Origin of the sequence: Blochmannia endosymbiont of Camponotus sp. (genome assembly GCF_023586365.1) — a bacterium.
In the GTDB taxonomy this organism is placed as follows: domain Bacteria; phylum Pseudomonadota; class Gammaproteobacteria; order Enterobacterales; family Enterobacteriaceae; genus Blochmanniella.
On sequence record NZ_CP097759.1, the window covers coordinates 749,727 to 790,497 of the forward strand.

31 protein-coding genes, 1 tRNA gene, 2 rRNA genes and 1 other RNA gene (1 of these 35 running past the window's edge) are annotated in these 40,771 nt (G+C 31.5%); 26 read left to right on the forward strand and 9 right to left on the reverse strand.

Annotation, left to right across the window (positions count from 1 at the left end):
- The 3 genes from M9407_RS03125 to M9407_RS03135 all read left to right on the forward strand — a co-directional run.
- Positions 1-641 (forward strand): 16S ribosomal RNA (locus tag M9407_RS03125) (it extends 926 nt beyond the left edge of the window).
- 114 nt (positions 642-755) lie between these two features.
- Positions 756-828 (forward strand) — tRNA-Glu (locus tag M9407_RS03130).
- Between the two features lie 328 nt (positions 829-1,156).
- Positions 1,157-4,139, forward strand: a 23S ribosomal RNA gene (locus tag M9407_RS03135).
- The 16S and 23S rRNA genes sit together here with 1 tRNA gene alongside, the layout of an rRNA operon.
- Before the next feature lie 82 nt (positions 4,140-4,221).
- Here the strand turns inward: M9407_RS03135 and pssA are convergent.
- From pssA to smpB, 4 genes are all read right to left on the reverse strand, one after another.
- Entirely contained in the window at positions 4,222-5,598 is a 1,377-nt protein-coding gene (gene pssA, locus M9407_RS03140) for a CDP-diacylglycerol--serine O-phosphatidyltransferase (protein ID WP_250237050.1), read from the reverse strand.
- Between the two features lie 274 nt (positions 5,599-5,872).
- On the reverse strand, positions 5,873-6,202 hold the full coding sequence (locus tag M9407_RS03145) for a DMT family transporter (protein WP_250237051.1): 330 nt from the start codon (positions 6,200-6,202) through the stop codon (positions 5,873-5,875).
- Positions 6,203-6,553: 351 nt separating this feature from the next.
- Positions 6,554-6,941, reverse strand: a transfer-messenger RNA (tmRNA) gene (ssrA, locus tag M9407_RS03150).
- Between the two features lie 54 nt (positions 6,942-6,995).
- On the reverse strand, positions 6,996-7,460 hold the full coding sequence (gene smpB, locus M9407_RS03155) for an SsrA-binding protein SmpB (protein WP_250231803.1): 465 nt from the start codon (positions 7,458-7,460) through the stop codon (positions 6,996-6,998).
- Positions 7,461-7,551: 91 nt separating this feature from the next.
- On the opposite strand from smpB, the gene M9407_RS03160 reads away from it, so the two are divergent.
- Complete coding sequence (locus M9407_RS03160) at positions 7,552-7,995, forward strand: type II toxin-antitoxin system RatA family toxin (protein ID WP_250237052.1); 444 nt, start codon at positions 7,552-7,554, stop codon at positions 7,993-7,995.
- A gap of 27 nt (positions 7,996-8,022) precedes the next feature.
- On the opposite strand, the gene M9407_RS03165 is transcribed toward M9407_RS03160, so the two are convergent.
- On the reverse strand, positions 8,023-8,283 hold the full coding sequence (locus M9407_RS03165) for an outer membrane protein assembly factor BamE (RefSeq protein WP_250235099.1): 261 nt from the start codon (positions 8,281-8,283) through the stop codon (positions 8,023-8,025).
- Positions 8,284-8,467: 184 nt separating this feature from the next.
- Entirely contained in the window at positions 8,468-9,361 is an 894-nt protein-coding gene (nadK, locus tag M9407_RS03170; RefSeq protein WP_250237053.1) for an NAD(+) kinase, read from the reverse strand.
- A 130-nt stretch (positions 9,362-9,491) separates the two neighbouring features.
- On the opposite strand from nadK, the gene grpE reads away from it, so the two are divergent.
- A complete protein-coding gene (gene grpE / locus M9407_RS03175; RefSeq protein ID WP_250237054.1) occupies positions 9,492-10,079 on the forward strand; it encodes a nucleotide exchange factor GrpE in 588 nt (195 codons plus the stop codon).
- A 359-nt stretch (positions 10,080-10,438) separates the two neighbouring features.
- On the opposite strand, the gene ung is transcribed toward grpE, so the two are convergent.
- Positions 10,439-11,125, reverse strand: a complete 687-nt coding sequence (ung, locus tag M9407_RS03180; RefSeq protein ID WP_250237055.1) for a uracil-DNA glycosylase — start codon at positions 11,123-11,125, stop codon at positions 10,439-10,441.
- A 376-nt stretch (positions 11,126-11,501) separates the two neighbouring features.
- Here ung and lepA point away from each other — a divergent pair, with 376 nt between their 5' ends.
- The 7 genes from lepA (at position 11,502) to glyA (ending at position 19,097) form a co-directional block, all read left to right on the forward strand.
- The gene (gene lepA / locus M9407_RS03185) at positions 11,502-13,304 is read left to right on the forward strand and encodes a translation elongation factor 4 (protein WP_250237056.1); all 1,803 of its coding nucleotides are present in this window, start codon (positions 11,502-11,504) and stop codon (positions 13,302-13,304) included.
- 18 nt (positions 13,305-13,322) lie between these two features.
- A complete protein-coding gene (lepB, locus tag M9407_RS03190) occupies positions 13,323-14,318 on the forward strand; it encodes a signal peptidase I (protein ID WP_250237057.1) in 996 nt (331 codons plus the stop codon).
- A gap of 117 nt (positions 14,319-14,435) precedes the next feature.
- Positions 14,436-15,134, forward strand: a complete 699-nt coding sequence (gene rnc, locus M9407_RS03195; RefSeq protein WP_250237427.1) for a ribonuclease III — start codon at positions 14,436-14,438, stop codon at positions 15,132-15,134.
- 687 nt (positions 15,135-15,821) lie between these two features.
- Positions 15,822-16,556, forward strand: a complete 735-nt coding sequence (gene pdxJ, locus M9407_RS03200; RefSeq protein ID WP_250237058.1) for a pyridoxine 5'-phosphate synthase — start codon at positions 15,822-15,824, stop codon at positions 16,554-16,556.
- Positions 16,556-16,936 (forward strand): holo-ACP synthase, encoded by a 381-nt coding sequence (gene acpS / locus M9407_RS03205; RefSeq protein ID WP_250231941.1) that lies wholly within the window; start codon positions 16,556-16,558, stop codon positions 16,934-16,936. Before pdxJ ends, acpS begins: the two co-directional genes overlap by 1 nt.
- A gap of 141 nt (positions 16,937-17,077) precedes the next feature.
- A complete protein-coding gene (tadA, locus tag M9407_RS03210; protein ID WP_250237059.1) occupies positions 17,078-17,545 on the forward strand; it encodes a tRNA adenosine(34) deaminase TadA in 468 nt (155 codons plus the stop codon).
- A 301-nt stretch (positions 17,546-17,846) separates the two neighbouring features.
- Complete coding sequence (glyA, locus tag M9407_RS03215; RefSeq protein WP_250237060.1) at positions 17,847-19,097, forward strand: serine hydroxymethyltransferase; 1,251 nt, start codon at positions 17,847-17,849, stop codon at positions 19,095-19,097.
- Positions 19,098-19,193: 96 nt separating this feature from the next.
- Here the strand turns inward: glyA and M9407_RS03220 are convergent, their stop codons facing one another.
- Positions 19,194-19,988 carry an inositol monophosphatase family protein gene (locus M9407_RS03220; RefSeq protein ID WP_250237061.1) on the reverse strand — a complete coding sequence of 265 codons (795 nt, stop codon included), beginning with the start codon at positions 19,986-19,988 and terminating at the stop codon, positions 19,194-19,196.
- 849 nt (positions 19,989-20,837) lie between these two features.
- Here M9407_RS03220 and M9407_RS03225 point away from each other — a divergent pair.
- The 6 genes from M9407_RS03225 (at position 20,838) to der (ending at position 28,759) form a co-directional block, all read left to right on the forward strand.
- Positions 20,838-22,007, forward strand: coding sequence for an IscS subfamily cysteine desulfurase (locus M9407_RS03225; protein WP_250237062.1), 1,170 nt, complete (start codon positions 20,838-20,840; stop codon positions 22,005-22,007).
- A gap of 540 nt (positions 22,008-22,547) precedes the next feature.
- Positions 22,548-22,958 carry a nucleoside-diphosphate kinase gene (gene ndk / locus M9407_RS03230; protein WP_250231823.1) on the forward strand — a complete coding sequence of 137 codons (411 nt, stop codon included), beginning with the start codon at positions 22,548-22,550 and terminating at the stop codon, positions 22,956-22,958.
- Positions 22,959-23,187: 229 nt separating this feature from the next.
- Positions 23,188-24,267, forward strand: a complete 1,080-nt coding sequence (gene rlmN, locus M9407_RS03235) for a dual-specificity RNA methyltransferase RlmN (RefSeq protein WP_250237066.1) — start codon at positions 23,188-23,190, stop codon at positions 24,265-24,267.
- Between the two features lie 294 nt (positions 24,268-24,561).
- Positions 24,562-25,692: a flavodoxin-dependent (E)-4-hydroxy-3-methylbut-2-enyl-diphosphate synthase gene (ispG, locus tag M9407_RS03240; RefSeq protein ID WP_250237068.1), complete on the forward strand. Its 1,131-nt coding sequence runs from the start codon at positions 24,562-24,564 to the stop codon at positions 25,690-25,692.
- A gap of 12 nt (positions 25,693-25,704) precedes the next feature.
- Entirely contained in the window at positions 25,705-27,021 is a 1,317-nt protein-coding gene (hisS, locus tag M9407_RS03245; RefSeq protein ID WP_250237070.1) for a histidine--tRNA ligase, read from the forward strand.
- A gap of 322 nt (positions 27,022-27,343) precedes the next feature.
- Positions 27,344-28,759: a ribosome biogenesis GTPase Der gene (gene der / locus M9407_RS03250; RefSeq protein ID WP_250237072.1), complete on the forward strand. Its 1,416-nt coding sequence runs from the start codon at positions 27,344-27,346 to the stop codon at positions 28,757-28,759.
- 87 nt (positions 28,760-28,846) lie between these two features.
- Here der and mqo read toward each other — a convergent pair whose 3' ends face one another.
- Positions 28,847-30,415, reverse strand: a complete 1,569-nt coding sequence (mqo, locus tag M9407_RS03255; protein ID WP_320411918.1) for a malate dehydrogenase (quinone) — start codon at positions 30,413-30,415, stop codon at positions 28,847-28,849.
- Positions 30,416-31,012: 597 nt separating this feature from the next.
- Between mqo and guaB the strand changes: the two genes are divergently transcribed.
- The 8 genes from guaB (at position 31,013) to ureG (ending at position 39,640) form a co-directional block, all read left to right on the forward strand.
- Entirely contained in the window at positions 31,013-32,482 is a 1,470-nt protein-coding gene (gene guaB, locus M9407_RS03260; RefSeq protein ID WP_250237076.1) for an IMP dehydrogenase, read from the forward strand.
- A 148-nt stretch (positions 32,483-32,630) separates the two neighbouring features.
- The gene (guaA, locus tag M9407_RS03265) at positions 32,631-34,208 is read left to right on the forward strand and encodes a glutamine-hydrolyzing GMP synthase (RefSeq protein ID WP_250237078.1); all 1,578 of its coding nucleotides are present in this window, start codon (positions 32,631-32,633) and stop codon (positions 34,206-34,208) included.
- Between the two features lie 392 nt (positions 34,209-34,600).
- Positions 34,601-35,437, forward strand: coding sequence for an urease accessory protein UreD (locus tag M9407_RS03270; RefSeq protein WP_250237080.1), 837 nt, complete (start codon positions 34,601-34,603; stop codon positions 35,435-35,437).
- Positions 35,438-35,450: 13 nt separating this feature from the next.
- Positions 35,451-35,753 (forward strand): urease subunit gamma, encoded by a 303-nt coding sequence (locus M9407_RS03275; protein ID WP_250231838.1) that lies wholly within the window; start codon positions 35,451-35,453, stop codon positions 35,751-35,753.
- A 27-nt stretch (positions 35,754-35,780) separates the two neighbouring features.
- Positions 35,781-36,089 carry an urease subunit beta gene (locus tag M9407_RS03280; RefSeq protein ID WP_250237428.1) on the forward strand — a complete coding sequence of 103 codons (309 nt, stop codon included), beginning with the start codon at positions 35,781-35,783 and terminating at the stop codon, positions 36,087-36,089.
- Between the two features lie 2 nt (positions 36,090-36,091).
- A complete protein-coding gene (gene ureC / locus M9407_RS03285; protein WP_250237082.1) occupies positions 36,092-37,795 on the forward strand; it encodes an urease subunit alpha in 1,704 nt (567 codons plus the stop codon).
- Positions 37,796-38,250: 455 nt separating this feature from the next.
- Positions 38,251-38,937: an urease accessory protein UreF gene (locus tag M9407_RS03290; protein ID WP_250237084.1), complete on the forward strand. Its 687-nt coding sequence runs from the start codon at positions 38,251-38,253 to the stop codon at positions 38,935-38,937.
- 79 nt (positions 38,938-39,016) lie between these two features.
- On the forward strand, positions 39,017-39,640 hold the full coding sequence (gene ureG, locus M9407_RS03295; protein ID WP_250237087.1) for an urease accessory protein UreG: 624 nt from the start codon (positions 39,017-39,019) through the stop codon (positions 39,638-39,640).
- Positions 39,641-40,771 lie beyond the last annotated feature (1,131 nt).

Below are 40,771 nucleotides of genomic sequence, written 5' to 3' on the forward strand. Positions count from 1 at the left end.
GTTAAAACTCAAATGAATTGACGGGGGCCCGCACAAGCGGTGGAGCATGTGGTTTAATTCGATGCAACACGAAGAACCTTACCTACTCTTGACATCCAAAGAATCTTATAGAAATATGAGAGTGCCTTCGGGAACTTTGAGACAGGTGCTGCATGGCTGTCGTCAGCTCGTGTTGTGAAATGTTGGGTTAAGTCCCGCAACGAGCGCAACCCTTATCCTTTGTTGCCAACGAGTCAAGTCGGGAACTCAAAGGAGACTGCCGGTGATAAACCGGAGGAAGGTGAGGATGACGTCAAGTCATCATGGCCCTTATGAGTAGGGCTACAAACGTGCTACAATGGCGTATACAAAGAGAAGCGATCTCGTGAGAGCAAGCAAACCTCATAAAGTACGTCTTAGTCCGGATTGGAGTCTGCAACTCGACTCCATGAAGTCGGAATCGCTAGTAATCGTGGATCAGAATGTCACGGTGAATACGTTCCCGGGCCTTGTACACACCGCCCGTCACACCATGGAAGTGGGTTGCAAAAGAAGTAAGTAGCTTAACCTTCGGGAGGGCGCTTACCACTTTGTGATTCATGACTGGGGTGAAGTCGTAACAAGGTAACCGTAGGGGAACCTGCGGTTGGATCACCTCCTTACTTTATCGAAATAATATGAGCAAAAGTGCCCACTTCAATTGTCTAATATTTTTATATGATAATTAAAATATTTATAAAACACCAAGATTAAATTTTTGTTGTTACTAGAACTCGGTCCCCTTCGTCTAGAGGTCTAGGACACTGCCCTTTCACGGCGGCAACAGGGGTTCGAAGCCCCTAGGGGACATTGTAGGCTTTCATGATAAACGGGGTTTTATAAATAAAAAGTTTAGTATTTTTTTTGTTCTTTAACAATAAGGGAAAAGCTTAAAATTAAACAATTTTAGTGTAAACACTAATTACTATTTGCGATTATTTGTAAATGTACATTACATAATTTTTTATTTATAAAAAAAATAAGATGTAATAATAATTGCTATGATTATTTGCATTACAAGAATATATAGCCATATATGCATATATTATACTAATTTTACCCTAAAAGTATAATTAGAGTATCTAAATCACAGATACGTGTAATGTCTTAATAAGATTTAGAAATTTGAGGATTGCGAAGTTAAGTAATTTAAGCGTACACGGTGGATGCCTTGGCAGTCAAAGGCGATGAAGGACGTGCTGATCTGCGAAAAGCATCGGTAAGCTGATTTGAAGCGTTTTAACCGGTGATTTCCGAATGGGGAAACCCAATGCAATTTAAATTGTGCATTATTATTCAGTAAATTCATAACTGAATAAAGCAAACCAGAGGAACTGAAACATCTTAGTACTCTGAGGAATAGAAATCAATTTGAGATTCCCTTAGTAGTGGCGAGCGAACGGGGAACAGCCCAGAGTTACATAGCGTCGTTAATATATTAAGAGAATAATTTGGAAAAATTAGCAATATAGAGTGATAGCCTCGTATCTGAAAATATATTAATTACCATAACTCAACAAGTAGGACGGGACACGTGATATCCTGTCTGAAGATGGGGGGACCATCCTCCAAGGCTAAATACTCTTGACTGACCGATAGTGAACCAGTACCGTGAGGGAAAGGCGAAAAGAACCCCGGCGAGGGGAGTGAAATAGAACCTGAAACCGTGTACGTACAAGCAGTAGGAGCGTGAATGTTGCTAATTTGCGTGACTGCGTACCTTTTGTATAATGGGTCAGCGACTTATATTCTGTAGCAAGGTTAACTAAATAAGGGAGCCGTAGGGAAACCGAGTCTTAACTGGGCGTTAAGTTGCAGGATATAGACCCGAAACCCGGTGATCTAACCATGAACAGGTTGAAGGTTAGGTAACACTAACTGGAGGACCGAACCGACTAATGTTGAAAAATTAGCGGATGATTTGTGGTTAGGGGTGAAAGGCCAATCAAACCGGGAGATAGCTGGTTCTCCCCGAAAGCTATTTAGGTAGCGCCTCGTAAATTCTTCTTTAGGGGTAGAGCACTGTTTCGACTAGGGGTCCATCCCAGACTACCAACTCGATGCAAACTACGAATACTAAAGAAAGTTATTACGGGAGACACACGGCGGGTGCTAACATTCGTCGTGGAGAGGGAAACAACCCAGATCGCCAGCTAAGGTCCTTAAGTCATGATTAAGTGGGAAACGATGTGAGAAGGCTTAGACAGCCAGGATGTTGGCTTAGAAGCAGCCATCATTTAAAGAAAGCGTAATAGCTCACTGGTCGAGTCGGCTTGCGCGGAAGATGTAACGGGGCTAAATCATGCACCGAAGCTGCGACAATAGAATTTTATACTTAAGTATTTTTAAATTTGTGATTTATCAGTTATTGAGTATAAAACTATTGGGTAGGGGAGCGTTCTGTAAGCCTGAGAAGGTGTGTTGTAAGACATGCTGGAGGTATCAGAAGTGCGAATGCTGACATAAGTAACGATAAAGCGGGTGAAAAACCCGCTCGCCGAAAAACTAAGGTTTCCTGTCCAACGTTAATCGGGGCAGGGTGAGTCGACCCCTAAGGTGAGGCCAACAAGCGTAGCCGATGGAAAACAGGTTAATATTCCTGTACTAGATATAACTGCGATGGGGTAACGAAGAAAGCTAGGTTCTCCGAGGATCGGTAGTCTCGGTTTAAGCGTGTAAGCGGAAAGATTCAGAAAATCTAATCTTTCTGACGCTGAGGCGCGATGACGAGTCATTAATATGGCGAAGGAATTAATGCTATACTTCCAGGAAAAACCTCTAAGCTTCAGGTTATATCTAATCGTACCATAAACCGACACAGGTGGTTAGGTAGAGAATACTCAGGCGCTTGAGAGAACTCGGGTGAAGGAACTAGGCAAAATAGTGCCGTAACTTCGGGAGAAGGCACGCTGGGACGTAAGTGAAGGAACAAGATTTGCTTCTGGAGCTGAAACCAGTCGAAGATACCAGCTGGCTGCAACTGTTTATTAAAAACACAGCACTGTGCAAACACGAAAGTGGACGTATACGGTGTGACGCCTGCCCGGTGCCGGAAGGTTAATTGAGAGGGTTATCTTCTTAACAAGAAAAGCTCTTGATCGAAGCCTCGGTAAACGGCGGCCGTAACTATAACGGTCCTAAGGTAGCGAAATTCCTTGTCGGGTAAGTTCCGACCTGCACGAATGGCGTAATGATGGCCAGACTGTCTCCACCCGAGACTCAGTGAAATTGAATTCGCCGTGAAGATGCGGCGTACCCGCGGCAAGACGGAAAGACCCCGTGAACCTTTACTATAGCTTGATACTGAATATTAAATATTGATGTGTAGGATAGGTGGGAGGCGATGAATTAAGAGCGCTAGCTCTTATGGAGCCATCCTTGAAATACCACCCTTTGACATTTGATATTCTAACTTAGATCCGTTAGCCGGATCAAGGACAGTGTCTGGTAGGTAGTTTGACTGGGGCGGTCTCCTCCCAAAGAGTAACGGAGGAGCACAAAGGTTAGCTAATCACGGTTGGACATCGTGAGGTTAGTGCAAAGGCATAAGCTAGCTTAACTGCGAGAGTGACGATTCGAGCAGATGCGAAAGCAGGTCTTAGTGATCCGGTGGTTCTGTATGGAAAGGCCATCGCTCAACGGATAAAAGGTACTCCGGGGATAACAGGCTAATACCGCCCAAGAGTTCATATCGACGGCGGTGTTTGGCACCTCGATGTCGGCTCATCACATCCTGGGGCTGCAGTAGGTCCCAAGGGTATGGCTGTTCGCCATTTAAAGTGGTACGCGAGCTGGGTTTAGAACGTCGTGAGACAGTTCGGTCCCTATCTGCCGTGGGCGTTGGAAGATTGAGAGGGGCTGCTCCTAGTACGAGAGGACCGGAGTGGACGCACCACTGGTGTTCGGGTTGTCATGCCAATGGCATTGCCCGGTAGCTACGTGCGGAAAAGATAACCGCTGAAAGCATCTAAGCGGGAAACTTGCCTCAAGATGAGTCTTCCCTGAGGGTTTTAAAATCCTCCTGAAGGGACGTTAAAGACGATGACGTTGATAGGTCGGGTGTGTAAGCGCTGTGAAGCGTTGAGCTAACCGATACTAATGACCCGTGAGAGCTTAACTTCGCAATTCTGAAATTTTTAAATGATTGGCGGTTATAATATAAAATAGAGAAAATATGAACGGGTACAAATTGACATTTAATTTTTATAAAATACGATTGATTAATCGATCAAATCTAATCTTGTGCATTCTGTAAAGTAATTGGCTTATTTTTTTAGGATAATTGGATACATGTTGTAACGATGTATAATGCAAAACATGATTCGTATGCATACGAATCATGTTTAATTCTTTATTTTTTTGATGAAATAACAATTTACATGGATCATGAACAAGCAAAGCATTCTCTAAATCAAATCTTATAGATCTAGGATTTAAGTTATTTCCAGTAATCAACTGCCATTCATCATCTACCCAAATACCTTTCACATGATACCCATTATTACCTTCTTTCCACATCCGCACTAATAATCGTTTATTATCAATATATTTTTGTAATTTTTTTAGAAAATAACGTAAATTTAATTCATATAAATATGGTAAAGCACTAATTAATGTAAATGGATGATGTATAGGAACATAAAAATCATTAGCAATTTTATCACCTACAATAATTTCTATATTTATTCCCTGACGTAGTAAAAAAACCAAAGCACGTATTAACATAGTAGGCATATTAAAATAAGGTGTACACAATACAACTTTACTTCTTGCCGAATAAATTAAATGATAAATAGTTTTATTAAGAGTGCTATTTTTACCTAACCCAACTAATGGAGAAATTGCTAATTCATTAAATGTAGCGTTACCCTGATAATGGTAACAAACTCTTCGTAAATTACGACGCAACAAACGAATATTATTCCTACTTTTATTTAATTTTTTTAAAGAATCTCCATACCCCAAATTATTAGTCACTTTTGAAGACAACAATTCTTTATCAATATAATTCAACATAATATCAGATAATTGTGGATTACGTATTACATGATACCGATCATATCGATATTTAGTATTTACATGTAAATACTCATCACTTAAATTAGCACCACTATACAATATCTGATCATCAATAATAAATCCTTTTAAATGAAGAACGCCTAAAGCTTCATTCACATTAATCGGTATTCCATATATTGCAATCTCAGTATTAGGATACTGTTTTATAATGTCTGTATACCAATCAATATTCGTATATTTTTTAGAAGAACCAATACGAGTTCTTCGTGCGCGATGCCAATCTACTAAAATTTTAATTTTGATTTGAGGGCGAAGTTTTTTAACATGGAATAAAGCATCGATAATTTTTTTACCGCCTGGATCATCGTCTAGATACAACGTAACCAAACAGATATGATTGCTTGCCCTATAAATAGCACGCAGTAATGCAGTTCTGAATTCCTTAGGACTGAATAAAATCTTAAAATAATCTACTTTCTGGATAATTTTAGGCAATTCTCTAAGAAATATTTGATGATCATCATATTTATTTAATTCACTATATTTTCTTTTTTTTATCATAACGATCAAAAATATCTTATTTTAATTTTAAAATACATATTGCAAAATATAATAATCATACATAATACAAATAATCCAATAAATCAACATCAAATATCATACGTGCACGGAAAGAAAATAAACACCATAATGTCTAATTTTTAAAAAAAATCCTTTTTACAAACACTGAATCATCAGAAATAATACTAATATTTTATTACTAATAATATATCATATATATATATATCTTCAAAAATATAATAAATTAGTAAATTACTTTCTTTAAAAAAATTAGTTAATGTTCTATCGTATCAGAAAATATATTAATCAATACAACACCAATAATAATTAAAGCAATACCAATAACAGCTAAACTATCTAATTTTTGATCATAAAATACATATCCCGCTACAGTAATAAACACAATACCAAGGCCAGCCCAACAAGAATATGCAATACCCATCGGTATTGTTTGCAACACTAAAGATAATAATATAAAAGAGAGCGTATAACCAATCACTACTACAATAGAAGGACATAATTTACTAAATCCTTCAGATGCTTTTAAGGAAGCTGTAGCAATAACCTCGGAAAGAATAGCAATAAATAAATATAAATAATCCATAAGATTTTATTCTTCATTCTTTAAAACTTTTTAAATTACATGCAATAAACATTTTTGAATTAAACACAATCATGCTATGAACAAAGAATAGATTTGTTCATAGCATGATAAACGAGAAATAAACATGATCTCATTAGAGAAATTTTTGAGTGGCGATCAATAAGATAGAATTTTTATTGATTTGAATAAACAAGCTATAACCAAAACTCCAAACCATGCATGCCAAGAATATAAAAACTATATTTACCCTCAATTTATCTTAATGCATTAAGATAAATTGAAAATCCCCTGTAAATTTCATCATCTTTCATCATTCAATTTCTTTTTTTATTTTATTTGATCCGTAAATTATGGTGGAGCTGGCGGGATTCGAACCCGCGTCCAGAATTCTTCTTATCCTTAGTAACCTACATGCTTAGGTCTTGAATTACATTTAATTGGCGTAGATATATCAAGACCAATCACTAACCAACTAGCTTTTAATACTTAACGTTAAGCCAAAAGCAAGCACTCACGCGCACTCTTATTTATATGACCTCTCTACTTATTTTAATATCTAAGAGTAAATATTGAAAAGAGAGGGAACCTTCAGGATATTAGTCTGATTTAAGCTGCTAAAGCAACAGATTCTTTATATGTAGTATTTGCATTTATTTTTTTGAGGCTTTTTACGAGGCCTACCTCACCTCGGCATGCACTTTAAATAATAAGATACTCCGTCGAATCCAAAATCAGCCCCATTCTGATATTAAAAATAATTATATCACCGAAACACTGTATATACAAACAATTATTATTTCGTATATTTTAGTATATGTATTTTTTCTTTCTTCCATTTATGCATATGTATTATATTTCTCTTGTCGTATTTTTTTTTACCTTTAGCAATTCCAATATTCACTTTAATCCAAGAATTTTTCCAATATAAATCCAAAATAATCGCAGTATAACTTTTTTGATTAACTTTTTCCATTAAAAATAATAATTCATTTTTTTTTAACAACAACTTACGCACACGAACGGAATTGTGAGCTTCATTATAAAATTGGGTTACATTTGATTGAAATATAGAATTACAAATATATGCTTCCTTATTATAAAAAGATACGTAACTATTATCAATAATTACCATATTAGAGCGTGCAGATTTTACTTCCCACCCTAATAATGAAATTCCAGATTCAATTTTTTTTTCAATAAAATATTCATGATATGCGTGTTTATTTTGTGTAATTTTCTTTAAAATTAACTGGTTCATAACAATTTTTTTTAAAATATTATTTTTTATTACTAAAAACGATTATATTAATATAAATGTAATATTCAAACCCATTTAAAACAGGATTGATATGGCTTACATCAAATATTTTATCTCAGTACCATATAGTGTAGAACAAATGTTTTATTTGGTAAATGATATTAATTCTTATACTAAATTTCTTCCTGGATGCAATGTAAGTAAAATTTTAGAACAAAATAATAATGAATTAATTGCTGAAATGAATATAGTTTCTAATGGAATTGCTAAATCATTGATCACTCATAATTTTTTTATACATAACAAAAGTATCTCAATCCTTTTGGTAAAAGGACCATTCAAATCATTTTATGGATATTGGGAATTTATTCCTATTACTTCTGCTGTCAGTAGAATTGAATATTTTTCTCATTACGAATTTAAATCAATATTTATCGAAAAAATTTTTAATCATATTTTTAAAACTAAATATAAAAACATAATTACAGCATTCATTTCCAGGGCTCATATAATGTACGGTACTTATCATACATAACAACATAAAAACACCTTAGAAGCATGATTACCTTTTTTCTACAGTTACTAAGATGTCATGAGCATCAAATTTTAATGTCAAAATTTGATGCTCCAACATTTTATTACCACTACGATAATAAAAGATATAATACCATATATTTGGGTTTAAAAAACCCTCTAATGTCGGCTCTCCGATATTAGAAGAGATTTCCAATTTTGTCATTCCAACACGAATTTTTTTAATATCATATTCATTTAAATAATTACCTTGCTTAATATCAGAGTATTGAGGCATATATTGCAACATAGTACAATTCATGCTACATATCAGAGTTATAAAAAAAATAATGGTATGTAGCGTTCTAAAAAATACTTTCAAATACATAATTTTTTGCTCAATCTATTTTTCAAATGTAATATAAAATTAATACTCATATGATTATTGTTTAATTACACCTATGATTTTTTTTGTTATAATTATCAATACAATATTATTTTTTATTTTCAGCAATATTCTGTGACCAACCAAGCTTAATATTTAGTGTCTTAAAATAGTTATAATTACTAGGGTGAATCAAATCAAGATAATGATTACTACGTTGAATAAAAATTTCCTCTTCTTTACATACCAAAACAGGAGTTTGATTATCATAACCTATTTTCAATTCAGATGTTACTTTAGAAAATTTCAGACAAATCATACTTTTACTATTAATCACAACTGGCCGAGATGACAAAGTATGAGGGCATATTGGTACTAATAAAATAGCATCTACTGTAGGGCTAAGAATAGGTCCTCCAGCAGATAAAGCATATGCGGTTGATCCAGTTGGAGTAGAAATAATTAAACCATCGGATCTCTGTGAAAAAATAAAGTTATCATCAATATATAATTCAAATTCAATCATATGTCTAATTGTGTTTGTATGTAAAATAACTTCATTAATAGCACTACCTAATCTGATTAAATTATTGTAACGTTGTACTGTTACATCTAATAAAAAACGCTTTTCATTAATAAAATGCCCTGATAGAACATCAGATAACTCCACTAGCGCTGAATTAGGGTCTAAATCAGTAAGAAAACCAAGAGTTCCACGATTGATCCCAATAACTTTAATATCGTGCCGTGCTAAAATATTCGCAGCTCTTAACATATTGCCATCTCCGCCTATGACTATAGCTAAATCTGCGTAATTTCCTATATCGTTTAAATCACCTACAACTGCTTTTTGTGCATTTAATAAACTAGCAGCATGATGTTCGATTATTACTGTAATCCCTTTACTATATAACCAATGATATAATATATCATATGTATGTACGGCTTTTGGATAACGAGAATATCCGATAATACCAATAGTACGAAAAATAGAAGAAGTCATATTATTATTGAATCCTTTCTGTTTTTGTTATAACTTTTACTCATAATAAATGATGTCTTGAATACCTGTTATTCATCCTTATAATAACTGAATTATAAAACATATAATCAGGAAACGGAGGAGAAAATTCATGATAGATAATAATGTAAAAAACAATATTGATGAAAGTACATTACGGAATGAAAAATCAGAAAAAGAAGAACTATTAGAATCTGTTTCGATAGCAGATAACATTATTGATCCTAAAAATGATCAAATTATTAAATTAAAAATAAAATTAGCGCAACTTCAAGAACACGAACGTAATACCGTATTACGCCTTACAGCTGAAATAGAAAACATCCGTCGACGTAATACTCAAGAAATAGAAAAAATCCATAAATTTGGATTAGAACGATTTATCTTTGAATTATTACCAGTAATTGATAATTTAGAACGTACAATAAATATTTCAGATAATTCTAATACTTCACTATCTGCTATAATAGAAGGTATTGAATTAACATTAAAATCATTTTTAGACACTGTGCACAAATTTGGATTAAAATCCATACATGAAATTAACGTGCCATTCAATCCTGAAATACATCAAGCAATATCTATAATAGAATCTGAAGACCATAAACCCAATCAAGTATTAACAATAATTCAAAAAGGATACATCCTGAATGGAAGATTAATTCGACCTGCTATGGTAACAGTATCACAATCTAAATGACGGATTATTATGTTTTTTTAAAATGTTATAAATAAAAAATAGTGCTTATTGTATATTTACAAATTTTCATGCACCCCTTCATGAAATAATAACGTGCTGTATTTTTAATCTAATTAATATGATCATACTTTACATAAAATTTTCATAAACAATACAATTATATTTATTTAATTAATTTAAATTAAATTTAATAATTAAATTCATTAAATTATATAAATTTTTTAAATATATTATAAATTATTAATTTATCATTGTTGATTTATCGTGATAAATCAACAATGATATTTAAAATACAAAACATAAAATAACCAAAGCTACATAAAGGAAATTATCCTTCATAGTATATTTTTTTACTTATATTAGATTGATTCAATTGTTTTGGGTTGCCAATTAATAATTTGTTTATTTTGTTGCGTCAATAATATATTAACCTTAGAAAAATGATGACATCCTAAGAATCCACGTCGAGCTGATATAGGTGAAGGATGTGGCGCAGTTAAAATATAATGTTTTTTATAGTTAATGATGCTACCTTTGTGTTGAGCATACTTACCCCATAGTAAAAATATAATTTTTTCCTTATATGTGTTCAGTATACATATTACTTTATCTGTAAATCGTTCCCATCCAATATCAGCATGAGAACAACTTCTTCCTGCCTCAACAGTTAAAATACTGTTAAGCAATAGCACCCCTTCCTGAGCCCAACCCTGCAAACAACCGTGCTCTGGTATTACAAAATTGGGTATATCAGATGCAAGTTCTTTATAAATATTCCTTAAAGAAGGAGGCGGCGAAATACCAGGCAATACGGAAAATGCAAATCCATGTGCTTGATTAGGTCCGTGATAAGGATCCTGACCTATAATAACAACTTTTATAGATTTAAAACTAGTAAAACGAAACGCGTTAAAAATATCTTTTTTTTTAGGATAAATCGTAATACCTTTTTTTTTACGTTCCTCTATGGCAAACAATATATTCTGAAAGTACGGCAATGTTTTTTCTTGTGATAACAAACGCCGCCAAGTCAATTCTTGAGACACAGTCTTTTTCCGTATTATTATGTAATCGTACAAATAAAATTTTCATTTATCATCGATATTTTCATTTATCGATAAAAATTTAAACACTAATAATTTATTGGTAATTTTTTTGATCTTAATACTAAAGATTATAATAAACAGTTAATATCAAAAATTATAATAAATTTATTACAACACTATACGAGATAGTCTAATCATGAAGTATATCCAATAATCGAATAGGTAACCATACATACTTGCAAATAATTCTTCAAAATATCGTAAATATTCTTATACAATCATTTTCATATGCATCTATAATATTTTATTATACACTAATTAATTACTATTTTTATATTAACTATATTTATTTTTTTGCATTCAACTAATATTAATCATGATAAAATACATACGTAATTTTTCCATTATTGCGCATATTGATCACGGAAAATCAACGTTATCTGATCGGTTTATTCAAACTTGCGGTGGATTAAACGAACGTGAAATGACATCTCAAGTATTAGATTCCATGGAATTAGAACGAGAACGTGGCATTACGATAAAATCACAAAATGTGACACTCAATTATACGTCTAAAAACGGTCAACCTTATCAGCTGAATCTTATTGATACTCCTGGTCATGTTGATTTTTCTTATGAAGTTTCTCGATCTTTAGCGGCATGTGAAGGCGCCTTATTAATAGTAGATGTTACTCAAGGAGTGGAAGCGCAAACTGTAGCCAATTATCGAATTGCTAAAGAAATGAATTTAAAAATCATTGTGGCATTAAATAAAATTGATTTATCAACAGCAGATCCTAATCGAGTATCTCAAGAAATTAAAAACATCATTGGTATTGACGTAAACAATGCAATACAATGTTCAGCTAAAACTGGTTATGGCATATCAGAATTATTAGAGCGTTTAATTTATGATATTCCTCATCCTCAAGGAGATCCATCCGCTCCTCTGCAAGCACTAATTATAGATTCTTGGTTTAATAAATATTTAGGTGTTGTATCGCTAATATGTATCAAAAATGGTAAATTATATAGAGGTGATGTGTTGAAATCCATGAATACAGGTCAAAAATATACTGTTGATCAAATAGGTATCTTCACTCCAAAACAAGTAAAACGAGAAATGTTAGCTTGTGGAGAAGTAGGTTGGTTAGTTTGTGCCAACAAAAATATCATAAAGACCCCTGTAGGAGATACATTCACTCTGTCAACTCGTCCCGCAAAAAATGCGTGTCATGGTTTTAAAAAACTTCAACCTTATGTTTATGCAGGATTATTTCCTATAGACTCTAAAAATCAAAAAATCTTTCATGACGCTTTATATAAACTTAGTTTAAATGATTCTTCTCTATTTTATGAGCCAGAAAGATCAGAATTTTTAGGTTTAGGATTTCGTTGTGGGTTTCTTGGGCTATTACATTTGGAAATAATTCAAGAAAGATTAAGACGGGAATATTCACTTAATTTACTTGTTACAGCTCCAATGGTAGTATATGAAATATTAACCATTGACAATCAAATAATGTATGTAGATAGTCCATCAAAATTGCTCTCTTTAACTAAAATTAAAGAAATACGCGAACCTGTTGTTTTATGTAACATATTGTTCCCAAAAAAATATCTTGGAGAAATTATTTCTTTATGCATTAAAAAAAGAGGCACTCAAGTTGACATAATATACCATGGTGATCAGATTACATTAACTTACGAATTGCCTATGTCTGAAATAATATTAAATTTTTTTGATCAAATAAAATCAGTATCTCATGGATATGCTTCATTTGAATATAAATTCAGTCGTTTCCAGATATCGAACATAGTGTGTATAGAAATATTAATTAATAAAAAACGTATTGATGCATTAACGGTAATTACGCATCAAGAAGAATCTATATATCATGGACGTCTATTGGTTAATAAACTACAAAAATTAATCCCAAGACAACAATTTGATATTGTGATTCAAGCAACTATTGGTAAACGAATAATATCGCGTGACATTGTAAAACAGCTACGGAAAAATGTTTTAGCAAAATGTCATGGAGGCGATATAACTCGAAAGAAAAAATTATTATATAATCAAAAAGAAGGAAAAAAACGTATGAAACAAATAGGTAATGTTAATTTACCACATACTGTATTTCTAGCAATCTTTGATGTCAATAACAATAAAAAATAACTAAAGGATTTTATTTGTATGATTAACGCATTTTCTTTGACCTTAGCAATTATTACAGGAATATCGGGTATTTTCTGGAGTATAAAAAAATTGCGTACAATAATGTATAATCGTGATCAACATAAAAAAATATTCCTTCAAAAATCAACCAATACTTATCAACAATCAAGAAATGCTTATTCATTGATAATATCATATTGTTCAATAATTTCTGAATTTATATCTTCAATTTTTCCGATATTATTATTAGTATTTATAATACGATCATTTATTTTTGAACCATTCCGAATACCTTCTGGATCCATGATGCCTACTTTGTTAATAGGAGACTTTATTTTAGTAAAAAAATTCATATATGGCATTAAAAATCCTATTACTCAAAAAACATTGATTAATACCGGACATCCAAGGCGTGGAGATATAGTAGTGTTTAAATATCCTAAAAATCCCGAACTAAACTATATTAAACGAGTAATTGGAGAGCCAGGAGATAAAGTAGTCTATAACATTATTACTAAACAATTAATGATATATGCCAATCATGTTAATAACATTGCATGTATACAACCATTACCTATTGTTTATAGTAATGTTGTTCCTAGCAATTTTATTCAAGTATTTAATAATGACGTGAACGGAAAGGTTAATTCTTCCTTTATTCAAATAGGACCGCATCAAAAATGTTCTCATGGCATTCGACTCATTCAAACTACAGAATCGTTCAGTGGAATAGAACACAACATCTTAACAATGATACCACCTGGCGATCAAAACTTAATAAAAATGTATGATCAGCATACAAAGCACTTAATATCTGAGTGGTTAGTGCCCGCAGGCGAGTATTTTGTAATGGGAGATAACAGGGATAACAGCGCAGATAGTCGTTATTGGGGATTTGTTCCTGAACGCAATATAATAGGAAAAGCAATAATAATTTGGATGAATATAAAAAAGCAACAAGAAGGAATATGGCCCATTAGTATCCAACTCCATAGAATTGGTAATATACAATAAGTCATTTATATTCTTTAATCATAAATTAGAATTATTTTATTACATTTGTTGTAATGAATCTGTTTGACATTAATTATAAAAGCTTTCTCCATTAACATTATCAAAAATATGTAATACATAAATATTATGTTAATTAATACACTTCAAGAAAAACTTGGTTATACTTTTAATCGATATGACTTATTATTACAAGCGCTAACTCATAGAAGTTCTAGCAATCAACACAATGAAAGACTAGAATTTTTAGGCGATGCTATATTAAATTATGTAATAGCCAACTTGTTGTACCATAGATTTCCTCATATTAGTGAAGGAGATATGAGTAGAATGCGTGCAAATTTGGTGCGTGAAAATACATTAGCAACACTAGCACGAGAATTTAATTTAGGAGATTATCTACAACTAGGACAAGGAGAGCTAAAAAACGGAGGATATCAACGTGAATCCATTTTAGCTAATACAATAGAAGCCTTAATAGGCGGTATATTTTTAGATAGTAATATTCAAACTATTGAAATATTAATTATTCATTGGTACAAAATCCGTATAGATCACATGGATCCTTATGCTTATGATAAACAAAAAGATCCAAAAACTCGTCTGCAAGAATATATGCAACATCGTCGTTTACCGTTACCTGTATATTGGATCAATCAAATAATTGGAGAGGCACACAATCAAACATTTACAATAAATTGTCAAGTTAGTAAATTAACACAACCGATTATTGGCTGTGGTTCTAGTCGACGTAGAGCTGAACAAAATGCAGCAAAAAAAATTTTAGAAGTACTGGAGGAACATAACCAAAACAAATGATCTAATCACGTGGTTATTGATCGCAAATTACGTAACATATTCAGATTTTAAATAAAATCACCTCATGTTGTTAAGTTTATTCAATAAATAAGTATACAATTGTTAAAAGGTATGTTGACTATTTTAAAACATAACTTCACAAATTTACAAATCAAATGAATTAATTTATGTAATTAACTACATCTCTGAACAAAAATCATCTCAAAAGACTTGTTAAATCTATCATACACCACACATATATAAACAAACGCTCCTTGTGATCTATTTTATAGAGATATTTTTATTTTGTTGTAATTTCAAGAATGCTATATTTATATTATTTGAATCAACGCAAATAATTCCAAATCTGACGATATCAACATTTCCAGTATTATATGGGTAGTTCAATATCAATAATACTTATGTAAATAAACATTTATATCGTGTAGATATATACTTTTATAAAATGAAATTTATAAATCTTAACAAGGTCCATTCAACCATTAAGAATTATGCGTAAAAAATTGTAATTTTAAATCAAAAATAATTATTTGTTGTCAACATTACATTTTAATAGATCGACAGTACAGCATAACGTAATTTAAATTAAATAGAAACAACAAAAAAATACATTTAAAAAGAAATATATATATAATTTATATTTATATTCAATAACTATCAAATAACTGTATTTAAGGCATACATATAATGTCAAATTTATTATTAGGTGTAAATATTGATCACATTGCAACACTACGCAACGCAAGAAATACTACGTATCCTGATCCTATATATGCTGCATTCATTGCAGAACAATCAGGAGCAGATAGTATTACTATACATTTAAGAGAAGACCGTCGTCATATTACAGATCGAGATGTCAAAATGTTACGTAAAACTATACAAACATCTATGAACTTAGAAATAGCAGCAACAGATGAAATGATTAATATCGCATGTATATTAAAACCACATTGTTGTTGCTTAGTACCTGAAAGACGTCAAGAACTCACAACTGAAGGTGGTTTAGATATAATTAATCAATCAAATAAATTACAAGATATAATATTTAAACTGACTGAGGCTGGAATTAGGGTGTCGTTGTTTATTGATCCTAATGAACAACAAATTAGTGTTGCATATAATATAGGAGCGCCTTATATAGAACTACATACCGGAATGTATTCTCATGCTATAGATGCAGCAACTCAAAATTTAGAATATAAACGTATTAAAAAAAGTGTGCAATACGCTGTAGATAATGGTTTAAAAGTCAATGCTGGACATGGTCTTAATTATTATAATGTACGACCTATTGCGGCGTTACCAGGAATACAAGAATTAAATATAGGACATTCTATAATTAGCCGGTCAATATTTTGTGGATTACCTAAAGCTATTCAAGATATGAAGAAATTGATACAAGACTCAAGAAGAGGTTAATAGTGATTCACGGAATTGGCGTAGATATCGTTGATATTAGGAAAATAAAAAAAATAATAACACATAGCGGAGATAAGTTGGCTACGCGTATACTTAGTGAGTCAGAATGGAAAATATACAAAAATAAAAAGTGTCCTGTACATTTCTTAGCAAAACGTTTCGCTGCAAAAGAAGCAGTGGCTAAAGCATTTGGTACTGGAATAAGCCAAGGAGTGACACTTAATCAAATTGAAATATTTAACGATAAACTAGGAAAACCGATGTTGCATTTCTTTTCATGTACAGCTCTATTAGCTAATAAATTATCATTAAAAAAAATGCATATTACTTTATCTGACACCAATTCGTATGCATGCGCGTTTGTTATATTGGAACGATAAAAAGTAAAATGTAAATATTAATAATGTTTCTAATCAAAAAAATTATTTTGATGCTTTATTGTAACACAAAATGAGTATCTCAATATCTGTTTCAGAACTATTTTATTAATTATATGTTGTAACATTTTTATTGGAAGCTGAATGTATGAAATAAAAGATATAGATACGATATGGATGCGTCATGCTATTGCATTAGCTGCCCATGCTGAGATTATTGGAGAAATATCAGTAGGAGCTGTTTTAATTAAAAATGGTAAACTTATAAGTTACGGTTGGAATTCTTCTATTATATGCCATGATCCAAGTGCTCATGCAGAAATTATAGCATTACGTACAGGAGGCAAAATTTTGGGTAATTATCGATTATTAGGTACTACTCTTTATGTTACTTTAGAACCATGTATAATGTGTATTGGAGCAATAATTCATGCTCGTATTTATCGATTAGTTTGTGGCGCTAAAAATAGTAAAATTGGACAAAGATCATGGCTAAAAAGTACGCTCCTCCATCCAATGAATAATCATCGTGTATCTTTAACAACTGGGGTATTAGAAAAAGAATGTGCTTATCAATTGAATAAATTTTTTAAACGTCAACGTCAAACCTGATATCATTAGAAAATATTAATAGAATTGATAATGTAAATCAATCTTGTATTTATTTAAATTAAAAAATAAAAACCCATGAAAGAATATCGTGAAAACAAAGATATAACCATACCTTACATGACAAATGAGTGTTAATTCCATTACAATGAATATAATATAGTCATATTTCTATTTTGGTATCTTGTTCTTATTAATAAGATTATTAATAAAATTAACTATTGTTTCGTTTCGATTAAAATAAACTGATATATTTTCACACATACAATGTATTTTTTTATTTAGACAATACCAGAGGTTATATATGCCAATATGTACGAACTATGATATTGAATTGTGGGAAATAATACAACAAGAAGCTATTAGACAAGAGGAACATATTGAATTAATAGCATCTGAAAACTATGTTAGCCCTCAAGTTATGAAAGCACAAGGCTCTCAACTTACTAATAAATATGCTGAAGGCTATCCAGGTAACCGTTATTATGGTGGATGTGAATATGTTGACATGATTGAACAATTAGGTATTAATCGTGCAAAAAAATTATTTTCTGCAGACTATGCAAATATACAACCACATTCTGGATCGCAAGCTAATTTTTCTGTTTACAATGCTTTATTGCATCCTGGTGATACAATTTTAAGTATGCATCTACACCATGGAGGACATTTAACACATGGCTCACAAGTAAACTTTTCAGGAAAATTATATAACGCCGTATTTTATGGAGTTGACGAAAATGGTTGTATTAATTATGAAAAAATACATAATTTAGCTGTAAAATATCGACCGAAAATGATCGTAGGAGGATTTTCTGCGTATTCTGGTATTATAAATTGGTTTAAAATGCGCCAGATTGCAGATGCAGTTCGAGCATATCTATTTATTGATATGGCTCATATCGCAGGATTAGTTGCGGCGGGTATATATCCAAATCCACTACCACACGCACATGTAGTAACTGCTACTACTCATAAAACATTGGCGGGACCGAGAGGTGGTTTAATTTTATCTAGCGGAGGTAATGATGCATTGTACAAGAAATTAGATGCTTCAGTTTTCCCTGGCTCTCAAGGAGGTCCTTTGATGCATGTTATCGCAGCTAAAGCAATTGCTTTAAAAGAAGCAATGGATCCATCTTTTAAGGTATATCAACAAAAAATTGTTCAAAATGCTAAGATAATGGTTAAGGAATTTGCATTACGCGAATTTAAAGTTATTTCTGGAATGACTCATAATCATCTTTTTTTATTAGATTTGAGAAATAAAAACATCACGGGGAAAGATGCCAGTACAGCTTTAGAACGAGCTAATATCATTGTTAATAAAAATAGTATACCAAATGATTTTAGAAGTCCTTTTATTACCTCTGGCATACGTATTGGTACGCCAGCAATAACTAGACGTAATTTTAATGAAAACGATGTACGAAAACTATCTCATTGGATCTGTGATATACTAAATCATATCGATAACGATGAAATTATTTTTTCTATAAAAACCAAAGTTTTACGTATATGTTCTCAGTATCCCATATATAATGAAAGTCATTAAAATAACATCACTCTATAAATTATATCTAGAATATAAAAATAACAAGCTGTTCTTTCAAAATACAGAAATTTATTAATCTCTTATTGAGATAGGTATTCAAATGATTTGTATAATGGATAAAATAGTCCGAATTATTTTCACATTACCCGCAATTATATTTCCAGACAATAAATAATTGTCGGTTCCGGTAAAATCTATAATTAAACCTCCCGATTCACGAATTATTAAGAAACCACTAGCCAGTTTATTAGTATAGTTAATTTTTTCAAAAAAAATAGAAACACATCCATCTACACGTCCAACCGCAACATAGGCTAAATCTAAAATAGTTGATCCAGTATAACGAAAATATGCGCATTTATTGATAAACTTACTTAGTAGATTAATAGTCATACGTTGCTGTTCATAAGCACAAGATATAGCAATAATAGCCCTATGTAAATTTTTAGCAGTACCTACACGAATCCGATAACCATTAAGATGCGCTCCTTTTCCACGACAAGCACTAAATAACTCATTATGTATAGGATCATATATTACTCCTATTTCGATATGTCCTTTAATAAATACGGAAATAGATAAAGCAAAAAAAGGAAACTGCTTAATAAAATTAACATTATTGTCTATAGCTCCAATTATCCAGAAGACGCTTTCTTTGTAATTCGCATCATTAATATCACGGACATTCCATGTATTAATAACGGTATGTAGCGGATAAAATTTTCGAATAATTGCCGTAATAATGTAATATGATTCTTTATTTATTTTAGAAATAAGATTATCAGTATGATTTGACTGCACACTATTTTTATCAAACAATTCATATTGTTTAACGACAAAGTTCCCCGCTCTTCTTATAGCTTGAATAGCAATGTTAAGCATCGGATGCATAAAGTATTCATCCAGTAATTCTCATTAAATGAAAATAGAACATATAAAAACTTGCTACATATTATAAAATTATATTATTAATAATACAGATATTATATTATAACTCAATTCACCATGTAATATATGTGTTCTTAACATACATAATCACTAAAAAAAATACCTTCAAGATTATGTTATAAATAAAAGATTTATTTTCATTACAAATATATGGTGAATATACAAATCCATTCAGAGATTTTCTGTTTTCATAGAAACAATAAATCTAATTACAATGAAAGATCGAATTTTTTAAAAATTAATTAAAATAAAGTATTTTGTATAGGCATGTTAATAAACAATTATACATAATGTAATAACCCACCATTATTCAATCTACTTGTTAAAAATAAAACTGCATTATTTTCACCAAAAATATTATTTTTATAAATGATTAATTTTTTATTACTACAAATAATACTAATACTTGCAATCATTTGTTATGGTTCAATTTTTGTTATTACAACATTACATACAAAAAAGTATTGTACATAATTGAAATAACGCCTTACTGTCGATTTAACGTACATTGCTTACAGCATATATCATAAACATGATATATCGTTTAACATATATTTATATAACTTCAATTAAATGCTTACGAATAGAAAAAGTAAAATAAGTTTCAATATTTTATATAGTAACGAATAATAATATCATATAAAATAAATGTTTTGACGCAAAATATAAATTAAACCTAAGAATAAATATATTTTAGAGCATTCAATTTAATATATTATATAAATAACGCTGATTTCATAATTTTTATATTTTATACATCAAAATAAGTTTTTTATTTTTGGAGTATGTTAGATGAAGCTACCAATATATTTTGATTATGCTGCTACTACTCCCGTAGATCCCAGAGTAGTAGAAAAAATGATACAGTATTTTACTCTAGACGGCATATTTGGTAACCCGTCTTCTCGTTCTCATTATTATGGCTGGAAAGCAGAGGAAGCGGTAGATATAGCCCGTAAACAAATTGCTCAGTTGATAGGCGCTGAATCACGTGAAATCATTTTTACTTCAGGAGCTACTGAATCAGTAAATTTAGCTATTAAAGGAACAGCTCAATCTTATTGCAAAAAAGGAAAGCATATTATTACCAGTATGACGGAACACAAATCAGTTTTAGATACTTGCCAATATCTTGAGAGCAAAGGGTTTGAGATCACCCGTATAACTCCACAACCCAATGGTTTAATCTCTTTCGAACAAATCAATAACGCACTACGCGATGATACAATTTTATTATCTATTATGCATGTAAATAATGAAATCGGTATAATCCAAGACATCAAAAAATTTGGTAAATTATGTCGTCTACATGACATAATATTTCATGTAGATGCAACCCAAAGCGTTGGTAAATTACATATTGATCTATCTGATTTACCGGTAGATTTAATGTCTTTCAACGGCCATAAACTATATGGACCAAAAGGTATAGGTGGTTTGTACATACGACAACATAGGTATCCAAAGCTCCATATTACTGCTCAAATGCATGGCGGAGGACATGAATACGGTATGCGTTCTGGTACATTGCCAGTCCATCAAATCGTTGGTATGGCTGAAGCGTATCGTTTAGCCAGAGAAACAATGACAACAGAAATGATTTATTTAAAAAAAATGAGAGATCGTTTATGGCAAGGATTGCAACAAATTGAAGGAATATTAATTAATGGCGATTTAGAGCATAGTATAGGTACATTGTTGAATATTAGTTTTAGTAATATCGATGGTGAAACACTAATTGTAGTATTGAAAGACTTTGCGTTATCTTCTGGATCTGCTTGTACCTCTGGCACTTTAAATCCATCGCATGTATTGCAGGCTTTAGGAAGAAATAATGAACTAGCATATAATTCAATCAGATTTTCTTTAGGGCGTTTCACAACCGAAGAAGAAATAGAATACGCTATCCATCATATAGCTGCTACTGTTATGAAATTAAATGCTATGATACATTTATTGTAATTTTACAACAAAAAATAAATTAATTTATTTTTATATATGACGTTTATAACGATGATCAGTATATCTATAAAAAATCTAAGAAATTTTACTAAAATCATTCGACAAAATAAATAAAAAAATAATTATTACAAAAGAATATCTTTTTATAGATTAGGTTTTATTTCTTATTTTTTTAACATTTTTGATGTTAAGTTGTCATATAATTAATTCCTATGTAATCATTCTTACGTATCTTTTTTAATATTAAGAATTTAAGATATTTCGTTAATGTTATTTGTAAACGGTAAGGATTTTATTGCTAATAAACATCCTGATCATGTAATTAAGATCGACAAAAATATTTTATTTTATAATAATATACAAATATAGATATTTCTGATTGTCTGTTGTGTGTTTGTTCTGAGTTTAATTTATAGTTTCTAAATTTATTATAGATTTTAAAAAATATTAAATAATATAAACAACATTATCTACAATAATTATTTGTTTTTGTACTTATTTCATATACAATAATTTTAATAAAGATTAATAGGAGTTTTTATGGTTTGTAAGGAAAATACGCTGTCAATCATAAAACCAGATGCCGTTGCTAAAAACATAATAGGATCTATAATTAGTAGATTCGAAGCTGCTGGTCTCATTATTGTGGGAGCTAAAATATTACAATTAACATACATACAAGCTTCTGAGTTTTATTTTGAACATCAAAAAAAATATTTTTTTGATAGTTTAATAAATTTTATGATTTCTGGACCAATATTTATACAAATTTTGGAAGGTAATAATTCGATACAACGTAATAGAGAAATTATGGGGGCCACTAATCCAGCAAATGCGTTAGCAGGTACTATCAGAGCTGATTATGGTTATAATTACACTAAAAACGCAATCCATGGATCAGATTCTAAAAAATCTGCTATACGTGAAATTTCTTATTTTTTTGATACATAAAGAACATGTAGATACATTATCTTTTATCAATAAAAGTAATCATGTTAACTGCATAAAAAATGGCTTTAGTTAATGAATTAGTCTATCAAAAAATAATATTAACGCAAAATATAGATAAATTTAAAGTGAAAAAAAATGGCGGTAATTTAGTAATAATTTCTATTGAGCCCATGTTTATGGATTATTATTAATCAACTCTCGTAAAAATGGATCTTGAGAAATATTTTTTATGTATCTAAAAAAAGTTAATTTACTTAATATGAACAAAGAAGAATTACTAATTTTTTTTGATAAATTAGGTGAAAAACCTTTCCGTTCTCATCAAGTAATGAGATGGATATATCATTGCTATTGTGACGATTTTAATCACATGACAAATTTAAGCAAATCTCTAAAAATCAAACTGAAACAAATAGCAGAAATCCGTGCACCAACAATTATAAAAGAACAACTATCTTCAGATGGAACAATTAAATGGGCTATGAAAATTGATGAACAACAAATTGAAACAGTTTATATCCCTGAAAATAAGAGAACCACTTTGTGCGTTTCATCACAAATTGGATGCCCTTTAGGATGTAGTTTTTGTGGAACAGGGCGACAGGGATTTAACAGAAATCTAAATGTATCGGAGATAATTGGTCAAGTTTGGAGAGCGGCACAACTTATTAATATCAATAAAAAAATAAAAATAAAAAATAAATTTCCTATTACCAATATAGTATTTATGGGTATGGGAGAGCCACTGTTAAATATTGTTAACGTTGTATCGGCGATTAAAATTATATTAGATGACCTTGGTTTTAAATTATCAAAACGCCATGTTACGCTCTCAACTGCTGGAATTGTACCAGGTATAAAAAAATTAAAAGATCTGATCGACGTACCATTGGCTATATCTCTACATGCACCAAATGATATCATTAGAAATAAGATTATGCCAATTAATAAAAAATACAATATTAATAGCGTATTGGAAGCAGCATGTAGGTATTCGACAGGCACTAAATCTAATCACGGTAGAGTAACAATAGAGTATGTGTTGTTAAAGAATATTAATGACGACATCTTGCACGCCCATCAATTAGCAAAACAACTTCAAGGTGTTCCGTGTAAAATTAATTTGATCCCATGGAACCCAATCCCGAATATACGATATGCATGTAGCTCACAAATTCGTATACGTGCATTTCTTAAAGTTTTATTAAAATATAATATAACAACCATTATACGCAAAATAAGAGGAGCGGATATTAATGCTGCCTGTGGGCAATTAACAGGAGAAGTAATTAACCGTATAAAATTATAATATAACTCATTATAAAATAATATCATTGTATTTAATATTATTCTAAAATTAATAAGACAGAATTTTTAAAAAAGGATCATAAATCTAATATAGCAATTACACATATTTGCTATATATCGTAAAATTATAAAATTATGATTCCTATTATAAATACAATTAAATCTCTTAATTGATATGATCAATACATTCAAATAAATATAATTATTTTTTAATATAAATATATGATTATATAATACTTAAGTATTATATAATCATATATTTATTGTTTAAAAACATGAAAATATGGGAGATTATATGAACAACATTACGAACATTGTTCGTCGAAAATCTACACGTATTTATATTGGTAATGTTCCTATTGGAGATGGAGCTCCTATTGCGGTACAATCCATGGTAAATACTCGTACTACAAATATTTTGGAAACAGTTACTCAAATTAACGCCTTAAAAAAAGCAGGAGTAGATATTGTCCGAATATCGATACCTACTATGGATGCAGCTGAAGCTTTCAAAATAATTAAACGACAAGTAATTAATATTCCATTAGTAGCAGATATCCATTTTGATTATCGTATTGCATTAAAAGTAGCTGAATACGGAGCAGATTGCTTACGTATCAATCCGGGTAACATCGGAAACAATAAACGTATTCGATCTGTAGTGCATTGTGCTCAAGATAAAAATATATCTATTCGTATTGGTGTAAATTCTGGATCTCTTGAGCGTGATTTACAAAGAAAATATGACGGAAATCCCACAGAACATGTATTATTAGAATCAGCAATGAGACACGTAGATATTTTAGATAAATTAAACTTTCATCAATTTAAAGTTAGTGTTAAATCGTCTGATGTACTAATAACAATACAAGCCTACCGCGCATTAGCATCAAAAATAGATCAACCATTGCATATAGGCCTGACTGAAGCCGGAGCTTTACGTAATGGAACAGTAAAATCTGCGATGGCTGTAGGTTTCTTATTGAACGAAGGCATCGGGGATACGATACGTATATCATTAGCTACAGACCCTGTAGAAGAAGTTAAGGTGGCATTTGACATTTTAAGGGCTTTGAGGATTCGAGCTCATGGTATTAATTTTATAGCTTGCCCGGGATGCGCACGACAAGAATTTAACGTAATCAACGTAGTTAATACGTTAGAAGAAAAAGTAAGTGATATTACAACACCTATGGATGTATCTATTATTGGATGTGTAGTTAACGGGCCAGGAGAAGCGTTAAAATCAACAATTGGTGTTGCCGGTGCGCGTAATAAAAGTGGTATATATGAAGATGGTATACGACAACAAAAACGTTGCGATAACATATCAATAGTTGAAGAATTAGAACGTCGTATTCGGGCTAAATCTAAATTATCAAATAAAAACAACCCGCAACACTACCTTATCACGTATAATAAATAATTGAAGACACAAATGCTTAAATATGATAAAAATATTCAATCTATCCGCGGTATGCATGATTATTTGCCGAAAGATACGATTATATGGCGATATATAGAAAATATACTTATAACTATATTGGACAGTTACGGATACAAGGAGATTAGATTTCCTATTATTGAAGACACAAATTTATTCAAACGTTCAATCGGAGAAGTGACAGATGTAATAGAAAAAGAGATGTATAATTTTACTGATCGTAATGAGAATAATTTAACGTTACGTCCAGAAGGAACATCTGGATGCGTTCGAGCAGGTATTGAGAATGGGCTATTTTATCATCAAGAACAACGGCTGTGGTATCTTGGCCCGATGTTCCGCTATGAACGCCCTCAAAAAGGACGTTACAGACAATTTCATCAATTTAGTGCTGAAGCTTTTGGTCAAATAGGACCCGACATAGATGCTGAGTTAATTTTAATCACTGCTCGTTGTTGGGAAAAATTAGGAATTAATCATCATTTATCGTTAGAATTAAATTCAATTGGCTCTTTATCATCTAGAATAAGTTATCGTATAAAATTAATAGATTTTTTAGAAAAAAATTTAAGCAATTTGGATCATAATGCTCTACGTCGTTTATACTCTAATCCATTGCGCATCTTAGATACCAAAAATACTAAAACTAAAGAATTACTACTTAATGCGCCTATATTAAGCGATCATCTAGATGATGACTCACGTGTTCATTTTTCCGAATTATGTCAGTTATTAAATCTCTTAGGAGTGTCGTACACAGTTAACCCGTACTTAGTACGCGGTTTAGATTATTATAACAAAACAGTTTTTGAATGGGTTACTGATAGTTTAGGAGTAAAAAAAACTATCTGTGCTGGTGGTCGTTATGATCAATTAGTCCAAGAATTAGGAGGTCATTCGGTACCTGCGATAGGATTTTCTATAGGACTAGAACGTGTAATATTATTAATGCAAGAAATTAATAATAATGCCATTTTAAATAAAAATATATATGTTGATGTATATTTAATTAGTATAGGAAATAATTCTCGAAAACACGCAATGTTATTGTCTGAAAATATTCGGTCAACACTACCATCTCTTCGATTAATGGTACATCATGGAGGAGGTAATATAAAAAAACAATTTTATTGCGCTAATAAACATAAACCCCAAATCGTATTAATCATGCACGAAAAAAATGCTCTTGAAAAAACAATTATTCTAAAACATTTACAATCAAAAACTCAAGAAATATTAAAACACGATGAAGTTTCCGAAAGATTAAAACATATATTACATATTACATGTAATTCTACTGATAATCAGTGATCACAAAAATGATTGCATTTTTTTTATAAAATAGAATATTATTAATACTTCGTGTATCTTATTAAGCTTGAAGAGTATACATAAAATTAAAATTATGATGATATAGATCAAAATTATTAATAATATTAACCTATTTATATATAAGTGCAAACAGTAAAAATATAAACTTTTCAACAATTAATGAGAGGCTATTGCTGTCATTTTTAGTGATTATATTATACTTTATCATAAATAATTACTCAAAAAGAAATAGCTTTATTGTGTTATTTAACACTGATATTATATGTACTTATACAATCGCTTATTTATGGACAATTAAATAATGCTACCTATCATCGCGTTAATTGGGCAAAAAAATGTAGGTAAATCTACTTTATTCAATAAATTGACACATACACGTGATGCTTTAATATCTAACTACCCAGGATTAACACGAGATCGACAATACGGTTATTTTCAATGTAAACAATTTGAATCTATTCTTATTGACACGGGGGGCATTGATAAAATTTGTAGTACAAAAACAGAAAATATTCAAAGTTATGTAACCTATCAAACAACTCTCGCAATGCAAGAAGCTGATATTCTATTATTTGTTATGGACAGACAATCCGCGGGAACACCTATAAATCACGATATTTTTAATTTTTTAAAAAAAATAAAAAAAAACATATTTGTTGTCATTAATAAAATTGATAACGTCCCATATCATATACACACCATGATATGGGATTATTGTTCTTTTAGTATAAAAAATACTATTTTTATTTCAGCGATTCATGGGCATGGAATTAATAATTTATTAGAAAATATATCTTCATTAATTTCAAAAAATATATTTTTTTACAAAAATAAAACACCTGAAAGTAATATAAATAACACTATTTATCAAAACCATATCATTAATCCATCATTTAATACAGTGGATCCTGCTATCGCAGTAGCTGTTGTAGGACGTCCCAATTCCGGTAAATCTACTTTTGTTAATCATGTTTTAGGAGAAACCCGTATGATTACTTGTAGTACCCCAGGAACTACTCGGAATTGCATTCATATGCCTGTAATATATGACCAACAAAAATACATATTGATTGATACAGCAGGCGTACAAAAAAGAAAAAGAATAGATAATGTAGCGGAGCAAATTTCTATTCTAAAAACATTGCAAATCATTAAGACCGCGCATATCCTATTATTCATAGGAGACGCAAATCTGGGGATATCTGACCAAGATTTGAATTTGTTACGATTTATCGTAACTCATGGTAAAGCATTAATAATCGTCATTAACAAATGGGATCTGATATCCCCAGATTTGCGTAATATAACTAAAAAATGTTTATACGAAAAAATAAATTTTATTAGTTTTACTCAAATACATTTTATTTCAGCATTGTACGGAAACGGAATTAAAACATTATTTCAAACGATCAAAGCAACAAACTTGCGTTCTCTTCATACAAAAACTATCAATACGGCATATTTAATTCGAACATTACATGCTGCTATCGCTAAATACCCCCCTCCATTTTTACACGGTAAAAGAATTAAACTCAAATATATCCATGTCGGAAAACATAAACCATTAACTCTGATCATCCATGGCACTCACGTCAGCAAATTACCTGATGATTATAAACGATATTTAAAAAAATATTTTTATCGTATGCTGAATATCACAGGTATTTTATTACATATTCAATTTAAAGATAATATTAATCCATTTATTAACAAATAAAAATATGTTATATCAACACACACAGGTGTAACTAAAACAACTAACATGAACATAGAATTGAAAACAATAACGAACACACATTGAGTTCTAAGGATCTATTGCTTCTATATAATTTAATTTCAAAGCATTACAAGTATATTGTCTAATTTTATTTACTAATGTAATATCACCATTTAAATTCTTAGTATATGATGGAATCATATCTATAAGTTTATTTTTCCACAAATCACTGTTAATTTTATTATTAAACATTATGTCCAAAAGTTGTAATACTATCGAAACTACGGTAGACGCCCCCGGAGATGCACCAAGAAGTGCCGATAAAGTACCATCACTCGAATTAACCACCTCTGTTCCAAATTGTAACACACCTCTCTTATGATTATTTTTTTTAATAATTTGAACACGTTGTCCTGCTGTTACTAAAGTCCAATCTGATGGGTTAACTGCCGGATAGTATTCCCTAAGCGCATCAATACGGTTCATTTTTGACATAACTAATTGACTGATTAAATACTTAATCAAATCAAAATTATCTATCCCAGCTTGCAAAATCGGAATAACATTATGCTTATTTAAAGAATGAAATAAATCTAGCCATGATCCATATTTTAAAAATTTACTGCTGAAAGTTGCGAATGGGCCAAACAACAAAATCTTCTCACCATTCAATATTCTAGTATCTATATGAGGTACTGACATTGGAGGCGCATTAACAGATGCTTTCCCATACACTTTAGCTAAATGTTGTATAACTACCTTCGGGTTTTTTGTGACTAGAAACTGACCTCCCACCGGAAATCCAGCATATCCACTAACTTCTGGAACCCCAGAAGTTTGCAAAAGACTAAGAGATTTTCCTCCGGCTCCTATGAAAACATAATTTGTACGAATGCATTTTTTATAGTTACATCGTCGATCAATTACATGCACATTCCAAGTTGTATCATTATTATTCTGTACAGACTCAACGTCATGCTGTAAATACATTTTAAAATTTACATTTTTTTTTAATTCATTCAACAATTGTTGAGTAAGTGCTCCAAAATTAACATCTGTACCCATCTCCATGCGAGTAGCGGCTATTTTCTGCGATACATTACGCCCCTCAATAATAAGAGGAGCCCACTGACGAATTTGCTGTAGATCTTCCGAATATACCATACCACTAAACAACACGCTATTTAGCAATGCTTGAAAGCGTTTTTTTAAAAAACAAACGTTTTCTTCACCCCATACAAAACTCATATGTGGTACATTGTTAATAAAAGAATTCGGATATTTAAGTACTTTTATTTGTGCTAAATATGCCCAAAATTGAAGCGATATTTCAAATGCCTCATTGACAGCAATAGCCTTTGAAATATCAACGGAACAATTTTTATTATTATACTGGGTATAGTTAAGCTCGCAAAATGCTGCGTGTCCCGTACCAGCGTTATTCCACACATTAGAACTCTCTTGTGCTGGCTGATTAAGACGTTCATATATATGAATTCTCCAAGTCGGCTCAAGAATTGCTAAGAACATACCAAAAGTTGCGCTCATAATCCCAGCACCGACCAGCACCACGTCTGCTGAAGATGTAATTTTGATCAATCGATGTTGTTGATTCATAACAGCAGCATTACTCATATTATTACTCAATAATAGTATACTTAATTTATTTAGTTATTGTGATAAAGAAAAAAATCTTTTAATGATATGCATTTATACACAAACAAAAAATCCTTATAATCAGATCACATCGCAATAAAGAGATAAAAATAAACTTCAAAACACAATATAAATAGCATTAAATCATACTTTTAGCGCTTAATACAAATAACGTAATCAAAATAATAATTTTATTTTAATAAAAACTGATTATTGACGCTCCCTACAAACACAATACACTTGCAATTAATATCATATAAATTCACACATAATCTTAACAAAATTTTATAATGATTAATTTTTATAACTTGCATTCTAAACTTGATTAATATCACAATTCATGATAGAACTAACACCGTTAGGTGTTAATGAGAAAGAACAACACACAACTATAATCTAACAGTGTGTTGTTCTGTGGTCCTACAGGGCTAGGCAGTTGATCTTGGGATTTGATTTTGAGTTTGATTGTTTGATGCTTGTGTTTGTTTTTTCCCCCGCGTTGTTTGAATTGTTTGCTATTGGAAGGTGTGGTGATCAAATTAAATTGCTGTTGTAGCAGCATTGTTACTGTAGTTTAGGGTACGCTAGATAATTGTAATGTTGACTTTTGCTAAAGAGGCTTTGACTTTTGATGATGTGTTGATCGTTCCGTCTCGTTCGAGAATACTTCCTGCGGAGACGATTTTAAAAAGTTTGTTGACTAGTGCTGTTTCTTTGAATATTCCTGTCGTATCATCAGCGATGGATACAGTAACAGAGTCGAGTCTAGCCATTGCTTTAGCGCAAGAAGGTGGGATGGGTTTTATTCATAAAAATATGTCTTTGGATCAACAGATTAATGAGGTGCGTCGGGTTAAACGTTATGAAGGCGGAATAGTCACGAATCCTCAATGTGTTACTCCTGATACGACTTTATTGCAAGTGAAGGAGTTGACCTCTCGCAATGGATTTGCTGGCTATCCGGTTGTGATGGATACAAATGAGTTAGTTGGCATTGTTACGAGTCGTGATGTTAGGTTTGTTAGTGATTTGTCAAGTTTTGTTTTTTCTGTTATGACTCCTAAAGAACGTTTAATTACAGTATTAGAAAAGGAAAATAGAGAAGTAGTATTAAGTAAAATGCATGATAAAAGAGTAGAAAAAATTTTGTTGATTGATGCTTCATTTCGTCTTAAAGGTATGATCACCGCAAAGGATTTTGAAAAAGCAGAACGTAAACCATATGCGTGCAAAGATAATTATGGCAGATTATGTGTTGGAGCTGCTATTGGAGTAGGAGATGATTATAAAGAACGTGTTGAAGGGTTGGTTGATGCTGGGTTAGATGTATTACTTGTTGATTCTTCTCATGGACATTCAGAGAGAGTGTTAAATTGTATTGCAACGGTTCGAAATATGTATCCTAATTTATCAATTATAGGGGGCAATGTTGTTACAAAAGAGGGTGCATTAGAATTGGTTAAATCTGGTGCTAGCGCAGTGAAAGTTGGTATTGGACCTGGTTCTATTTGTACAACTCGTATTGTTACTGGTGTAGGTATTCCTCAAATTACAGCTATTTCTGATGTGGCAGAGGCCTTAAAAAATACGAATATTCCGGTTATTGCGGATGGTGGTGTTCGTTTTTCAGGAGATATCGCCAAAGCGATAGCGGCTGGAGCGCATTGCGTGATGATTGGTTCGTTACTAGCAGGTACAGAGGAATCTCCAGGAGATATAGAATTTTATCAGGGTAGATCTTTTAAGGCTTATAGAGGTATGGGTTCTTTAGGGGCTATGTCTCAAGGCTCTGCTGATAGATATTTTCAACAACAGGATTCTGTCGTTACTCATAAATTGGTTCCGGAAGGGATAGAAGGACGTGTTCCTTACAAAGGTAAGTTAGAGACGATTATACATCAATTGATGGGTGGCTTGCGTTCTTGTATGGGATTGACGGGCTGTGTTACTATTCATGATTTGAGAACACAAGCTAGGTTTGTGCGTGTCAGTTATTCGGGTATGCAGGAAAGTCATGTGCACGATGTGATGATAACAAAGGAATCTCCTAATTATCGTTTACGATGATGATTAATAGTCAGTTAAATTTATGTGTGTGCGCCATGACTACACGCTATTTTTAAAATTTGTGCAGTGTGGCGTAATGAGCGTTGTTGGTCATTAATATGTGGTTGATCAATGATAGATTAATCTAAATAATAGAATAAGCTATAATGTGAAATGTAATAATCATCGTATTTTAGTCATAGATTTTGGATCTCAATACACTCAGTTGTTGTTGAGAAGAATTCGTGAATTAGGGGTGTATTCTGAATCTTGTTCTTGGAACATTAGTGAATCTCAAGTATGTGCATTTAATCCTAATGGTATTATTCTTTCTGGAGGTCCGCATAGTGTTATTGAGAGTTATCCTCCGTATATTCCTGAATTTGTGCTTCAATTAGGTATACCTGTATTTGGAATTTGTTATGGTATGCAAATTATGTCGTTTCAATTAGGTGGACGAGTAGAACGTGTCATTGCACAGCGTGAGTTTGGTTGTACTCAAATCACAATTCTTTCTAAAAGCGTTTTTATAAATGATATTTATGATTATGTCGATGATGTTACGGGGTGTTTCGCTCTTGATGTATGGATGAGTCACGGAGATGTTGTTACTACTGTTCCCAAAGATTTTACGGTTATTGGTATTAATAAGTATCAACAAGTTGCTATAATGGCCAATGAAGATCGTCATTTGTATGGTGTTCAATTTCACCCGGAAGTCACTCATACTAAAAAAGGAAAAAGTATTTTAGAACGTTTTGTTATGTGTATTTGTCGTTGTAAATCTTCATGGAAAATAGAAAATATTATTGATGATATTGTTATGGATACTCGTATAAAAGTAGGTAATGATAAAGTAGTTCTTGGATTTTCAGGTGGGATTGATTCCCTTGTTACAGCTTTACTATTACGACGCGCAATTGGTCATCAATTTGTCTGCATTTATATTGATAATGGGTTATTATCAAATTGTGAATTTGATCGAATTAAAAATTTTTGCGCTAAAAATTGTAATTTAGATATTATTTATCTGTCGAAAGAACAACGATTTTTTAATGCTTTAATTGGAGTTAACGAACCAGAGAAAAAAAGAAAAATAATTGGTAGAGTTTTTACAGAAGTTTTTGAGGAGCAAATTCGCAATTTAGTAGCTGTAAAATGGTTAGCTCAAGGTACTATATATTCAGATGTTATTGAATCCGGTGTATCTTTATTTTCTTTTAAAAATGTGATTAAATCACATCATAATGTAGGTGGTTTTTGTGAAATTACGAATGTTCAATTACTAGAGCCTATAAGAAATTTATTTAAAGATGAAGTTCGCAGTATTGGATTGGATTTAGGGATACCTTACGATATAGTTTATCGTCATCCATTTCCAGGACCTGGATTAGCTATTAGAATACTAGGCGAAGTAAAAAAAGAATATTGCGACATTTTACGTAGAGTAGATTTTATTTTTATTGAAGAACTTAAGCGTGAAAATTTGTATTCCAAAATTAGTCAGGCCTTTGCAGTATTTTTACCAACGCATTCAGTAGGAATACAGGGTGATCAGCGTAAGTACAAATGGGTGATTGCTCTTCGTGCAGTGGAAACTATAGATTTTATGACAGCACATTGGGCTTATTTATCTTATGATTTTTTAAATAAGGTATCTAATCGCATCGTCAATGAAGTTGAGGAAGTATCTCGTGTGGTGTATGATATTTCCTCGAAACCTCCGGCTACTATTGAATGGGAATAAATGTATATAGTATTTAGGTTAAATATTTTTGTGTATTTTTATTATTTTATGTGATAACAATGTAAAATATGCGCTTTCCATAGTGGGAGTACTGTAATTTACTCGTAAATATCTATCAATAGAAAAAATTTGGACAAAATGGAAAGAGTGTGTGATAAATACTTGTAAAATAAAATGAGTATGCTGTGATAAGGGATTTGTATTTATGTGGATTTATGATGTTTGGTGTGTAGAGATGACATTTCTACCTAAAAATAAATATATACATGATGTGTATGCGTAATAATTACTTCACAGTGTTTAATAAAAGTTCATGTGGTTATTATTATTTTAATAATATCTTGTAATGGATTTATTGTTTTAATTTTTAAAAATATTTTATTTTCATTTTAATGAGTGATGAATTATCCCAGAAGTTTATTAACGATTGGGTAGGAGAGTTAAGATTAAATTTTGCTTTACGTGGTGGGCGTAGTGTGCTTACTAAATGTAAGCATGTTGGGCCGTTTTACGTGAAAAAAGTTTTTTATTCAGAAAATGATAATACTCCGCATGTGTATTTATTACATCCTCCTGGTGGGTTAGTGGGAGGGGATAAATTAGTACTAGATGTTAAATTGGAATCGAATAGCCGGGTATTATTAACGACCCCAGGCGCTGCTAAGTTTTATCGTAGTAACGGTATGTATGCAGTAGAGAAACATACGTTTAAGCTAGAACGTAATACTGCTTTAGAATGGGTTCCTCAAGGCAGTATTTTTTTTCCTAAATCTAAAGCAAAAATAGATACTACTTTTATTATAGAACAAGGATCTAGAATTATATCATTTGATATGTTATGCTTTGGAAATTTGTCATTAGGCGGTTCTACTTATCCAGAAGAAGTAGATGTCCATTTAAATATTTGTTTGTCTGATTCGATTGGATTACAGGAACGTTTGCGGATCAATGAATTAAACTGTGTTATGAAGTTAGGCGGATTCCGAATAAGTGCTTTACTTTTTGCTATTCCATCGGATAAAAAAATATTATATGAGGTACGTAAATTAATAACATCAGTTAAACATTTTCAAGTTGGAGGTGCTACATTGTTAGATGAGATTCTTGTGGTACGATTATTGGGTAATGATAATCAGTATTTAAAAAAAATGCTTCATCATATTTGGTATACTATACGTCCTTTTATAATGGGAAGAAAAGTTATACTACCTCGTATTTGGCTGACATAAGTCAGGAAAATCTATGAAGTTGTTACCTCGTGAAAAAGATAAATTATTGTTATTTACGGCAGCATTGTTAGCAGAAAAGCGTCGAAATAGAGGGTTGAAATTAAATTATCCAGAAGCGATAGCATTAATTAGCGCTGTAATTTTGGAGGGTGCTCGTGAAGGGAAAAGTGTTGCGGAATTAATGGATATAGGTAAAAACGTATTGACTAGAGATGATGTTATGATGGGAGTGCCTGAAATGATTACTAATGTACAAGTAGAAGCTACTTTTAGTGATGGAACTAAATTGGTAACAATACATGATCCAATAATTTGATGCATGCATGAGGATACTAATAATATTATGATACCAGGTGAGTTCTATATTTCTCATGGAAATATAGAATTGAATGTTGGACGACAACAAGTATTAGTAACCGTTATAAATAATGGAGATAGGCCTATACAGGTTGGTTCTCATTTTCATTTTTATGAGGTTAATTCTGCTTTAAAATTTAATCGAGTTATCGCTCGTGGGTTTCGTTTAAATGTTCCATCAGGAACAGCAATACGTTTTGAACCAGGACAGTTTAGGACTGTAGAACTTGTAAGATACGCAGGTGCATGTAAAATTTATGGGTTTTGTAAAGCCATTATGGGAAAGTTAGATTAGTTATGTTATTATCTAAACATGATTATGCCTCTCTATTTGGACCAACTATTGGTGATTCTGTACGATTAGCAGATACTGAATTGTGGATAAAAATAGAAAAAGATTTCACTGTGTATGGGGAGGAAGTAAAATTTGGAGGAGGTAAAGTTATACGAGATGGTATGGGTCAAGGACAAATGAGTAGTAAAGATTGTGTTGATTTAGTATTGACTAATGCAGTAATTATTGATTATTGGGGGATAATAAAAGCGGATATTGGTATCAATAATGGTCGTATATCAGGTATTGGAAAAGCAGGGAATCCGGATGTACAGCCAGATGTCACGATATTTATTGGCCCTGGAACAGAGATAATAGCAGCGGAAGGGAAAATTGTTACAGCTGGAGGAATTGATGCTCATGTTCATTTTATTTGTCCTCAGCAAATAGAAGAAGCGCTGAGTTCTGGAATTACTACATTTATTGGAGGTGGCACTGGACCGGCAACAGGAAGTAATGCTACTACTTGCACTCCAGGCCCTTGGTTTATATCTCGTATGCTACAAGTAGGGGATACCTTGCCTATCAATGTTGGTTTTACCGGTAAAGGTAGTGCTTCTTGTCCTGATGCTTTAGAAGAACAAATAATTGCAGGGGCAATTGGTTTAAAGGTGCATGAAGATTGGGGCGCAACACCTGCTGCTATCGATTGTTGTTTAAATGTAGCTGATCGTTTTGATATTCAGGTTTCTATTCATACTGATACTTTAAACGAATCAGGATTTGTTGAGGATACTTTGTCCGCCATCAAAGGTAGAACGGTACATGCTTATCATACTGAGGGTGCAGGTGGAGGGCATTCTCCAGATATTATACGTATGTGTGGGTTTGATAATGTGTTGCCATCATCTACTAATCCGACTATGCCTTATACTATTAATACAATAGATGAGCATTTAGATATGATGATGGTTTGTCATAATCTTAATCCTAATCTCCCTGAAGATATGGCATTTTCAGAGTCTAGAATTCGGAGGGAGACAATTGCAGCTGAAGATGTATTACATGATCTTGGAGCTTTATCTATGATTTCTTCTGATTCTCAAGCTATGGGACGAGTTGGGGAAGTGATTTTACGCACTTGGCAGACAGCGCATAAGATGAAACTACAAAGAGGTTCATTATTAGGTGATGCTACTAAATATGATGATAATGTTCGCATAAAACGGTATATTGCTAAATATACAATTAACCCGGCGATAACTCATGGAATTTCTCATGAAGTTGGTTCTGTTGAAATAGGAAAATTAGCGGATTTAGTACTATGGTCTCCTGTTTTTTTTGGGATTAAACCAGAGTTAATAATTAAAGGTGGCATGATTATCTCTTCTGCTATGGGAGATCCCAATGCTTCTATACCTACTCCTCAGCCAGTACATTATCGATTAATGTTTGGCGCACATGGTAAAGCAAAATATGCTACACGCATGACTTTTTTATCTCAAGTTGCTTATAATTCAGAGTTAATAGATTATTTAAAGTTGGTTAGTTTGATTGGTGAGGTTCGTCATTGCAGAGATATTCAAAAGAAGCATATGATTAATAATTCTTGGCAACCAATTATTGAAGTAGATGCTCAGACTTATCAAGTACGTGCTAATGGCGAGTTATTAACTTGTGAGCCTGCTTCTGCATTACCAATGTCACAACGTTATTTTCTGTTTTAATAGAAATAGTTCGTATGTGATACATGTATATGATATGGATGTTGTTGTTTGTTAGATGCTTTGAACAGTTGTCTTTTGGTATTGGGATGGCAGCAACTGAAATTATTAGTGTTATAATATTTGGTTAGCAATGAAGAATTGTATATATGATTTATAGTGCCTATTGCTCTTTAATGATATTGTGTGTGATGGTAACTGGAAATCACAATATATTACAGGGATGGGTGCTTGTGATATAGGTAGGCGTTTAATATTATTATTAATAAGACTTACAATACGATGTATTATTGTATTTATTGGATATATTTTAACGACATTGCTGGTATAACAAAATAAATATTATTTCGAATGAAGACACACAGAGTTTGTTATAAATTGTTATTTCTGTAATGAAATGAGACTACAATAATATTTATATTAGTAATTCATCAATATTGTTTTATATTATTATAATTATGTGTGCTGATCATGGTATTAGTTCGGTCTTGTCTTTAATGCAATTGGTTAGCTCTAACTTTCCTGTGGGAGGATTTGCTTATTCACGAGGTTTAGAGTGGGCGGTAGAGTGTAATTGGGTTGATTCTGTAGAAACTTTTTATTCTTGGCAACAACAATGGATTGATGGGCCATTAATTTATTTAGAATGGCCGATGCTTAAGCGTTGCTATTATTATACCCAAATTAGAGATGAAATGAGTTTTTTTCAATGTGCATTAAGGGTATTATCCTATCGCGATACTCATGAACTTAGATTAGAAGAACAACAACGTGGAAAAGCGTTGTCGAAAATAATATTGCAATGGTATCCATTGATGGATGGTGGGACTTGGTTATCGGCTTTAGAACATAGTGGGTTAGCATCTATAGCATGGTTAGGGTGTACGTGGGGTATTTCTTTAGAAAATTTAGCGTTAGGATATGCCTATAATATATTGGAATCTGCTACAATGGCGGGGCTGAAATTAGTGCCTTTTGGACAAATAACTGCTCAGAGATTATTAAGATCTTTGATGGAACACCTTCCGAATGATTGGAAGAAATCTGATATGATAACAGATCATGAATTAGGCAGTAGCCTTCCGTTGCAATCTATAGCATCTTCTTGTCATGAGACACAATATTCACGATTATTTCGTTCCTAAAAGTATTTTATTTTTGATAAAAAATACGTATTTGAAATATATTATGTGATAATCAATTTTTAATTGAGGGAAATATACTTTGTTATTAGATCAATATAAACAACCATTGCGTATAGGTGTAGGCGGTCCTGTAGGATCAGGTAAAACTGCATTACTTGAAGTGTTATGTAAAAAAATGAAGGATAGTTATCAATTAGCGGTGGTGACCAACGATATTTATACTAAAGAAGACCAACGTATTTTGATAGATGCGAATGCTTTATCGGCTGATCGTATTGTTGGAGTAGAAACTGGAGGGTGTCCACATACTGCTATTCGTGAAGATGCTTCTATGAATTTATTAGCTGTAGAAGAATTAATATCGAAATTTAATAATTTGGATATTATTTTTATTGAAAGTGGTGGAGATAATTTAAGTGCTACTTTTAGCCCAGAATTGTCAGATTTAAATTTATATGTTATTGATGTAGCAGCCGGTGATAAAATACCTCGAAAAGGTGGACCAGGTATTACACGTTCTGATTTTTTAATTATTAACAAAATTGATTTAGCTGCATATGTGGGAGCGTCGTTGGAAATAATGAATCGTGATACAAATCTTATGCGTAGAGGTTTGCCATGGTCTTTTACTAATTTAAAAACAGGTCATGGCGTACAATCCGTTATTGATTTTATTTTGGCACAACGATTATCTTTACAGTAGTATGATATAGTTCGCTAAAAATTTTTCGTAATAATGATTTTGTTATGAAAAGTGAACATATACATCTTAAAAACTATATAGATAGATATATATGCTAATTATGTATTGAATGTAGATGTAAAACATCTACTTATATTTGTGTTTTTATTTTAATATTGTTTGGTATCAGGATGGGAATGTAAAAATTATTTAATTAAATATTAATTTATGGATGTGTGTATTTTTTGTATGTAAAATAATGAAAAATTATGTTTGGAGTAGTATAATTATACATTGTTGTTCAGATGTATAGTAGTAGGAGTAATAGTAATAGTATTGTTATTATGGGTTTTGTGGTAATTCCAGGAGTTTATAGAAGCGTAGATTAATCTAACAAATAATATTGTAAAACTAATTGATAATATCCATTTGGCAACTTGTATTTTTTTCTTTTTTCTTTTCATGAAAATAATGAGAAAATTATTGCATTATTGTAATGACCTTTGTTGGAGCATCTCTTGATAGACTATCACAAAAATTCTATGAATGTATATGTTTTTTTGTTTAATCCTAAAATTATTATTTATTGAGTATAAATCGTCGTGAAATGTATTTCACTGTAAGATGCATGTTTTTTTAAAATATTAGTCTAAAATTAATAAGAGTTTTTTATTTTTGTTTTTGAAGGGGTTGTTTTTTTATGGATTTAAAAAATTAATTATTAATAATTTCTTCGACTGTTTATCGTATTTATTTTTATGTACACATGTTTATGTGTAACATATAAAAGTTTTAGTTATCGTTAAAATAGCATGAAATATTAGTAAAAATATTTTTAATTTTTGATGTAGGTGTTTTCCATATTAGTCTCTCTTTAGAGAGAAAGATAAGACATCGTCATCGTAATGCATTATATTTGCATATTTATTGCATTTAAACATAATAGAATAATAATATTATTTGAAGTAGTTTGTAACTTAAAATGATGTTTTTTACATTAAACTCGTAATATAGATAAATTACGTTATATAATTGTGTTATTTAAATTTGATTTAAATTGCATCGGAGAGAGTATATGATTTGAAGTATTACGTATGAGCTTTTATTTTATCAATAAAATTCTTCAAATATCAATTTAAATAATACCCCATC

Coding starts and splice junctions, on each gene's coding strand:
- pssA (WP_250237050.1), bottom strand. CDS start 5,598: ATGATAAAAAAAAGAAAATATAGTGAATTAAATAAATATGATGATCAT.
- M9407_RS03145 (WP_250237051.1), bottom strand. CDS start 6,202: ATGGATTATTTATATTTATTTATTGCTATTCTTTCCGAGGTTATTGCT.
- smpB (WP_250231803.1), bottom strand. CDS start 7,460: ATGAACCAGTTAATTTTAAAGAAAATTACACAAAATAAACACGCATAT.
- M9407_RS03160 (WP_250237052.1), top strand. CDS start 7,552: ATGGCTTACATCAAATATTTTATCTCAGTACCATATAGTGTAGAACAA.
- M9407_RS03165 (WP_250235099.1), bottom strand. CDS start 8,283: ATGTTGCAATATATGCCTCAATACTCTGATATTAAGCAAGGTAATTAT.
- nadK (WP_250237053.1), bottom strand. CDS start 9,361: ATGACTTCTTCTATTTTTCGTACTATTGGTATTATCGGATATTCTCGT.
- grpE (WP_250237054.1), top strand. CDS start 9,492: ATGATAGATAATAATGTAAAAAACAATATTGATGAAAGTACATTACGG.
- lepA (WP_250237056.1), top strand. CDS start 11,502: ATGATAAAATACATACGTAATTTTTCCATTATTGCGCATATTGATCAC.
- lepB (WP_250237057.1), top strand. CDS start 13,323: ATGATTAACGCATTTTCTTTGACCTTAGCAATTATTACAGGAATATCG.
- pdxJ (WP_250237058.1), top strand. CDS start 15,822: ATGTCAAATTTATTATTAGGTGTAAATATTGATCACATTGCAACACTA.
- tadA (WP_250237059.1), top strand. CDS start 17,078: ATGTATGAAATAAAAGATATAGATACGATATGGATGCGTCATGCTATT.
- glyA (WP_250237060.1), top strand. CDS start 17,847: ATGCCAATATGTACGAACTATGATATTGAATTGTGGGAAATAATACAA.
- M9407_RS03220 (WP_250237061.1), bottom strand. CDS start 19,988: ATGCATCCGATGCTTAACATTGCTATTCAAGCTATAAGAAGAGCGGGG.
- M9407_RS03225 (WP_250237062.1), top strand. CDS start 20,838: ATGAAGCTACCAATATATTTTGATTATGCTGCTACTACTCCCGTAGAT.
- ndk (WP_250231823.1), top strand. CDS start 22,548: ATGGTTTGTAAGGAAAATACGCTGTCAATCATAAAACCAGATGCCGTT.
- rlmN (WP_250237066.1), top strand. CDS start 23,188: ATGTATCTAAAAAAAGTTAATTTACTTAATATGAACAAAGAAGAATTA.
- ispG (WP_250237068.1), top strand. CDS start 24,562: ATGAACAACATTACGAACATTGTTCGTCGAAAATCTACACGTATTTAT.
- hisS (WP_250237070.1), top strand. CDS start 25,705: ATGCTTAAATATGATAAAAATATTCAATCTATCCGCGGTATGCATGAT.
- der (WP_250237072.1), top strand. CDS start 27,344: ATGCTACCTATCATCGCGTTAATTGGGCAAAAAAATGTAGGTAAATCT.
- guaB (WP_250237076.1), top strand. CDS start 31,013: ATGTTGACTTTTGCTAAAGAGGCTTTGACTTTTGATGATGTGTTGATC.
- M9407_RS03270 (WP_250237080.1), top strand. CDS start 34,601: ATGAGTGATGAATTATCCCAGAAGTTTATTAACGATTGGGTAGGAGAG.
- M9407_RS03275 (WP_250231838.1), top strand. CDS start 35,451: ATGAAGTTGTTACCTCGTGAAAAAGATAAATTATTGTTATTTACGGCA.
- M9407_RS03280 (WP_250237428.1), top strand. CDS start 35,781: ATGATACCAGGTGAGTTCTATATTTCTCATGGAAATATAGAATTGAAT.
- ureC (WP_250237082.1), top strand. CDS start 36,092: ATGTTATTATCTAAACATGATTATGCCTCTCTATTTGGACCAACTATT.
- M9407_RS03290 (WP_250237084.1), top strand. CDS start 38,251: ATGTGTGCTGATCATGGTATTAGTTCGGTCTTGTCTTTAATGCAATTG.